This window comes from Streptomyces tailanensis (assembly GCF_008386495.1).
GTDB lineage: Bacteria > Actinomycetota > Actinomycetes > Streptomycetales > Streptomycetaceae > Streptomyces > Streptomyces tailanensis.
Genome location: NZ_VTHJ01000003.1, coordinates 171172 through 226261, shown reverse-complemented (window position 1 = coordinate 226261; position 55090 = coordinate 171172). Strand labels below are relative to the sequence as shown.

Annotated in this window: 48 protein-coding genes and 2 rRNA genes; 35 read left to right on the top strand and 15 right to left on the bottom strand. The window is 70.8% G+C overall.

Annotated elements, in window-relative coordinates; genetic code table 11:
- From F3T56_RS04665 to F3T56_RS46875, 3 genes are all read left to right on the top strand, one after another.
- Nucleotides 1–1394, top strand: a 23S ribosomal RNA gene (locus F3T56_RS04665); the annotation flags it as partial.
- A 174-nt stretch (nucleotides 1395–1568) separates the two neighbouring features.
- A 5S ribosomal RNA gene (rrf, locus tag F3T56_RS04660) occupies nucleotides 1569–1685 on the top strand.
- Between the two features lie 1263 nt (nucleotides 1686–2948).
- Nucleotides 2949–3746, top strand: a complete 798-nt coding sequence (locus F3T56_RS46875) for a tetratricopeptide repeat protein (protein WP_216372923.1) — start codon at nucleotides 2949–2951, stop codon at nucleotides 3744–3746.
- Between the two features lie 78 nt (nucleotides 3747–3824).
- Here F3T56_RS46875 and F3T56_RS04650 read toward each other — a convergent pair whose 3' ends face one another.
- Nucleotides 3825–5117 (bottom strand): DUF1015 domain-containing protein, encoded by a 1293-nt coding sequence (locus F3T56_RS04650; RefSeq protein WP_149823389.1) that lies wholly within the window; start codon nucleotides 5115–5117, stop codon nucleotides 3825–3827.
- A gap of 120 nt (nucleotides 5118–5237) precedes the next feature.
- Between F3T56_RS04650 and F3T56_RS04645 the strand changes: the two genes are divergently transcribed.
- The 4 genes from F3T56_RS04645 (at nucleotide 5238) to F3T56_RS04630 (ending at nucleotide 9472) form a co-directional block, all read left to right on the top strand.
- Nucleotides 5238–6302 (top strand): HAD hydrolase-like protein, encoded by a 1065-nt coding sequence (locus F3T56_RS04645; protein WP_149823388.1) that lies wholly within the window; start codon nucleotides 5238–5240, stop codon nucleotides 6300–6302.
- A gap of 179 nt (nucleotides 6303–6481) precedes the next feature.
- Nucleotides 6482–7525: a FecCD family ABC transporter permease gene (locus F3T56_RS04640; protein WP_149823387.1), complete on the top strand. Its 1044-nt coding sequence runs from the start codon at nucleotides 6482–6484 to the stop codon at nucleotides 7523–7525.
- 11 nt (nucleotides 7526–7536) lie between these two features.
- Entirely contained in the window at nucleotides 7537–8586 is a 1050-nt protein-coding gene (locus F3T56_RS04635; protein WP_149823386.1) for a FecCD family ABC transporter permease, read from the top strand.
- A gap of 13 nt (nucleotides 8587–8599) precedes the next feature.
- The gene (locus F3T56_RS04630) at nucleotides 8600–9472 is read left to right on the top strand and encodes an ABC transporter ATP-binding protein (protein ID WP_149823385.1); all 873 of its coding nucleotides are present in this window, start codon (nucleotides 8600–8602) and stop codon (nucleotides 9470–9472) included.
- On the opposite strand, the gene F3T56_RS04625 is transcribed toward F3T56_RS04630, so the two are convergent.
- On the bottom strand, nucleotides 9456–9803 hold the full coding sequence (locus F3T56_RS04625) for an SCP2 sterol-binding domain-containing protein (protein ID WP_149823384.1): 348 nt from the start codon (nucleotides 9801–9803) through the stop codon (nucleotides 9456–9458). The genes F3T56_RS04630 and F3T56_RS04625 overlap by 17 nt on opposite strands.
- A 42-nt stretch (nucleotides 9804–9845) precedes the next feature.
- Between F3T56_RS04625 and F3T56_RS04620 the strand changes: the two genes are divergently transcribed.
- From F3T56_RS04620 to F3T56_RS04600, 5 genes are all read left to right on the top strand, one after another.
- Nucleotides 9846–10235 (top strand): hypothetical protein, encoded by a 390-nt coding sequence (locus F3T56_RS04620; protein WP_149823383.1) that lies wholly within the window; start codon nucleotides 9846–9848, stop codon nucleotides 10233–10235.
- 6 nt (nucleotides 10236–10241) lie between these two features.
- Nucleotides 10242–11057, top strand: a complete 816-nt coding sequence (locus F3T56_RS04615; protein WP_149823382.1) for a TlyA family RNA methyltransferase — start codon at nucleotides 10242–10244, stop codon at nucleotides 11055–11057.
- A complete protein-coding gene (locus F3T56_RS04610) occupies nucleotides 11054–11959 on the top strand; it encodes an NAD kinase (protein WP_149823381.1) in 906 nt (301 codons plus the stop codon). The genes F3T56_RS04615 and F3T56_RS04610 overlap by 4 nt, the downstream gene beginning before the upstream one ends.
- 64 nt (nucleotides 11960–12023) lie before the next feature.
- Nucleotides 12024–13766, top strand: a complete 1743-nt coding sequence (gene recN / locus F3T56_RS04605; protein WP_172638800.1) for a DNA repair protein RecN — start codon at nucleotides 12024–12026, stop codon at nucleotides 13764–13766.
- A gap of 290 nt (nucleotides 13767–14056) precedes the next feature.
- On the top strand, nucleotides 14057–15193 hold the full coding sequence (locus F3T56_RS04600) for a glycosyltransferase family 4 protein (RefSeq protein ID WP_149823380.1): 1137 nt from the start codon (nucleotides 14057–14059) through the stop codon (nucleotides 15191–15193).
- Between the two features lies 1 nt (nucleotide 15194).
- On the opposite strand, the gene F3T56_RS04595 is transcribed toward F3T56_RS04600, so the two are convergent.
- The 3 genes from F3T56_RS04595 to F3T56_RS04585 all read right to left on the bottom strand — a co-directional run bounded on the left by F3T56_RS04595 (nucleotide 15195) and on the right by F3T56_RS04585 (nucleotide 20275).
- Nucleotides 15195–16844, bottom strand: a complete 1650-nt coding sequence (locus F3T56_RS04595) for a PucR family transcriptional regulator (RefSeq protein ID WP_149823379.1) — start codon at nucleotides 16842–16844, stop codon at nucleotides 15195–15197.
- A gap of 55 nt (nucleotides 16845–16899) precedes the next feature.
- On the bottom strand, nucleotides 16900–18282 hold the full coding sequence (locus tag F3T56_RS04590) for an FAD-binding oxidoreductase (RefSeq protein ID WP_149823378.1): 1383 nt from the start codon (nucleotides 18280–18282) through the stop codon (nucleotides 16900–16902).
- A gap of 190 nt (nucleotides 18283–18472) precedes the next feature.
- Nucleotides 18473–20275 carry a glycoside hydrolase family 15 protein gene (locus tag F3T56_RS04585; RefSeq protein WP_149823402.1) on the bottom strand — a complete coding sequence of 601 codons (1803 nt, stop codon included), beginning with the start codon at nucleotides 20273–20275 and terminating at the stop codon, nucleotides 18473–18475.
- A gap of 562 nt (nucleotides 20276–20837) precedes the next feature.
- Between F3T56_RS04585 and F3T56_RS04580 the strand changes: the two genes are divergently transcribed.
- The 12 genes from F3T56_RS04580 (at nucleotide 20838) to F3T56_RS04525 (ending at nucleotide 34517) form a co-directional block, all read left to right on the top strand.
- The gene (locus tag F3T56_RS04580; protein ID WP_149823377.1) at nucleotides 20838–22502 is read left to right on the top strand and encodes a CTP synthase; all 1665 of its coding nucleotides are present in this window, start codon (nucleotides 20838–20840) and stop codon (nucleotides 22500–22502) included.
- A 96-nt stretch (nucleotides 22503–22598) separates the two neighbouring features.
- Nucleotides 22599–23225, top strand: coding sequence for an NUDIX domain-containing protein (locus F3T56_RS04575; RefSeq protein ID WP_149823376.1), 627 nt, complete (start codon nucleotides 22599–22601; stop codon nucleotides 23223–23225).
- Between the two features lie 171 nt (nucleotides 23226–23396).
- Nucleotides 23397–25514, top strand: coding sequence for a tetratricopeptide repeat protein (locus F3T56_RS04570; protein WP_149823375.1), 2118 nt, complete (start codon nucleotides 23397–23399; stop codon nucleotides 25512–25514).
- A gap of 165 nt (nucleotides 25515–25679) precedes the next feature.
- Nucleotides 25680–26804: an alanine dehydrogenase gene (gene ald, locus F3T56_RS04565; RefSeq protein WP_172638799.1), complete on the top strand. Its 1125-nt coding sequence runs from the start codon at nucleotides 25680–25682 to the stop codon at nucleotides 26802–26804.
- A 449-nt stretch (nucleotides 26805–27253) separates the two neighbouring features.
- Nucleotides 27254–28390 (top strand): ParA family protein, encoded by a 1137-nt coding sequence (locus F3T56_RS04560; protein WP_149823374.1) that lies wholly within the window; start codon nucleotides 27254–27256, stop codon nucleotides 28388–28390.
- A complete protein-coding gene (locus F3T56_RS04555) occupies nucleotides 28375–28962 on the top strand; it encodes a hypothetical protein (protein ID WP_149823373.1) in 588 nt (195 codons plus the stop codon). Before F3T56_RS04560 ends, F3T56_RS04555 begins: the two co-directional genes overlap by 16 nt.
- A gap of 18 nt (nucleotides 28963–28980) precedes the next feature.
- Nucleotides 28981–30066, top strand: a complete 1086-nt coding sequence (locus tag F3T56_RS04550) for a segregation and condensation protein A (protein ID WP_149823372.1) — start codon at nucleotides 28981–28983, stop codon at nucleotides 30064–30066.
- Complete coding sequence (gene scpB, locus F3T56_RS04545) at nucleotides 30063–30716, top strand: SMC-Scp complex subunit ScpB (protein ID WP_149823371.1); 654 nt, start codon at nucleotides 30063–30065, stop codon at nucleotides 30714–30716. The genes F3T56_RS04550 and scpB overlap by 4 nt, the downstream gene beginning before the upstream one ends.
- Nucleotides 30717–30737: 21 nt before the next feature.
- On the top strand, nucleotides 30738–31826 hold the full coding sequence (locus F3T56_RS04540; protein WP_149823370.1) for a pseudouridine synthase: 1089 nt from the start codon (nucleotides 30738–30740) through the stop codon (nucleotides 31824–31826).
- A 178-nt stretch (nucleotides 31827–32004) separates the two neighbouring features.
- Nucleotides 32005–32730, top strand: a complete 726-nt coding sequence (locus F3T56_RS04535; RefSeq protein WP_149823369.1) for an NUDIX hydrolase — start codon at nucleotides 32005–32007, stop codon at nucleotides 32728–32730.
- Nucleotides 32730–33752, top strand: coding sequence for an ADP-ribosylglycohydrolase family protein (locus tag F3T56_RS04530; RefSeq protein ID WP_149823368.1), 1023 nt, complete (start codon nucleotides 32730–32732; stop codon nucleotides 33750–33752). The genes F3T56_RS04535 and F3T56_RS04530 overlap by 1 nt, the downstream gene beginning before the upstream one ends.
- A gap of 3 nt (nucleotides 33753–33755) precedes the next feature.
- Nucleotides 33756–34517, top strand: coding sequence for a nucleotidyltransferase domain-containing protein (locus F3T56_RS04525; protein ID WP_149823367.1), 762 nt, complete (start codon nucleotides 33756–33758; stop codon nucleotides 34515–34517).
- Here F3T56_RS04525 and F3T56_RS04520 read toward each other — a convergent pair.
- The 4 genes from F3T56_RS04520 to F3T56_RS04505 are packed head-to-tail and all read right to left on the bottom strand — an operon-like array spanning nucleotide 34434 to nucleotide 36944.
- A complete protein-coding gene (locus F3T56_RS04520; RefSeq protein ID WP_149823366.1) occupies nucleotides 34434–35204 on the bottom strand; it encodes a nucleotidyltransferase domain-containing protein in 771 nt (256 codons plus the stop codon). The genes F3T56_RS04525 and F3T56_RS04520 overlap by 84 nt on opposite strands.
- Nucleotides 35205–35227: 23 nt before the next feature.
- Nucleotides 35228–35644, bottom strand: a complete 417-nt coding sequence (locus F3T56_RS04515) for a Rieske (2Fe-2S) protein (protein WP_149823365.1) — start codon at nucleotides 35642–35644, stop codon at nucleotides 35228–35230.
- On the bottom strand, nucleotides 35641–36231 hold the full coding sequence (locus tag F3T56_RS04510) for a DUF6529 family protein (protein ID WP_149823364.1): 591 nt from the start codon (nucleotides 36229–36231) through the stop codon (nucleotides 35641–35643). The genes F3T56_RS04515 and F3T56_RS04510 overlap by 4 nt, the downstream gene beginning before the upstream one ends.
- Before the next feature lie 56 nt (nucleotides 36232–36287).
- Nucleotides 36288–36944 (bottom strand): hypothetical protein, encoded by a 657-nt coding sequence (locus F3T56_RS04505; protein ID WP_149823363.1) that lies wholly within the window; start codon nucleotides 36942–36944, stop codon nucleotides 36288–36290.
- A 280-nt stretch (nucleotides 36945–37224) separates the two neighbouring features.
- On the opposite strand from F3T56_RS04505, the gene aroH reads away from it, so the two are divergent.
- From aroH to der, 5 genes are all read left to right on the top strand, one after another.
- Nucleotides 37225–37593: a chorismate mutase gene (gene aroH, locus F3T56_RS04500; RefSeq protein WP_149823362.1), complete on the top strand. Its 369-nt coding sequence runs from the start codon at nucleotides 37225–37227 to the stop codon at nucleotides 37591–37593.
- On the top strand, nucleotides 37590–38675 hold the full coding sequence (locus F3T56_RS04495) for a prephenate dehydrogenase (protein WP_149823361.1): 1086 nt from the start codon (nucleotides 37590–37592) through the stop codon (nucleotides 38673–38675). The genes aroH and F3T56_RS04495 overlap by 4 nt, the downstream gene beginning before the upstream one ends.
- Before the next feature lie 149 nt (nucleotides 38676–38824).
- On the top strand, nucleotides 38825–39502 hold the full coding sequence (gene cmk, locus F3T56_RS04490; RefSeq protein ID WP_149823360.1) for a (d)CMP kinase: 678 nt from the start codon (nucleotides 38825–38827) through the stop codon (nucleotides 39500–39502).
- Entirely contained in the window at nucleotides 39460–40161 is a 702-nt protein-coding gene (locus F3T56_RS04485; protein WP_425473541.1) for a lysophospholipid acyltransferase family protein, read from the top strand. Before cmk ends, F3T56_RS04485 begins: the two co-directional genes overlap by 43 nt.
- Nucleotides 40162–40241: 80 nt before the next feature.
- Entirely contained in the window at nucleotides 40242–41702 is a 1461-nt protein-coding gene (gene der, locus F3T56_RS04480; RefSeq protein WP_172638798.1) for a ribosome biogenesis GTPase Der, read from the top strand.
- A 64-nt stretch (nucleotides 41703–41766) separates the two neighbouring features.
- On the opposite strand, the gene F3T56_RS04475 is transcribed toward der, so the two are convergent.
- Nucleotides 41767–42168, bottom strand: coding sequence for a hypothetical protein (locus tag F3T56_RS04475; protein WP_172638797.1), 402 nt, complete (start codon nucleotides 42166–42168; stop codon nucleotides 41767–41769).
- A gap of 100 nt (nucleotides 42169–42268) precedes the next feature.
- Nucleotides 42269–43039: a hypothetical protein gene (locus tag F3T56_RS04470; protein WP_149823357.1), complete on the bottom strand. Its 771-nt coding sequence runs from the start codon at nucleotides 43037–43039 to the stop codon at nucleotides 42269–42271.
- Between the two features lie 539 nt (nucleotides 43040–43578).
- Here F3T56_RS04470 and F3T56_RS04465 point away from each other — a divergent pair.
- Nucleotides 43579–44226 (top strand): LysM peptidoglycan-binding domain-containing protein, encoded by a 648-nt coding sequence (locus F3T56_RS04465; RefSeq protein WP_149823356.1) that lies wholly within the window; start codon nucleotides 43579–43581, stop codon nucleotides 44224–44226.
- A gap of 90 nt (nucleotides 44227–44316) precedes the next feature.
- Here the strand turns inward: F3T56_RS04465 and F3T56_RS04460 are convergent, their stop codons facing one another.
- From F3T56_RS04460 to F3T56_RS04450, 3 genes are read right to left on the bottom strand one after another with little or no spacing between them, the layout of a single operon-like run.
- Complete coding sequence (locus F3T56_RS04460) at nucleotides 44317–44955, bottom strand: ABC transporter ATP-binding protein (RefSeq protein WP_149823355.1); 639 nt, start codon at nucleotides 44953–44955, stop codon at nucleotides 44317–44319.
- Nucleotides 44952–47918, bottom strand: coding sequence for an ABC transporter permease subunit (locus F3T56_RS04455; RefSeq protein WP_149823354.1), 2967 nt, complete (start codon nucleotides 47916–47918; stop codon nucleotides 44952–44954). The genes F3T56_RS04460 and F3T56_RS04455 overlap by 4 nt, the downstream gene beginning before the upstream one ends.
- On the bottom strand, nucleotides 47918–48418 hold the full coding sequence (locus F3T56_RS04450) for a hypothetical protein (protein WP_149823353.1): 501 nt from the start codon (nucleotides 48416–48418) through the stop codon (nucleotides 47918–47920). Before F3T56_RS04450 ends, F3T56_RS04455 begins: the two co-directional genes overlap by 1 nt.
- 123 nt (nucleotides 48419–48541) lie before the next feature.
- On the opposite strand from F3T56_RS04450, the gene F3T56_RS04445 reads away from it, so the two are divergent.
- From F3T56_RS04445 to F3T56_RS04430, 4 genes are all read left to right on the top strand, one after another.
- A complete protein-coding gene (locus F3T56_RS04445; protein WP_172638801.1) occupies nucleotides 48542–49123 on the top strand; it encodes an MTB12 C-terminal domain-containing protein in 582 nt (193 codons plus the stop codon).
- Complete coding sequence (locus tag F3T56_RS04440; protein ID WP_149823352.1) at nucleotides 49098–50414, top strand: ABC transporter substrate-binding protein; 1317 nt, start codon at nucleotides 49098–49100, stop codon at nucleotides 50412–50414. Before F3T56_RS04445 ends, F3T56_RS04440 begins: the two co-directional genes overlap by 26 nt.
- Nucleotides 50415–50596: 182 nt before the next feature.
- Nucleotides 50597–51859, top strand: coding sequence for a glycosyltransferase family 4 protein (locus F3T56_RS04435; RefSeq protein ID WP_149823351.1), 1263 nt, complete (start codon nucleotides 50597–50599; stop codon nucleotides 51857–51859).
- Nucleotides 51859–52686, top strand: a complete 828-nt coding sequence (locus F3T56_RS04430; RefSeq protein WP_425473543.1) for a hypothetical protein — start codon at nucleotides 51859–51861, stop codon at nucleotides 52684–52686. Before F3T56_RS04435 ends, F3T56_RS04430 begins: the two co-directional genes overlap by 1 nt.
- Nucleotides 52687–52732: 46 nt before the next feature.
- Here F3T56_RS04430 and ctaD read toward each other — a convergent pair whose 3' ends face one another.
- On the bottom strand, nucleotides 52733–54463 hold the full coding sequence (gene ctaD / locus F3T56_RS04425) for an aa3-type cytochrome oxidase subunit I (RefSeq protein WP_149823349.1): 1731 nt from the start codon (nucleotides 54461–54463) through the stop codon (nucleotides 52733–52735).
- Nucleotides 54464–54867: 404 nt separating this feature from the next.
- Here ctaD and F3T56_RS04420 point away from each other — a divergent pair, with 404 nt between their 5' ends.
- Nucleotides 54868–55083, top strand: coding sequence for an I78 family peptidase inhibitor (locus F3T56_RS04420; protein ID WP_149823348.1), 216 nt, complete (start codon nucleotides 54868–54870; stop codon nucleotides 55081–55083).
- Nucleotides 55084–55090 lie beyond the last annotated feature (7 nt).

The following is a 55090-nucleotide window of genomic DNA, read 5'->3' as shown; positions in this document are numbered from 1 at the left end:
GTCTGAGACCTGATGCCGAGCCGATTGTGGTGAAGTGGATGATCCTATGCTGTCGAGAAAAGCCTCTAGCGAGTTTTATGGCGGCCCGTACCCTAAACCGACTCAGGTGGTCTGGTAGAGAATACCGAGGCGTTCGGGTGAACTATGGTTAAGGAACTCGGCAAAATGCCCCCGTAACTTCGGGAGAAGGGGGGCCACACCTGGTGAGAGCACGTGCTGCTTGAGCTGGGGGTGGCCGCAGAGACCAGCGAGAAGCGACTGTTTACTAAAAACACAGGTCCGTGCGAAGCCGTAAGGCGATGTATACGGACTGACGCCTGCCCGGTGCTGGAACGTTAAGGGGACCGGTTAGTCACTCTTCGGGGTGGCGAAGCTGAGAACTTAAGCGCCAGTAAACGGCGGTGGTAACTATAACCATCCTAAGGTAGCGAAATTCCTTGTCGGGTAAGTTCCGACCTGCACGAATGGCGTAACGACTTCTCGACTGTCTCAACCATAGGCCCGGTGAAATTGCACTACGAGTAAAGATGCTCGTTTCGCGCAGCAGGACGGAAAGACCCCGGGACCTTTACTACAGTTTGATATTGGTGTTCGGTTCGGCTTGTGTAGGATAGCTGGGAGACTGTGAAGCTCGGACGCCAGTTCGGGTGGAGTCGTCGTTGAAATACCAGTCTGGTCGTGCTGGATGTCTAACCCGGGTCCGTGATCCGGATCGGGGACAGTGTCTGATGGGTAGTTTAACTGGGGCGGTTGCCTCCCAAAGGGTAACGGAGGCGCCCAAAGGTTCCCTCAGCCTGGTTGGCAATCAGGTGGTGAGTGTAAGTGCACAAGGGAGCTTGACTGTGAGACCGACGGGTCGAGCAGGGACGAAAGTCGGGACTAGTGATCCGGCGGTGGCTTGTGGAAGCGCCGTCGCTCAACGGATAAAAGGTACCCCGGGGATAACAGGCTGATCTTCCCCAAGAGTCCATATCGACGGGATGGTTTGGCACCTCGATGTCGGCTCGTCGCATCCTGGGGCTGGAGTCGGTCCCAAGGGTTGGGCTGTTCGCCCATTAAAGCGGTACGCGAGCTGGGTTTAGAACGTCGTGAGACAGTTCGGTCCCTATCCGCTGTGCGCGTAGGAGTCTTGAGAAGGGCTGTCCCTAGTACGAGAGGACCGGGACGGACGAACCTCTGGTGTGCCAGTTGTTCTGCCAAGGGCATGGCTGGTTGGCTACGTTCGGGAGGGATAACCGCTGAAAGCATCTAAGCGGGAAGCCTGCTTCGAGATGAGGACTCCCACCCCCATGAGGGGTTAAGGCTCCCAGTAGACGACTGGGTTGATAGGCCGGATCTGGAAGCACCGCAAGGTGTGGAGGTGACCGGTACTAATAGGCCGAGGGCTTGTCCTCAGTTGCTCGCGTCCACTGTGTNGCAAGGTGTGGAGGTGACCGGTACTAATAGGCCGAGGGCTTGTCCTCAGTTGCTCGCGTCCACTGTGTCAGTTCTGAGACAACGAACAGTTGTCGGCTTTGAGCTGAGCATTTAACTGAAGAGTGTGCTTGTTCGCTCGAAACCAATAGGGTTTCGGTGGTCATAGCGTGAGGGAAACGCCCGGTTACATTCCGAACCCGGAAGCTAAGCCTTACAGCGCCGATGGTACTGCAGGGGGGACCCTGTGGGAGAGTAGGACGCCGCCGAACAATCTTTGGAGGACCCCTGGTCACCAGCGTTCAGCTGGGACCAGGGGTCCTTTTGTTTTTACAATGCTTGCAGTACCGAAGACAGGAGTCACCATGTCCACCAACTCTCCCGACGAGCGACCGGAGCGCGACCAGCGGCGACGGGACAGTGGTGACCGTGGTGGTTACCGGGGTGGACCGCGTCGGGACAGCGACCGGCGCGACAACGACCGTGGTGGCTACGGGCGTCGTGACGATCGCCGCGGTGATGACCGCCGGGGCGACGACCGTCGAAGCGACGACAGGCGAGGTGATGACCGCGGGGGCTTCCGCCGCGGCGATGATCGCGGTGGTTTCCGTCGTGATGACAGCCGTGGCGGCGAGCGCGGCGGATTCCGTGGGCGTGACGACCGTCGCGAGGGTGACCGTGGGCCTCGTCCCGCATTCCGTCGCGACGACCGCCCCGGGGGACCGCGTCGTGACGACCGGGACCGTGACCGTGGCTTCCGGCGGGACGGAGACCGTCCTGGTTTCCGTCGCGATGACCGGCGTGACGAGCGCCGTGACGACGACCGCGGTGGCTTCGGCCGTCGTGATGACCGTCCCGCGTTCCGCCGTGACGATCGCCGTGATGACCGTAGGGACGATCGTCGTGACGACCGGCGTGACACCGGGGACCGGGGCGGCTTCCGCCGCGACGACCGGGACCGAGATCGTGACCGTGGCTTTCGGCGTGACGACCGTGGCGAGCGCCGGGACAGTGACCGTCCCTCGTACCGTCGTGACGACGACCGCGGTGGCTTCGGCCGTCGTGATGACAGCCGTGGTGAGCAGCGCGGTGGGTTCCGTGGACGTGACGACCGTCGCGATGACCGGCGTGGGGACGACCGTGGTGGACGTGCGCCGTTCCGGCGTGACGACCGCCGGGACGCGGATCGGCCGGCCTTCCGCCGCGATGATCGGCGTGACGACCGAGGGGACCGTGGCGAGCGCCGGGACAGTGACCGTCCCTCGTACCGTCGTGACGACGACCGGGGCGGTTTCCGGCGCGATGACGATCGCGGTGGCTTCCGGCGGGACGACAGCCGTGGCGCCGAGCGTGGTGGTTTCCGTGGGCGGGACGATCGCGGCCGTGACGACCGGGGTCGTGGCCCCCGGCGCGACGACCGTGGCGGTCGGCCCGGTGGTTTCCGTGGACGTGACGACCGGCGGGGCGGTGACGATCGGCGCGGTGGCGGGCGCTTCCGTGATGAGCGGGACAGGGACCGCGAGCCGATCAAGCGGCTGCCGATCCCGGAGGACGTCACCGGCGAGGAGATCGACAAGGACGTACGGCAGGAGCTGCAGAGCCTGCCCAAGACGCTTGCCGAGGATGTCGCCAAGAACCTGGTGATGGTCGCCCGGCTCATCGATGAGGACCCCGAGGGTGCGTACGGCTACTCCCGGGTGGCCCTGCGGCTGGCGTCGCGTGTCGCCGCCGTACGCGAGGCGGCCGGCTTCGCCGCGTACGCGAACCAGAAGTACAGCGAGGCGCTCGCCGAGTTCCGGGCCGCGCGGCGGATGACCGGCAACGTGGATCTGTGGCCTGTGATGGCCGACTGCGAGCGTGGTCTCGGGCGGCCCGAGAAGGCGCTCGACATGGCCGGGGCGCCCGAGGTGCACAAGCTGGACAAGGCCGGTCAGGTCGAGATGCGGCTCGTCGCGGCCGGTGCCCGGCGTGACATGGACCAGCTCGACGCGGCCATCGTGACCCTGCAGAGCCCCGAGCTGGCCTCCAACTCCGTACAGCCGTGGACCGCGCGGCTGCGATACGCGTACGCCGACGCGCTGCTCGCGGCCGGGCGTGAGGGCGAGGCGCGGGAGTGGTTCGCCAAGGCCGTCGAAGCGGACAAGGACGGCAGCACCGACGCGTCGGACCGGCTCGCCGAGATGGACGGCGTCGAGTTCGTCGACGTCCTCGACGACAGCGACAGTGAGACCGAGCGGGCGGGCGACGACGAGCCGCAGAGCCCGACTGCCGCGGATGACGAGGCCGTCGAAGAGCACGATGAGGACAAGGGCGGCGAGGACGACAAGGACTGACGTTCGGCAAGCGCGGTGAAGGGGCGGGATTCCACGTACGGGATCCCGCCCCTTCGTATGTCCGGATGTCAGCGCGGCTCAGAGTTCCAGCGCGCGCAGCACCAGTCCCGACGCCGGCTTCGGGCCGAAGGACGTCGACTTGCGGGGCATCTTGATGCCCTGGCGGGCCAGGTCGCGTACGACCTCCTCGCGGACCGGGTGCATCAGGACGGCCGTGCCGCCGTCCCCTTCCGCCTTCTCGACGGTGGCCGCCGTGTCGTGGATGTACGCGATGTGCGCCGGTGAGTCCTCGGGGATGTGCCAGACGTGCTGGAGGAGCGTGGCGTGCAGGACGGTCGCGTCGAGGGTGCGCCAGGTGGCCGGGTGGTCGGCGGGGATGGTACGGGCGAGGAGGTCCGGGTCCGGGGCGTCGATCAGGTGGAAGGAGCCGTCGCCCGCGAGGAGGAAGGCGTTGCCTGCAGTGGCCGCGTCCGCCAGGGCATTCAGGGCCTCGGGGAGCGGGACCGTGAGGTGTCGTACGCGGAAGAGGCCGTCCAGGGCGCTCAGGGCGTCGGCCACCGGCAGTTGGTGCAGCAGGCGGTGGATGGCGCGGACGCGGAGGGGGTGGCGGGCGGTGTCCACCAGGAGGACCAGGCCGTAGTCCCAGGGGCTGGGCGTGGGGTGCTCGGCGCGTAGCCGGAGGTAGGTCGCCCAGCGGTGGTGGCCGTCGGCTATGAGGGCCTGGTGGCTGGCGAGGTCCGACTGGATCTCGGCGAGGTCGGCGGGGTCGGTGACCGCCCACAGACGGTGGCTGAAGCCGTCCTCCGTGGTCGTCGAGAGGAGAGGGGGGCGGTGCGTGGTGCGCTCGACCACGGCTGTCGCGCCGGTCGTGGAACCGTTGCCCCGGTAGGTGAGGAGCAGGGGTTCCAGGTTGGCGGAGGTGGCGCGCATCAGGGCCGCGCGGTCGGCGATGACGTGGGGTATGACGTCCTCGTGGGGGAGGACCACGCCGTCGGCGGGCTCCGAGAGGCGCAGGGCGCCTATGAGGCCGCGCTGAAGGATGGTTCTGTCGGCCTGCTCGTAGACGTAGAGGCCCGGCTCGGTGTCGGGGGCCAGGACGCCCTCGGAGAGCCAGTGGCGCAGGGTCTCGGCCGCCTGTTCGTTGCGGGCGTCGGGGGTACTGGCCTGGGGGAGTATCAGGCGGACGATGTTGTGCGGGTCGGCCGATTCGAGGTGGAGCAGACCGTCCGGCCGTACGACCACGTCGTACGGCGGTGATGTCACGGCGGCCAGGCTGCCGACCCGGTCGGGGTCGTAGCGAAGGCCCCGGAACGGGGTCAGTTCGAGGCCGCTGCGCGCCGGGTTCTCCTCCGCGGGACCTGCGTAGTTCATTCATGCATCGTATGTGTGTCAGTGGCATGCGCGATGATCGGTGGAAGCGATCCAAACCGATTGTTGACCCAACCGATTGTTGAACCGATTGTTGATCGGCCGAGCGAGGAGCGGTGTGCAATGAGCCAGGCAGTCAGGACGCGGCCCGACGGCAGTGGGCAGGCCCTGAGCGAGGCGTACGACACGGCGCTGCTCGATCTGGACGGGGTGGTGTACGCGGGCGGGAGCGCGATCGCGTACGCCGTGGAATCACTGGGTACGGCCCGTGCGGGGGGCATGCATCTCGCGTATGTCACGAACAACGCGCTGCGGACGCCCGACACGGTGGCCGCGCATCTCACGGCGCTGGGCATACCGACCGAGGCCGGTGACGTCATCACGTCGGCGCAGGCCGTGGCCCGGCTGATCAGCGAGCAGGTGCCGGCGGGGGCGCGGGTGCTGGTCATCGGCGGCGAGGGGCTGCGGGTCGCGCTGCGCGAGCGAGGGCTGGAGCCGGTCGAGTCGGCGGACGACGATCCGGTGGCGGTGGTGCAGGGATACGGCGGTCCTGAGCTGCCCTGGGGGCGGTTCGCGGAGGCCAGCTACGCCATCGCGCGCGGGGTGCCGTGGTTCGCGTCCAACACCGACCTGACGATTCCGAGCGCGCGCGGGATCGCGCCGGGGAACGGGGCGGCGGTGCAGGTCGTGCGGATAGCCACCGGCGCCGAGCCGCAGGTGGCCGGCAAGCCGCTGCCGCCGATGCACCGGGAGACGATTCTTCGGACGGGCGCCGAGCGGCCGTTGGTGGTCGGGGACCGGCTGGACACGGACATCGAGGGGGCGTTCAACGGAGAGGTCGACTCGCTGCTCGTGCTGACCGGTGTGACCGACGGCGCGCAGCTGCTGGCCGCGCTTCCGCAGCACCGGCCGACGTACGTCGACGCCGATCTGCGGGGGCTGTTGACAGGGCAGCCGGAAGTCGTCGAGGCGGGCTCGGGCTTCCGCTGCGGTGGCTGGACGGCGACGGCCGGTGGAATGGGGGTCCCCCCGCTCGAGCGAAGCCGAGAGTGGGGGAGGCTGGAACTGGACGGCGAGGGTGGGGCGCTGGACGGGCTGCGGGCGCTGTGTGCGGCGGCGTGGACGGCGGCCGGAGAGGGTTCGTGCGAGCTGGACGGGGGGAAGGCGCTGGCACGGCTGGGGCTCTGAACTCCTGGGATCGGAAGGGGATCGAGCGGCCCTTGGGGTTGGTGCGCCTCGCCCAAGAGGCCCTCGCGCCGTACGCCGGGGTGGTGTTCGTCGTACGCCCGCGCCCTCCTCGTCGTACACCCGTGCCGTCTTCGTGGACGCTATCGAGCCAAAAGCAGAGGATAGGCTAACCTAACCGGGTGTTGGTCGACAGTCCCCCCGAACCGAGCGCGGAGACCGCCCCCGCGCCCCCCAACCGCCGCGCGATACGTGCCGTCGGTCTCGTCGTCTCCCTCGCGATCCTTGTTCTGGTCGCGCTGGCGAGCATCGCGATCGGCGCGAAAGAGCTGTCGCTGGAGCAGGTCTGGCACGGCCTGTTCGACGACACGGGGACGTACGGCGATGTCGTCGTCGGGGAGCGGATCTCGCGCACCCTCCTCGGGCTGCTCGCCGGCGCCGCCCTCGGCCTGGCCGGTGCCGTGCTCCAGGCGCTCACCCGCAATCCGCTGGCCGACCCGGGTCTGCTCGGCATCAACGCGGGAGCGTCCGCCGCGGTGGTCACCGCCATCACCTACTTCGGTGTCACCTCGCTGACCGGGTATGTGTGGTTCGGGTTCGTCGGCGCGGCGGCGGTCGGGGCGCTGGTGTGGTTCCTCGGCGGCAGCCGGGGGGCGACGCCCGTACGGCTCGCTCTCGCGGGCACGGCGATCAGTGCCGCGCTCTACGGCTACCTCCAGGCCGTGATGATCATGGATCACGCGGCGCTCTCCAAGATGCGCTTCTGGACGGTCGGTTCGCTGGCCTCGGCGACCGACGAGACCATCGTCCAGGTCCTGCCGTTCCTCGCGGTCGGCACCGTTGTCGCGTTGCTGCTCGCGCGGCCGCTGAACGCGATGGCCATGGGCGACGACACCGCCCGCGCGCTCGGCGCCAACCTCAACCGCACCCGGGCGCTGTCCATGGCCGCCGCCACCGTGCTGTGCGGCGCCGCGACCGCCGCGTGCGGGCCGATCGTGTTCGTCGGGCTGATGGTCCCGCATGTCGTACGGTCCTTCACCGGGCCCGACATGCGCTGGATCCTGCCGTACGCGACGGTCCTGTCGCCGGTGCTACTGCTCGGCGCCGATGTCGTCGGCCGGATCGTGGCGCGGCCCGCGGAACTTCAGGTGGGCATCGTCACCGCGATCCTCGGCGGGCCGGTCTTCATCTTTCTCGTACGACGGCGGAGGACGGCGCAGCTGTGAAGACGCAGGTCATGAGCAAGTCCGCCGTGCGCAACCGGGCCGTCCGGACACCCGGTGGCCTGTCGGTCCGGCTCGACGTACGGGCGTTCACCGTCGTCGTGCTGTTGCTGGTGGCGGCGCTGACCGCCAGTGTCGTGCTGATCGGCACCGGCGACTTCCCGATCCCCGCCGCCGACGTCCTCAGGACGCTGGCCGGCAACGGCGACGCCGGGCAGGAGTTCATCGTCAACGAGCTGCGGCTGCCCCGGGTCCTGGTCGGGCTGTTGGTGGGGGCCTCGCTCGGACTCGGCGGGGCGCTGTTCCAGTCCATCTCCCGTAATCCGCTGGGCAGTCCGGATGTGCTCGGCCTCTCGCAGGGCGCCACGGCCGGGGCGCTGGTCGTGATCGTGCTGTTCTCGGGGAGCGCGGACCAGGTCGCCCTCGGGGCGCTCGTGGCGGGCCTGGTCACCGGTCTCGCGATCTATCTGCTGGCCTGGAAGCGGGGCGTGCACGGCTATCGGCTCGTGCTGGTCGGTATCGGCGTCTCCGCGGTCGTCACGGCGGTCAACGGCTATCTCATCACCAAGGCCGACCTCGTCGACGCGGGCCGTGCGGTCGTGTGGATGACCGGCTCCCTCAACGGCCGTGACTGGACCCAGGTCTGGCCGCTGCTCATCATGTGCGCGATCCTCGTGCCGCTGGTGCTGGGCAACGCGCGTGCGCTGCGGATGATCGAGATGGGCGACGACGTGTCGTACGCCCTCGGGGTGCGTGTCGAGCGCGTACGGATGCTGCTGCTGGTCTCGGCCGTGCTGCTCACCGCCGGGGCCACCGCCGCCGCCGGACCGGTCAGCTTCGTCGCCCTCACCGCGCCCCAGCTCGCCCGTCGACTGACCCGCTCGCCGGGCCCGAACCTGGTGCCCTCGATATGCATGGGCGCGACCCTGCTGATCGTCGCCGACTGGGCCTCGCAGCGGGCCTTCGGGGCCGACCAGCTGCCCGTCGGTGTCGTCACCGGCGTACTCGGCGGTGTCTATCTGCTGTGGCTGCTGGTCACCGAGCGGAAGGCCGGGCGGATATGAAGGCCGGGCGGATATGAACGAGAACAACCTGAGGAGCAGTACTGTGAACCGCCTGTCCGCCGAGAACGTCACCCTCGCCTATGACCAGCGGGTCATCGCCGAGCAGTTGTCGGTGGAGATCCCCGACAACTCCTTCACCGTGATCGTCGGCCCCAACGCCTGCGGCAAGTCCACGCTGCTGCGCGCCCTTTCGCGGATGCTGAAGCCGTCGCAGGGGCGGGTGCTGCTCGACGGGCAGGTCATCCAGTCGATGCCCGCGAAGAAGGTCGCGCGGACGCTCGGCCTGCTGCCCCAGTCGTCGATCGCGCCGGACGGGATCACGGTCGGCGACCTCGTCGGACGCGGCCGGTATCCGCACCAGGGGCTGCTGCGGCAGTGGTCGACCGAGGACGAGCGGATCGTGCGGGAGTCGATGGAGTCGACGGGGGTCGCCGAGCTGGCCGACCGTTACGTCGACGAGCTGTCCGGCGGCCAGCGCCAGCGCGTGTGGATCGCCATGGCCCTCGCCCAGCAGACCCCGCTGCTGCTGCTCGACGAGCCGACCACCTACCTCGACATCCAGCACCAGATCGACGTGCTCGACCTGTGCGCCGAACTGCACGAGAAGCAGGGCCGCACACTGGTCGCCGTACTGCACGACCTCAACCACGCCGCCCGGTACGCCACCCACCTCATAGCCCTGCGCGGCGGCTCGGTGATCGCCGAGGGCGCGCCCTCCGAGATCGTCACGGCCGACCTGGTCGACGAGGTCTTCGGGCTGCGCTGCCAGGTCATCGACGACCCTGAGACGGGGACACCGCTGGTGGTGCCGGCGGCGCGCAAGGCACGTACCAAGGCCGAAGGACGTGCCACGGTCGAAAAGGTGGCTGCTACAGAAGCTTTCTGAGGCGGAACAGGTCCTTCAGACTCGCCTCCAGTTTCACCCGGCCCGCGCCCCAGGCCTTGGCGAAGTTCAGCTCGCCGTTGACCATCGCGACCAGGTCGTCGCCGGTCATCGTCAGCCGGATCTCCGCCTTCTCCGGCGGCGGGCCCTGGAGGGTGTCCAGCACCTCGATGCCGCCGTCCTTGAGGCGACCGACGAAGGTGACGTCCAGGTCGGTGATACGGCAGCTCAACGACCGGTCCAGGGCGGCGGCAGCGCGCACGTCCCCGTCGGCGTTCCGCATGTTGTCCGAGAGCTTGTCGAGTGCGCTGCGGCACTCCTCAATGGTGGCCATCGCGATCGACGGTACCCCAGGGCTTCGAGGTAGCGTCTGGGCATGAGCGACTCTTTGCCCGAGGCCGAGGTCCGGGTGGAAGCGGCGATTCCGGAGGGTGACGATCCGGATATGGGGACTGGTGTTCCGGTTGTGGAGGGCGCGGTCGAACCCGAGTGCGACCCCGCCGCCCCGGCCCCGCTGAACGTGCCCCGCACCGCCACCGGCCACCCCGAGGTCGACGCGGCCCTCGGGCGGCTGGCCGACGCCGACCACCTCGCCACCGACGGCCACGTCGAGGTGTACGAGGATGTACATCGGGGGCTGCGCGACGCGCTCACCGCGCTCGACGCCCGCCCGGGACCTCCGGCTCCCACCCGTCACCCGACCACCGCCCCTCAACGAGACCCTTTGGGTCGCACCTATCAATTGCCGTACGAAAGCAGGAGCTGAACCGCCGTGGCAGGAGTCGCACGCCGCCGTCTGGACGCCGAACTGGTCCGGCGGAAGCTCGCGCGGTCGCGTGAGCACGCGAGCCAGCTGATCGCCGCCGGGCGGGTCACCGTCGGCAAGACCGTCGCGACCAAGTCCGCCACCCAGGTGGAGACCGCCGCCGCGATCGTGGTCACGAACGACGACGGCGACCCCGAGTACGTGTCCCGGGGCGGCCACAAGCTCGCGGGCGCCCTGGAGGTCTTCGTCCCCCAAGGGATGGTCGTCAAGGGCCGGCGGGCGCTGGACGCCGGCGCCTCCACCGGCGGTTTCACCGATGTACTGCTGCGGGCCGGGGCCGCGCACGTCGTCGCCGTCGACGTCGGATACGGACAACTCGCGTGGACTCTCCAGAGCGATGAACGCGTCACCGTCAAGGATCGTACGAACGTACGCGAGTTGACGCTCGAAGCGATCGATGGGGAGCCTGTGGATCTTGTCGTGGGGGATCTGTCCTTCATCCCGCTCGGCCTGGTACTGCCCGCCTTGGTGCGGTGCGTGAAGCCGGACGCCGATCTGGTGATGATGGTCAAGCCGCAGTTCGAGGTGGGTAAGGAGCGGCTGGGCAGTGGGGGAGTCGTACGGAGTCCGGAGCTGCGTGCCGAGGCGGTGCGCTCAGTGGCCCGGAGGGCCGGGGAGTTGGGGCTCGGAGTGAAGGGCGTGACCGCCAGCCCGCTGCCCGGGCCCTCGGGCAATGTCGAGTACTTTCTGTGGCTGCGTGCCGGGGCACCCGCGCTGGACCCGGCCGACGTCGACCGAGCAGTTGCGGAGGGGCCGCGTTGACTCAGGACCAAGTTCGAACCGTTTTCCTGCTCACCCACACCGGGCGGCCCGCGGCCATCCGCAGCGCCGAGCTCGTCGTCAAGGGGCTGCTGCACCACGGGCTGGGCGTGCGCGTCCTGGCGGCCGAGGCGGAGGACATTCCGGTGCCGGAGGAGGTGGAGCTGGTCAAGGAGGCCACTCCGCAGTGCCTCGACGGGTGTGAACTGCTCATCGTCCTCGGTGGCGACGGCACGCTGCTGCGCGGCGCCGAGTTCGCCCGGGCGTCCGGGGTGCCGATGCTCGGCGTCAACCTCGGCAGCGTCGGGTTCCTCGCGGAGGCCGAGCGGGACGATCTCGACAAGGTCGTCGACCGGGTGGTGACCAAGTCGTACGAGGTCGAGGAGCGGATGACCGTCGATGTCGTCGTTCACCGGAACGGGGACATCGTCCACACGGACTGGGCGCTGAACGAGGCGGCCGTGCAGAAGGCCGGCGCCGAGAAGCTGCTCGAAGTGGTGCTGGAGATCGACGGGCGGCCGGTCACGGGGTTCGGCTGCGACGGCATCGTGCTGTCGACGCCGACCGGGTCGACCGCGTACGCCTTCTCCGCGGGTGGGCCTGTGGTGTGGCCCGAGGTGGAGGCGCTGTTGATGGTGCCGATCTCCGCGCACGCGTTGTTCGCGAAGCCGTTGGTCACTTCGCCGGAGTCTGTGCTGGCGGTGGAGGTGCTGCCTCATATTCCGCCGGGGGTTTTGTGGTGTGACGGGCGGCGGACTGTTGAGTTGCCGCCGGGGGCGCGGGTCGAGGTGCGGCGGGGGGCGGTGCCGGTGCGGCTTGCCCGGTTGCATCATGCGTCCTTTACGGACCGGTTGGTGGCCAAGTTTGCTTTGCCTGTTTCCGGATGGCGGGGGGCTCCGCACTAGACCTGTAGCTCGCCGGGGTGACATTGGAGACGGGGGGCGTCGCACTTCCTCCCTCCGACCTCGTATGGTCGTGTCCGTGTTGGAGGAGATGCGGATACGGTCGCTCGGAGTCATCGACGACGCGGTCGTCGAGCTGTCGCCCGGGTTCACTGCCGTGACGGGTGAGACGGGTGCGGGCAAGACCATGGTGGTCACCAGTCTTGGTCTGTTGCTCGGTGGGCGGGCGGACCCCGCGCTGGTGCGGATCGGCGCGAAGAACGCGGTCGTGGAGGGGCGGATCGCCGTGCCCGACGGCGCGTCGGCGGTCGTGCGGGCCGAGGAGGCCGGGGCCGAACTCGACGACGGGGCGCTGCTGATCAGCCGTACCGTCTCCGCCGAGGGACGGTCACGGGCGCACCTCGGCGGGCGTTCCGTCCCGGTGGGTGTGCTCGCGGAGCTGGCCGACGAACTGGTGGCCGTGCACGGGCAGACCGACCAGCAGGGGCTGCTGAAGCTGTCCCGGCAGCGGGCGGCGCTCGACCGGTACGCGGGGGACGCGGTCGCCGTACCGCTGGCCAAGTACGCGGAGGCGTACCGCAGACTGCGGGCCGTCTCCGTGGAGCTGGAGGAGATCGTCACGCGCGCGCGTGAGCGGGCCCAGGAAGCCGACATGCTGCGGTACGGGCTCGACGAGATCGCGGGCGTCGAGCCGCGGGCCGGCGAGGACGTGGAGCTCGCAGAGGAGGCCGAGCGGCTGGGGCACGCGGAGGCGCTGGCGTCGGCCGCGACGGCCGCGCACGCCGCGCTCGCGGGCAATCCCGAGGACCCGGAGGGCGTGGACGCCACGACGCTCGTCGCGGGCGCCCACCGGGCGCTGGAGGCCGTACGGTCGCACGACCCGGCGCTGGCCGCGCTCGCCGACCGGATAGGGGAGATCGGGATCCTGCTGGGCGATGTGGCGGGGGAGCTGGCGGGGTACGCCGACGACCTGGACGCCGACCCGCGGCGGCTCGCGGCCGTCGAGGAGCGGCGGGCCGTGCTGAACGCGCTCACCCGGAAGTACGGCGAGGACATCGCCGCCGTGCTGGCCTGGGCTGAGCAGGGCGCCCAGCGGCTCACCGAACTCGACGGCGACGACGAGCGGATCGGGGAGCTGACCGCCGAGCGGGACGCCCTGCGGACCGAACTGGGCGGGCTGGTCCAGGCCCTGACGGACGCCCGGCAGGAGGCCGCCGAGCGGTTCGCCGCCGCCGTGACCGCCGAGCTGGGCTCGCTGGCCATGCCGCACGCGCGCGTGTCGTTCGCGATCCGGCAGACGGACGATCCCGAGGGCGTCGAGGTGGGCGGGCGTACGGTCGCGTACGGGCCGTCCGGCGCCGACGAGGTCGAACTGCTGCTCGCCCCGCATCCGGGGGCGCCGCCCCGGCCCATCGCCAAGGGGGCCTCCGGCGGTGAGCTGTCCCGCGTGATGCTGGCCGTGGAGGTCGTCTTCGCCGGGACCGATCCCGTGCCGACGTATCTCTTCGACGAGGTCGACGCCGGTGTCGGTGGCAAGGCCGCGGTCGAGATCGGCCGGCGGCTCGCCAAGCTCGCCAAGTCGGCCCAGGTCGTGGTTGTCACGCATCTGCCGCAGGTGGCCGCCTTCGCCGACCGCCAGCTCCTGGTGGAGAAGACCAACGACGGGTCCGTGACCCGGTCCGGCGTGAAGGTCCTGGAGGGCGAGGAACGGGTGCGCGAGCTGTCGCGCATGCTCGCCGGCCAGGAGGACTCCGAGACCGCGCGGGCCCACGCCGAGGAACTGCTGGCGGCGGCGCGGGCGGACGCGTAGCACTCCGCGGGGAGCGAATGGATGAGGCGAGGCCGGCTCAGAGGGGCAATCCCGTGCGGGAGTTCACTCGTGTGAGTGACGCTGAGAGTCAGGTTGCCCGAACCTTCGCCTTCCGCCGCGGCCGGCGGTCTCGGAAGGTCCGTGCGGCCTGGCATCCTTGGACAGGTACGACGTAGCGAGACGTGCTACGCAGACCACGCAGAAGCGCCTCGCGCGGTCCATCCTCGCCGCCGGATCCTTCTGTACGTTTCTTCGTGACCGTCCGACCCCGAACCAGGAGCCCCGGCCACGTGAGCCACGTGAGCAGCCACTCACCGCACGGCCAGTCGCCGCTGCGAACCGTGCAAGTGCTCGGCGGCGGCAGCGCGGTGAGCTGCGCGCATGTGCGGTCGCTGGCCTCGGGCCTCGTCGCCCGGGGCGTGCGGGTCACCGTGTGCGCCCCGGGTGAGACCGACGGCGTGTACGACTTCACCGGCGTCGGCGCCGAGCACGTCCACGTGCCCCGCAGCAGCGACCCCGCCTCCGTGGCCACCCTGCGCAGCGCCTGCGCGGACGCCGACCTGGTGCACGCTCACGGGCTGCATGCCGGGTTCCGGGCCACCCTCGCACTCGGCGGCCGGCGCACCCCGCTCGTCGTCACCTGGCACACGCGTACGTACGCCGAGGGGGCGCGGGCGCATCTGCTGCGGCTGCTGGAGCGGCGGGTCGCCAAGGCGGCCGCCGTGGTCCTCGGCACCTCCTCCGAGCTCGTCGACCGGGCCCGCAGCCGGGGCGCGCGGGACGCCCGGCTCGCCGCCGTCGCCCTTCCCGTGCCGCGCCGGAACGACGCCGACGACGACACGGACCGGCCCCGCTCCAAGGCCCGCGCCGAACTCGGCGCCACCGACCGCCCGTTGCTCGTGGCCGTCGGCACCCTCGACCGCCATCGGGGCTACGACACCCTGCTCGACGCCGCCCGGGAGTGGCGCGGTTTCGACCCCGCCCCGCTGCTCATCATCGCGGGCGAGGGGCCGTCGCGGGGCGTGCTCCAGCGGCGCATCGAGGACGAGGAGCTGCCCGTGCGGCTCGTCGGGCGGCGCGACGACATCTCCGAACTGATCGCGGCCGCCGACCTCGCGCTGCTGCCCGGTGGCCCGGAGGCCCGCTCCGTCCTCGCCCAGGAGGCCCTCCACGCGCGCGTGCCGCTCGTCGCGGCCGCCGTCGGGTCGGTGCCCGAACTGGTCGGCGACGCCGCCGAACTCGTCCCCTCCGGCGACGCCGGGGCCCTCGCCGGTGCCGTCGTACGCCTGCTGGCGGACCCCGACCTCTGCGAGGAGCTGAAGGACAAGGGCACCCGGCAGGCGGCCACCTGGCCCACCGAGGACGAGACGGTGGCACAGGTGCTCAGCGTCTACGACGAGTTGACCCAGGTCCGGCCGCTCACCTGACTCAGGGCACGTGTCTGCGTGCCCGCAGGGCCAGGCTCAGCGCCAGTACCGTCTGCGGGTCGTCCAGGTCGGTGCCGAGCAACTCGCCGATACGGGCGAGACGGTTGTAGAGGGTCTGCCGGTTGAGGTGCAGCTCGCGGGCGGTCTCCGCCTTGCGGCCCGCGTGCGCCAGATACGTCTCCAGCGTGGGCAGCAGCGGGGGCTTGGCGCGGTCGTCGTGGTCGCGGACGGGGCCGATCGCGCGGTCCACGAACGCGGCCAGGTCGGGATGGTCGCGCAGCCGCCACAGCAGCAGGTCGATGTCGAGGCGCCGGGCGTCGTACCAGGGCCGGTCGGCCAGGCCCTGCGCGGCCGTCGCCGTCTCCGCCGCGTGCCTGAGCCCGGCCGAGGCGGCCGCCCAGCCGCCGGGCACCCCGACCACCACCACGGGCGGATGACCCGCCGACCGCTGCATCCCGGCGCGCTCCACGCCCGCCCGCAGCGCCGCCGCGACCTTGTCCGCCACCGCCGGGCGCTCCGACTCCGCGCGCAGCCCGAGCAACAGCGGCACACGGCCCTCGACGGGGCGCACACCCAGCAGGACCGGTACGCCCACCGAGGCCAGCTCCTCGGACACCGCACGGGCCAGGACGGCCCAGCCGCCGCCCGACGACAGGCCGTCGGCGAGGCGCATCACCACCGGCAGCAGCGGGCCGCCGCCCGGCTTGAAGCCGAGGACGCGGGCCTGCGCGGGGGCGTCCTCGGCCCGGATACGGCCCTCGGCGAGGTCGGTGAGGAAGTCGCCGCGCCCGCGCGCCGCCAGCTCCTCCTCCTGTCGGGCCTGCATCAGGACCACGGCGAGCACACCGGCCGCCCGCTCGGCCGCGAGCCGGTGCACGGGAGCCAGGGGCGCGACGACGGGCAGCAGGACCAGCCGGGCCCGTACCGAGCCGGTCCCCGGCCCGCCGCCCGGTACATCGACGATGGCCGTCCCGGCGGGCGGCTCGTCCTTGTGCTGGGCGCGCAGCCCCTCCCACACCTGCAACGGGTCGGTGGCCGCGGGCCCGGTCCCGGCGGCGTACAGCAGTTGCCCGTCGGCGGTCTCCAGGAACACCGGGTTGCCGCTGAAGTCGGCCAGGATGGCGAGGACTTGGGGCACTCCGCCCCCGCCGAGCAGCGCCTCGGTGCAGCGCCGGTGGACCTCCTCGGCCCGCTGGAGCAGCGCGTAGTGGCCGTTGACGATCTCGGTGTGGATCTCCTCGGTGACCGTCACGAACGCCACCTCGCGGTGCAGCTGTACGAGCGGGAGACCGGCCGAGCGCGCCGTGTCGATGAGGGCCGCCGGCAGCCTGGTGAAGCGCGGGCCCAGTTCGATGACGAGGGCCGCGATACCGCGCTCGGCCAGGGTCCGGACGAACGCCCGCTGGTCGGCCGGCCGGGTGCCGAGCCCGTATCCCGTCGTCAGCAGCAGCTCGCCGCCCTTGAGCAGCGAGGCGATGTTCGGGACCTCGCCCGCGTGCACCCAGCGCACGGTCCGCTCCAGCCGGTCGGTGCCGGCCAGGATCTCGGGCAGCCCGCCGCGCAGCCCGGGCAGCTCCAGGGCCCGCCGTACGGTGATGCCGCCCTGCGCCTCGGGGCCGTCACCGGGTTCGCGGCTGTCACGGGTGTTCATGGACCGGACGCTACCCGCGCGCGGGTCGTGGGGGCATCCTCGCTCCGTCGGGCGGCTACGCGGGCGCGATGTTGTGGTTGAAGCGGAACACGTTGTCGGGGTCGTACTCGGCCTTGACCGCGGCCAACCGCCGCGTGTTCTCGGCACCCAGGCCCGCCTCGACCCGGGCGGAACCCTCGTCGCCGATGAAGTTGAGGTAGACCGCTCCGGTGGTCCACGGCCGGACGTCGGCCCGGACCTCCCGCACCCACCGCACACACCGCTCGTCGTCGGCGGGGTCCTCCCAGATGCCGAAGGGGTGCACGGCCCACGGCGCGTTCCGGTACGGCACCGGGTACTCGGCGGGGCCGTCGGCGACCGCCCCGCCGTACGGGAAGAGCACGTGCTGGGTGCCGGTCGGCACGGGCATCGTCCACGCGCGCGTGCAGAACACGTCCACCAAGTCGTCCGGCAGGCCGGTCAGATACTCCGCCGACCAGTAGTTACGCATGCCGGGCGGATCGTCGATCATGCACTGGACGTCCGCGTACGGCATCGCGCCGACCACCTCGGCCTCGTGCGGCAGCGCCAGCAGCGGCTGGGCGACCTTGCGCATGTCGTCCTCGGTGCCGACGTACGTCAGGAGGACGGCGCAGGCGAGCCGGCCCACCAGGTGGTCGGGGACGAACTCCTCGGGCGGGCCGGTGAGATAGAGCAGGCCGCCGCTCGCCTCGGACGGGCCGCTCTCGATGACCTCGCGGTACACGCGCATCACCTCGGGGCCGTGTTCCGGCAGGTACAGCAGCAGGGCGATCGCGAAGGCGGGCAGCTCGTGCAGGCGGAGGGTGAGGGCGGTGGCCACGCCGAAGTTGCCGCCGCCGCCGTGCAGGGCCCAGAACAGCTCCGGGTTCTCCTCGGCGGTCGCCAGGACCGTGCGGCCGTCGGCGGTCACCAGCTCCACGCCGAGCAGGTTGTCGACGGCGAGGCCGAAGGTGCGCTCCAGCCAGCCGCTGCCGCCGCCGAGGACGAAGCCGCCGACGCCGGTGGTCGAGGCGCGGCCGCCAGTGGTGGCGAGAGCGTACGGCTCGGTGGCGCGGTCCAGGTGGCTCATGGTGGCGCCGCCCTCGACGCGTACGGTCATGGATCCCGGGTGGACGGTGACGGCGTGCATGCGGCGCAGGTCGATGACGAGGCCGTTGTCGTTGAGGGCCATTCCGGCCACGCTGTGGCCGCCGCCGCGGACGGCGATCTTCAGGTCGAGGTCGCGGGCGAAGCGGACGGCGCGGGCGACGTCGGGCTCGGTCTCGCACTGCGCGATCACCGCCGGGTGGCGGTCGATCATCGCGTTGAAGACGGTGCGGGCGTCGTCGTAGCCGGGGTCCCACGGGGCGAGGACCTCGCCGGTCAGGTCCTCGCGCAGCTCGACCAGTGCGGTGTGCGCCTTCGAAAGGGGAGCCATGGCCGCGCCCTTTCCGCCGGGGGACAGGACTACTTCCAGGCTAGGTGGGGGTGGGGGATGGGGCACCCGGCACCGGTGCTGGGCGGGGGACGTTCCGCAGCTCGGCGGTTACGAGGTGCCGCTGCGCCCACCCGTGCCGCCCCAGCGGCACGACTGCCCGCAGTTTGGGCGGCACGAGTGGAATGCGCCGTCAGCCGCCGTATGCGCCAGAAGCCGTGAGGCGGAGGGCCGTGTCGATCAAGGGGACGTGGCTGAAGGCCTGAGGGAAGTTGCCGACCTGGCGCTTCAGGATGGGGTCCCATTCCTCGGCGAGCAGGCCGAGGTCGTTGCGGAGGGACAGGAGCTTCTCGAAGAGCTTGCGGGCCTCGTCCACGCGGCCGATCATCGCCAGGTCGTCGGCCATCCAGAACGAGCAGGCGAGGAACGCGCCCTCGTCGCCGGGCAGGCCGTCGACGCCTTCCTTCTCGCCCTGCGTCGGGTAGCGCAGGATGAAGCCGTCCGGGGTCGACAGCTCACGCTGGATCGCCTCGATGGTGCCGATGACGCGCTTGTCGTCCGGCGGCAGAAAGCCCATCTGCGGGATCAGCAGCAGCGAGGCGTCCAGCTCCTTCGAGCCGTACGACTGCGTGAACGTGTTGCGCTCCTTGTCGTAGCCCTTCTCGCACACGTCGCGGTGGATGTCGTCGCGCAGTTCGCGCCACTTCTCCAGCGGGCCGTCCGCGTCGCCGGACTCGATGAGCTTGATCGTGCGGTCGACGGCGACCCAGGCCATGACCTTGGAGTGCACGAAGTGGCGGCGCGGGCCGCGGACCTCCCAGATGCCCTCGTCCGGCTCGTCCCAGTGGTCCTCCAGGTAGCGGATCAGCTTCAGCTGGAGGAGAGCGGCGTAGTCGTTGCGGGCCAGGCCCGTCATGTGGGCCAGGTGCAGGGCCTCGGTGACCTCGCCGTAGACGTCCAGCTGGAGCTGGTGGGCGGCGCCGTTGCCGACCCGGACCGGCGCCGAGTCCTCGTACCCGGGCAGCCACTCCAGCTCGGCCTCGCCCAGCTCGCGCTCACCGGCGATGCCGTACATGATCTGCAGGTTCTCCGGGTCGCCGGCGACCGCGCGGAGCAGCCACTCGCGCCAGGCGCGGGCCTCGTCGCGGTAGCCGGTGCGCAGCAGCGAGGACAGGGTGATCGCCGCGTCGCGCAGCCAGGTGTAGCGGTAGTCCCAGTTGCGGACGCCGCCGATGTGTTCCGGGAGCGAGGTCGTGGGCGCCGCGACGATGCCGCCGGTCGGGGCGTACGTCAGGGCCTTCAGCGTGATGAGCGAGCGGATCACCGCCTCGCGGTACGGGCCGTGGTACGTGCACTGCTCCACCCAGTCCCGCCAGAACTCCTCGGTGGCCTGGAGCGACGGCTCCGGCTCCGGCAGCGGCGGGGGCTGCTTGTGCGAGGGCTCCCAGGAGATCGTGAAGGCGACGCGGTCGCCCGGCGTCACGGTGAAGTCGGCGTACGTGGTCAGCGCCTTGCCGTACGTCTCGCACTCGGTGTCGAACCACACCGAGTCCGGCCCGGCGACCGCCACCGTGCGCTTCTCGTGCTTGTGGACCCAGGGCACGACCCGCCCGTACGAGAAACGCATCCGCAGCGCCGAGCGCATCGGCACCCGGCCGCTGATGCCCTCCACGATCCGGATCAGCTGAGGGGCGCCGTCACGCGGCGGCATGAAATCGGTCACACGGACCGTGCCGCGCGGGGTGTCCCACTCGGATTCCAGGATCAGCGAGTCGCCGCGGTACCTGCGCCGGGAGGCCGTCGGCGGCTCCGCGTCCGACGCGTAGGCGGGGCCCAGACGCCAGAATCCGTGTTCCTCCGTGCCGAGCAGTCCCGCGAAGACGGCGTGGGAGTCGAAGCGCGGCAGGCACAGCCAATCGACCGTGCCGTCCCGGCAGACCAGGGCAGCGGTCTGCATGTCTCCGATGAGTGCGTAGTCTTCGATGCGCCCGGCCACGTGCAACTCCAGTCGAACGGCCACGTATCGCCCCCCGAGGGGCGGTCGCTGTGCGGTGTGCGGTCAAGGGACCCATGGGATCAACAAGGGGCCAATATCCAGGGTGATCCAAGGGACGGTGTCATGCGATGTCGCTCAACGATCCTCAACGCATTCGAGGCGTTCGTTGCTCAACGAACTGACGAGCTCTCGTGTTTCCGGAGACCGGCGGGGGTGGTGCCGTTACACCGGCCGGGCTCGGCAGCGAGTGTCCGAAGAGGATACGACGCGGTGGAGGGCTTCGCGTGCCGGTCGAGGCAACGCGAGTGGGCCGAACGAGTGACCTAGGGGTGAGGTTAGTCCGACGTTCGCTGACCGTCGTACGACCTCCGTGGCGGCCCGTGCGCGGAGGGTGGCCGGAAGCGATCGTGTCCCGTCGCTGATACCCTGGTAGCCCGTGGACCGGTGGGCGCCCCGACCTGGACAGGGACCCCCGAACCGCAGCGACGGCACCCCTCGACATCCGCTCGGGCGGCGGCCGACCCGCACACAGAACCGCGACCACGGGAGCCCCCTCTTGGCCATGCCGCCCGCTGCTTTCCGAAACAGCACCACGACGACCAAGCACATCTTCGTCACCGGGGGTGTCGCCTCCTCGCTCGGCAAGGGGCTGACCGCCTCCAGCCTCGGCATGCTGCTCAAGGCCCGGGGCCTGCGCGTCGTGATGCAGAAGCTCGACCCCTACCTGAACGTCGACCCGGGCACGATGAACCCCTTCCAGCACGGTGAGGTGTTCGTCACCAACGACGGCGCCGAGACCGACCTGGACATCGGCCACTACGAGCGCTTCCTCGACCGCGATCTGGACGGCTCGGCCAACGTCACCACCGGCCAGGTGTACAACACGGTGATCGCCAAGGAACGGCGCGGCGAGTACCTGGGCGACACCGTGCAGGTCATCCCGCACATCACCAACGAGATCAAGCACCGCATCCGGCGCATGGCCTCCGACGAGGTCGATGTCGTCATCACCGAGGTCGGCGGCACCGTCGGCGACATCGAGTCGCTGCCGTTCCTGGAGACCGTCCGCCAGGTCCGGCACGAGGTGGGCCGGGACAACGTCTTCGTCGTGCACATCTCGCTCCTGCCGTACATCGGGCCCTCGGGAGAGCTGAAGACGAAGCCGACCCAGCACTCGGTTGCGGCGCTGCGCAACATCGGTATTCAGCCAGATGCGATCGTGCTTCGCTGCGACCGCGAGGTGCCCGCCGCGATCAAGCGCAAGATCTCCCTGATGTGCGACGTCGACGAGGCCGCCGTCGTCGCCTGCCCGGACGCCCGCTCGATCTACGACATCCCGAAGACCGTGCACGGCGAGGGCCTGGACGCCTATGTCGTCCGCAAGCTGGACCTGCCGTTCCGTGATGTGGACTGGACGACCTGGGACGACCTGCTCGACCGTGTCCACAACCCGCAGCACGAGATCAACCTGGCGCTCGTCGGCAAGTACATCGACCTGCCCGATGCCTACCTCTCGGTCACCGAGGCGCTGCGCGCGGGCGGCTTCGCCAACAAGGCCCGCGTGAAGATCAAGTGGGTCACCTCCGACGACTGCAAGACCCCGACCGGCGCCGCCGCGCAGCTCGCCGACGTCGACGCCATCTGCATCCCCGGCGGCTTCGGCGACCGCGGTGTCTCCGGCAAGGTCGGCGCCATCCAGTACGCCCGCGAGAACAGGATCCCGCTGCTCGGCCTCTGCCTCGGCCTGCAGTGCATCGTGATCGAGGCCGCGCGCAACCTCGCCGACATCCCGGACGCCAACTCCACCGAGTTCGACTCCGCCACTGCCCACCCGGTCATCTCCACCATGGCCGAGCAGCTCGACATCGTCGCCGGCGAGGGCGACATGGGCGGCACGATGCGGCTGGGCATGTACCCGGCCAAGCTCGCCGAGGGCTCCATCGTGCGCGAGGTGTACGACGGCAAGGAGTACGTCGAGGAGCGCCACCGTCACCGCTACGAGGTGAACAACTCCTACCGCGCCGAGCTGGAGAAGAAGGCGGGCCTGCAGTTCTCCGGAACCTCTCCGGACGGCAAGCTCGTCGAGTACGTCGAGTACCCGCGCGAGGTGCACCCGTACCTGGTCGCGACCCAGGCGCACCCCGAGCTGCGCTCGCGTCCGACCCGGCCGCACCCGCTGTTCGCGGGCCTGGTCAAGGCCGCCGTGGAGCGCAAGACCGGCAAGTAAAACCGAGGGGCACGAGAGCTGTACGGTGGCCGGGGTACGCGTCTTCCGGGACGCGTGCCCCGGTTTCTTTGCGCACGTGTGGGAGGACGAGTCGCCATGAAGATCAAGGACAGCGCCGAGGAGTGGGAGGTCCGGGCGAGTGAAACGCCGTTCGTCGGCAAGAAGACCTCCGTGCGCACCGACGACGTGGTCATGCCCGACGGGTCGGTCGTCCGCCGCGACTACCAAGTCCACCCGGGGTCGGTCGCCGTCCTCGCCATCGACGACCAGGACCGGGTTCTGGTCATCCGGCAGTACCGCCACCCTGTCCGCGAGAAGCTGTGGGAAATCCCGGCCGGGCTCCTGGACGTACCGGGTGAGAATCCGCTGCATGCCGCCCAGCGCGAGCTGTACGAGGAGGCGCACGTCAAGGCGGAGGACTGGCGGGTGCTGACCGACGTCTACACCACCCCCGGCGGCTGCGACGAGGCCGTACGCATCTTCCTGGCCCGGGATCTCTCCGAGGCCGAGGGGCAGCGTTTCGAGGTGGAGGACGAGGAGGCCGACATGGAGCTGGCCCGCGTTCCCGTGGACGAGCTGGTACGGGGTGTCCTCGCCGGGGAGCTGCACAACAACTGCCTGGTGGTGGGGGTGCTTTCGTTGGTGGCGGCGCGGAGCGGGGACGGCGCGGAGGCGCTGCGTCCGGCCGAGGCGCCGTGGCCCGCGCGGCCGTTCGAGTCCTGAACCCCTCCTCACAGCAAACTCGCACCACCAGTCCTACGATCTGCTGATCCGATCGGGCGACCTGCCCGCCGTGCTCCGCCCAGATCGTCGCAGAGCGTGAACTAGGCTCGGGTAGCGCCCGAACCGGAGTCCCGGCGGGCTTGCTCGTGCAGTGGGACGGGAGTGTGGCCCGTGGCGGATCAGGCGGTGGACACCGGGGGGACCCGGGCGTCCGGAACAGGGCGGCCCCCGGCTGTCGAGGCCGCCCCCACGGACAGTCAGTTCCTCGGTCGCACAAGGGAGTTGAAGGAGCTACGGGCGGACATCGGCCGCGCGGGGCTCAACACGCTCGCCGGCCGCAAGGCTCCCCACGCGCGCGTGCTGCTCATCGCGGGCAGGCCCGGCTTCGGCCGCACCGCGCTCGCCGAGGAACTCGTACGGCAGGTTACCGACGGTTACCCCGGCGGGGTGCTCCGTGCGCGGTTGACCGAGCCCGACGGCACCCGTGTCCCGGTCGAGCGCGCGGCACGGGCACTGCTCGGCGAACTGGGGCGGCCGGCTCCCGCCGGTGCCGACGAGGACGATCTCAGCGAGGCGTTCCGCGAGGCCCTGGCCGACCGCCGGGTGGTGCTGCTGCTGGACGACGCGGTGGACGCCGAGCAGGTCGACGCGCTGTTGCCGGACACCCCCGACTCCCTGGTCGTGGCGGTCTCCGGGGGGCCGCTGACGGGCATCTCCGACGTCCGGCCGTGCACCCTGGGCGGACTGGACACCAAGTCCGCGGTGGAGCTGCTGGAACGCTTCACCGGCTCGGTGCGCATCACCGTCGACCCGCGCTCCGCCGAGGGCCTCGCCGAGGTGTGCGCCGCCCAGCCCGCCGCGCTGCGCCTCGCCGGTGGCTGGCTGGCCGCCCGGCCCACGGCCGCCGTCTCCGACCTCGCCAAACAACTGCGGGCCGAGAACGACGACAGCCCGGTGCTCGTCCGGATCCTCAAGCTGTCGTACGCCTCCCTGCCGACGCCCGCCGCCCGGATACTGCGCCTCCTCGCGCTCGCCCCGGCCGGCCTGGTCGACCCGCACGTCGCCTCCGGGCTCGCCGGCTGCTCGGTCGGCGCGGCCCGCACCACGCTGGACGACTTCGTGGCCCTGGGCCTCCTGCACCGGGTCGACTCGACCCTGGCGCAGTACGAGGTCCCCGGCTGCCTCCAGCCGCTGCTGTGGTCCCTCGCCGAGAGCCACGAACGCCCGGGTGAGCTGCAGCTGGCCCGGGCCCGGATGCTGGAGCGGACGGTACGGCTGCTGCAGTCCTGCCGGGCCATCACCGAGACCGACAGCCCGCTGGCCCGCGAGAAGCTCCTCGGGATGCCCAAGGCGCTGCGGTTCCCGAGCCCCCGGGCCGCCGAGGAGTGGCTGTGCGTCCGCCGGCCCGCGCTGCTCGCCGCGGCCCGGCTCGCGGTCGCCGACGGGGAGCTCGACACCCTGGCCCGGCGCCTGATGTCCCAGCTCGTGCGGGCCATGGTGGCCCACTTCGGCACGCAGGCCGCGGCCGCCGACCTGTACGACATCCACCGGCTCGTCCTCGACGTCGCCGAGCGCCGCAGCCTGCCCCGCGAGCAGGCCGCCGCCCTGCTGAACCTCGGCGACCTGGACGCCCGGACCGGCCGTACGAAGGCGGCGCTGGCCCGCTACCGGGCCGCGCTCGACGCCGGACGGCGGGCGAACGACCCGTACGCGACCGGCCGCGCGATGGAATCCGTGGGCGGCGCCCACCAGGAGCTGGAGGACTACGACAGGGCCGCCGACTGGTACGGCAGGGCGCTCGTCCAGCGGCTCGCCCGGGACGAGCGCCAGGACGCCGCCCGGCTGTACGGCCGTATCGCCTCCGCACACACCTACGCGGGCCGCTACGGGGAGGCGCTGCGGAACTGGAGCTCGGCGCTCACCGGCTACCGCAGGCTCGGCGATGTGGGCGCCCAGGCAAGGGCGTTGAGCGAGATGGCGCGCGTCCAGGAGTACGCGGGGCGCCCCGAGGAGGCGCTGCGCACCTGCCAGGAGGCGGTGGAGTGGGCGCAGCGCGCCGACGACTCCCGGTTGCAGGCCGCGCTCCAGCTGCGGCTCGCCGACACCCTGGAACGGCTCGGCGACCCCGCGGCGGCCAGGCTGCACCGGGAAGCCGCCAAGCGTCTGCTCGGCCCGGAGTTTCCAGACGCAGACGCAGACGGGACCGGCGTCACCGGCGAAACCCACGAGATCGATGCGGAACACGGTTCTAACGCCTACGAAATCCGTATCGCATCCGCGAAAGATTGATGCATTGAAAGGCTAGACAGCGGGGATACCTTCATTAGACTGGCTGCGCCGCCGGTTCTCCCGCGGTGTCTCCCGGTGCGTTCCCATGCGTACGGGTATGTCCTGCATTGCGGGGGCATGTACCGCCTGTGCGCGCGAACCCCCACACCCTCCGAGCCAAGGACCGTGATCGACGTGAAGGTCGGCATCCCCCGCGAGGTCAAGAACAACGAGTTCCGGGTGGCCATCACCCCCGCCGGCGTGCACGAGCTGGTGCGCCACGGCCACCAGGTCGTCATCGAGCAGGGCGCCGGTGTCGGCTCGTCGATCCCGGACGCCGAGTACGTCGCCGCCGGCGCCGAGATCCTGACCACGGCCGACGAGGTGTGGGCCACCGCCGACCTGCTGCTCAAGGTCAAGGAGCCCATCGCCGAGGAGTACCACCGCCTCCGCAAGGACCAGACGCTCTTCACCTACCTGCACCTGGCCGCCTCCAAGGAGTGCACCGACGCCCTCGTCGAGTCGGGCACGACAGCGATCGCGTACGAGACCGTCGAACTGCCTGGCCGCGCACTGCCGCTGCTCGCCCCGATGTCCGAGGTGGCGGGCAGGCTCGCCCCGCAGGTCGGCGCATACCACCTGATGCGGGCCAACGGCGGCCGCGGCGTGCTGCCCGGCGGTGTCCCGGGTGTCGCGGCGGGCCGGGCCGTCGTCATCGGCGGCGGCGTGTCGGGCTGGAACGCGGCGCAGATCGCCATCGGCATGGGCTTCCACGTGACCCTGCTCGACAAGGACATCAACAAGCTCAAGGAAGCCGACCGCGTCTTCGGCACCCGGATCCAGACCGTCGTCTCCAACGCCTTCGAGCTGGAGAAGGCCTGCCTGGAGGCCGACCTCGTCATCGGCGCCGTCCTCATCCCGGGCGCCAAGGCGCCGAAGCTGGTCACCAACGAGCTCGTGTCGCGCATGAAGCCGGGAAGTGTCCTTGTCGACATCGCGATCGACCAGGGCGGCTGCTTCGAGGACTCCCGGCCCACCACGCACGCCGAACCGACCTTCAAGGTCCACGACTCGGTCTTCTACTGCGTCGCCAACATGCCCGGCGCGGTCCCCAACACCTCCACCTACGCGCTGACCAACGCCACGCTGCCGTACATCGTCGAACTCGCCGACCACGGCTGGGCCGAGGCGCTGCGCCGCGACCCCGCACTGGCCAAGGGGCTCAACACCCATGACGGCAAGGTGGTTTACCGCGAGGTCGCCGAGGCGCACGGCCTGGAGCACATCGAGTTGGCGTCGCTGCTCGACTGACCGGTCGTCGACAAAGCCGCAGACCGACCGCAAGGCTGGTGCCGCTGACCGGCTGCTTTAAGTCACCTTTCGGTAAAAGGCGATACGTCAACACAGGTCGTCAACAGCACCTTCCCGGCCGGATCTTGCCCGACAAGGTCCGGCCGGATGTGTGTATGGTCACTTTGCGGCACTCGCGCAACTCGCCTCGAACGTAACGCTTCGGATGTTTCACGCACCGGTGAAACCTGCTGTGCGACGGCCCTACGCCCTTGACAGCCGCATGTTTCATTGCCGACACATCGGGCCGGGTCCGGCGGATTGTGTTGCTGCGGACCGCCGACACGCCATAGAGTCGCCAACCGTCGGCATGGTGCCACGCTGACCTATCTAGAAGTTTCCTGGTCACCAAGGAGGTAAGACGACTTGTGAATGAGTCGACATTTACTCCCGGGGGTGGTCAACCAGGAATGCCTGCGCGGGTCTCGGGACCCACGGGGTTCGCGGCTGTCGGCTCCGTCGCAGTCCGCACCTTCGCAGCCCACCAGGGTCACCAGTCCTCAGGGGTGACTCAGCCAGCACACCAGAGCATGGATGGCCAACACGTGAACGCCATGGCCGGCGACGGAAGTGGCGGGGTCCACAACCACTTCGCCGACTACGACGAGCTGCCCGACGGGCACTTCTACGACCCCGACGCCGAGTACGAGCCCGATCCGGAGTACGCGGCCACGCTCGCGCCCGACGCGGCGCGCCAGCGACGCGAGCGCATCGGCCCCACCGGCCGACCGCTGCCGTACTTCCCGATCCCGGGCCCGCTGACCAGTCACGGGCCCGCGACGATCATCGCGATGTGCAACCAGAAGGGCGGCGTCGGCAAGACGACGTCGACCATCAACCTGGGCGCCGCGCTCGCGGAGTACGGCCGCCGGGTCCTGCTCGTCGACTTCGACCCGCAGGGCGCCCTCTCGGTCGGCCTCGGCGTGAACCCGATGGAGCTCGACCTCACGGTCTACAACCTGCTCATGGAGCGGGGCATGTCGGCCGACGAGGTCCTGCTGAAGACCGCTGTCCCCAACATGGACCTGCTGCCGAGCAACATCGACCTCTCGGCGGCCGAGGTCCAGCTGGTGAGCGAGGTCGCGCGCGAGTCGACTCTGCAGCGCGCCCTGAAGCCGCTCATGGCGGACTACGACTACATCGTGATCGACTGCCAGCCGTCACTGGGTCTGCTGACCGTGAACGCGCTGACCGCCGCCCACAAGGTGATCGTGCCGCTGGAGTGCGAGTTCTTCGCCCTGCGCGGTGTCGCGCTGCTGACGGAGACCATCGAGAAGGTCCAGGAGCGGCTCAACCCCGAGCTGGAGCTCGACGGCATCCTCGCCACGATGTACGACTCGCGCACCGTCCACAGCCGTGAGGTCCTCGCGCGTGTCGTCGAGGCGTTCGACGACCACGTCTACCACACGGTCATCGGGCGCACGGTCCGCTTCCCGGAGACCACGGTCGCCGGTGAGCCGATCACCACGTACGCCTCCAACTCCGTCGGCGCCGCCGCCTACCGTCAGCTCGCCAGGGAGGTGCTCGCCCGGTGTCACGCCGAGTGAGTCTGCCGGGGGCCGACGAACTCTTCCGTACGACAGGGGGAATGGCGCTTCAGCCGTCCACTCCCCGGCGGGGGGCCAACGGAGAAGCCCGGGTGCCCGCTCCCGCCGGGGACAGTGACGGGGCCGCCGCGGAGGACGCGCCGCCGTCCGTGCCCGTACAGGGCGGTGACGGCGAGGGGTCCGAGCATGTGGCCGCGGAGTCCGAGGCCGGGGATCAGCCGCGCAGCCGCTCCGCCGCCGCGGGGGCCGAGCGGGCGGCCGCCGCGCGCCGTCAGGGAGCCGCGCAGGAAGGTTCTGCCGGGGCGGCCGGTGACTCTGCCGCGCCGCGCAAGCGGGGGCGGGCCGCCGGGCGCCGGCCCAGTGGGCGGGAGCGGCACGACGAGAAGATCACCGTGTACGTGTCCGCCGAGGAGCTCATGGATCTTGAGCACGCCCGGCTGGTGCTGCGCGGGGAGCACGGGCTGGCCGTCGACCGCGGGCGGATCGTGCGGGAGGCTGTCGCCGTGGTGCTGGCCGACCTGGAGGCCCGGGGGGACGCGAGCATCCTCGTACGTCGGCTGCGCGGGCGGTAGAGGTAGCCTGCGGGGGCTATGACCTCGTACGACGTCTCGCCCACGGCTTCCGGCGGTACCGCCGGGCGTCGGCGTGCGTTGGGAAGGGGCCCTGGGGCTGCGCCCCCGGCTCCGCCGGTCGAGCCGGTCGAGAGTGAGCCTCCGGCTGAGGCCGGTGGGGCGTTGTGCCCACCCGTTCCGCCCTGCGGAACGACTGCCCACAACGCCGACGGGGGTGATGAGGCGCCCCCCGCTCCCGCTGACCCGGCGCCGGAGACGCCTGCCCTGGCTGAAGAGGCCGACGACGGGGTCTTCAAGGTTCGGCTCGCCAACTTTGAGGGGCCGTTCGATCTTCTGCTTCAGCTGATTTCCAAGCACAAGCTGGACGTCACCGAAGTCGCGCTGTCCAAGGTCACCGATGAGTTCATGGCGTACATCCGGGGGATGGGGCCGGACTGGGATCTGGATGAGACGACCGAGTTTCTGGTTGTGGCGGCGACCCTGCTGGATCTGAAGGCGGCCCGGCTGTTGCCCGCCGCCGAGGTCGAGGACGAGGCCGATCTCGCGTTGCTCGAAGCCCGGGATCTGCTGTTCGCTCGGCTGCTGCAGTACCGCGCGTACAAACAGATCGCCGACATCTTCAACCGGCGGCTGGACGAGGAGACCCGGCGCTATCCCCGTACCGTCGGGCTGGAGCCGCACCATGCGGAGTTGTTGCCCGAGGTGGTCATCAGCATCGGGGCGGAAGGATTCGCCAGGCTGGCGGTCAAGGCCATGCAGCCGAAGCCCAAGCCGCAGGTGTACGTCGATCACATTCACGCGCCGCTGGTGAGTGTGCAGGAGCAGGCGGGGATCGTGGTGGCGCGGCTGCGGGAACTGGGGGAGGCGTCCTTCCGTGTGCTCGTCGAGGACACCGACGACACACTGACCGTCGTGGCCCGCTTCCTCGCGCTGCTGGAGCTGTACCGCGAGAAGGCCGTGGCGCTCGACCAGGAGACCGCGCTCGGGGATCTGATCGTGCGCTGGACCGGCGGGGACGGGGGCGAGGAGCCCGTGGTCACGGACGAGTTCGACCGGCCGCCCGAGCCGCCGAAGGACGAGCGGCCCAAGGAGGAGAAGGCGTGAGCGAGGAGACCACCGAGGTGCCCGCGGGTCTGCGTACCGTCGCCGACCTCGACCTCAAGCCCGCCCTGGAGGCCGTCCTCATGGTCGTGGACGAGCCCGCGACCGAGGAGCATCTGAGCAAGATCCTGGAGCGGCCCAAGCGGCAGATCGGCAAGGCGCTCAGGGAACTGGCCGATGAGTACGCGATCCAGGGGCGCGGCTTCGAGCTGCGGGTCATCGCCGGGGGCTGGCGGTTCTACACCCGGCCCGAGTACGCGGCCGCCGTCGAGCGGTTCGTGCTCGACGGGCAGCAGGCCCGGCTCACCCAGGCCGCGCTGGAGACGCTGGCCGTGGTCGCGTACCGGCAGCCGGTGAGCCGCAGCCGGGTCTCGGCCGTACGAGGGGTCAACTGCGACGGGGTCATGCGCACCCTCCTCCAGCGCGGTCTGGTCGAGGAGGCGGGCGCGGAACCCGAAACAGGTGCGATCCTGTACAGGACGACGAACTACTTCCTGGAGCGGATGGGCCTGCGCGGCCTGGACGAGCTCCCGGAGCTCGCGCCCTTCCTCCCCGAGGCGGAGGCGATCGAGGCCGAGACCCAGGAAGCCGTACCCTCGTTCGATCCGGATGCTCCGGACGCGGACGACGGTCCCACGTCAGGCCATGACTGATACGACGACGACGGAACTTTGATGCGAAGCAGCGGTAGCGGCAAGAGTGGTGGCGGACGCGGTAACTACCGCGGTGCCGGCAACAGCAGGGACCAGAAGCAGGGGCAGGGCCAGGGTCAGGGCCGCCCCCGCAAGCCCCGCCCCGAGGAGCGCCGCTACGACGTGGGCCCCGGCGCCACCCAGGACGGCCCGAAGTCCGGGCGCGGCGCCTCGGCGCGCGGCGGTGCCAAGGGCGGCCCCAAGCAGTCCCAGCAGCAGCCGCGCGGGCGCGGCCGGTCGGCGCCGGCGACCTCGCGCGAGTACGACGCGCGGGCGGAGGAGCGCAACCGGGAGCGGTACGCGGGCAAGAAGGACGTCAAGCTGCCCAAGACCTTCCCGGGTGCCGAGCAGGAGGGCGAGCGGCTGCAGAAGGTGCTCGCGCGGGCCGGCTACGGTTCCCGGCGGGCCTGCGAGGAGCTGATCGAGCAGGCCCGGGTCGAGGTCAACGGCGAGATCGTCCTGGAGCAGGGCAAGCGCGTCGACCCGGAGAAGGACGAGGTCAAGGTCGACGGTCTGACCGTCGCCACGCAGTCGTACCAGTTCTTCGCGCTCAACAAGCCCGCCGGTGTCGTCTCGACCATGGAGGACCCCGACGGTCGGCAGTGCCTCGGCGACTACGTGACCAACCGCGAGACGCGGCTGTTCCACGTCGGGCGGCTCGACACCGAGACCGAGGGCGTCATCCTGCTCACCAACCACGGCGAGCTGGCGCACCGGCTGACCCACCCCAAGTACGGCGTCAAGAAGACGTACGTCGCGCACATCGTGGGCCCGATCCCGCGCGACCTGGGCAAGCAGCTCAAGGACGGCATCCAGCTGGAGGACGGCTACGCGCGCGCGGACCACTTCCGCGTCGTGCAGCAGACCGGCAAGAACTACCTCGTCGAGGTCACCCTCCACGAGGGCCGCAAGCACATCGTGCGCCGGATGCTGGCCGAGGCCGGCTTCCCCGTCGACAAGCTCGTCCGTACCGCCTTCGGCCCCATCACCCTCGGCGACCAGAAGTCGGGCTGGCTGCGCCGTCTGTCGAACACCGAGGTCGGGATGCTGATGCAGGAGGTCGACCTCTAGAGCCTCCGCCACGTTCGAGCAGTGGGCCGGTCCCGGGTTTGCCTTCGGGGTCGGCCCTTTGCCGTTCCCGGGCCCGCTCTTGGCGTTCCTTTCCCCGTAAAAGGGTTGTGCCCCGGAGCCCACCCCTTTATGGTCGTAGTGACTATTAGTCGGGGTGACTATTAAGGGGGTGGTGCACGTGACCGTGCCCGAGGGCTACGACAAGTACGCCTACGAACCCTTCGCCGTCACCGTCGACCTGGCCGTCTTCACCGTCCGCGCGGGCACGCTCCAGGTGCTGCTCGTCGAGCGCGGACAGGAGCCGTACGCGGGACGCTGGGCGCTGCCCGGCGGGTTCGTGCTGCCGGACGAGTCCGCGGAGGAGGCCGCCTGGCGCGAACTCGCGGAGGAGACCGGTGTCACGGACGTCTCCGGGCTCCACCTGGAGCAGCTGCGGACCTACAGCGAACCGGGGCGGGACCCGCGGATGCGGGTCGTCACCGTGGCGTTCGCGGCGCTGTTCCCGGACGCGCCCGTTCCGCACGGCGGCGGTGACGCGGCCCAGGCCCAGTGGCTGCGGTTCAACGCCATCGGCCCGCTCGCCTTCGATCACGACCGCATCCTCGCCGACGCCCACGAACGCGTCGGCGCCAAGCTCGAGTACACCTGTCTCGCCACCTCCTTCTGTCCGCCCGAGTTCACCCTCGGCGAGCTCCAGCAGGTCTACGAGACCGTGTGGGGCACTCCGCTCGACCGGCCCAACTTCCGGCGCAAGGTGCTGGCCACGCCGGGCTTCGTCGAACAGGTGCCCGGCGCCGCCCGCCTGACCGGCGGCCGCGGCAAGCCCGCCGCGCTGTACCGCGCGGGTGTGGCCACCACCCTGCACCCGCCCCTGCTCCGACCCACCATGGAAGGACGGCCCTGATGACCATGACACTGCGTACGAAACGTTCCGCCACCGGATCCCTGCTCGGCCTCGCCCTCGGAGACGCCCTCGGCTTCCCGACGGAGTTCAACGACGTGCCCTCGATCCTCGCCAAGTGCGGCCCCTGGCGGAAGATGGAGCTGCCGACGCCCGCGATCGTCACGGACGACACCCAGATGACGCTGGCGCTGGCCCACGGGCTGCGCGCGGCCATGGACCGCGGCGTGCTCGCCCCCGAGGTCCTGGAGCGGGCGGTCCGCAAGGAGTTCGTGGCGTGGTCCCGCTCCCCGGAGAACAACCGCGCCCCCGGCCACACCTGCCTCGTCGCCTGCGACCTCCTCGCCCGGGAGCGCCACCCGTGGCAGTTCGCCAGCCAGATCCACTCCAAGGGCTGCGGCGCCAACATGCGGGTCGCGCCCCTCGGCCTCATCGGCCCGCTCAGCGACGAACAGCGCGCGGGCGCCGCCCAGTTGCAGGCCGCGCTCACCCACGGCCATCCCACCGCGCTCGCCGCGGCCGACCTCACCGCCCACGCGATACGGCTGCTCGCCCAGGGCGCCGAACCGCTCGGCCTGGTCGGCATGCTGCGGTCGTACGCCTACGACAACCGCGCCCGCTACCACGCGCGCTGGCTCGGCGACCTGTGGACCTACAGCCAGGACCCGTCGCCCGAGCACTACATCGCCCGGGGCTGGGACGAGTGCCTGGACGCCCTGGACCGCGTCCAGCAGGCCCTGCGGCAGCCGTCGCCCGAGACGGACCCCTGCACGGCCACCGGGGAGGGCTGGATCGCCGAGGAGGCCCTGGCCACCGGGCTGCTGTGCTTCCTGCTCTTCGTCGACGAGCCCGTCACCGCGCTGCGCCGCGCCGCCTGCACCGCGGGCGACTCCGACTCCATCGCCTGCCTCACCGGTGCCTTCGCGGGCGCCTACCACGGGCCGGACGCCTGGCCCGCCGAGTGGGCCGACCGCATCGAATACCAGGGGGACCTCGTGTCGCTGGGGGCCCTCTGGGACGCTTGAGGGATGACGGACGCCCTCGACATCGACCTGGACCCGGTGGTCGCCGAACAGCCCGACCCCCTGCTGTTCGCCACCGTCTCCGGAGCCCACCTGTACGGCTTCCCCTCGCGTGACTCGGACGTCGACCTGCGCGGCGTGCACCTGCTGCCCACGGCCGAACTGGTCGGGCTGCGCGAGCCGGAGGAGACCCGGTCGAGGATGTGGGACCGGGACGGCGTCGAGATGGACCTCGTCACCCACGACCTGCGCAAGTTCGCACAGCTGATGCTGCGCCGCAACGGCTATGTGCTGGAGCAGCTGCTCTCCCCGCTCGTCGTGCACACCGGCGAGTCGCACCGCGAACTGATCGCGCTCGCCCCCGGAGTCCTCACCCGGCACCACGCCCACCACTACCGGGGGTTCGCCATCACCCAGTGGCGGCTCTTCGAGAAGACCGGTGAACTCAAGCCGCTTCTTTACACGTTTCGGGTGCTGCTGACCGGCATTCATCTGATGCGCAGCGGCGAGGTGCAGGCGCATCTGCCCACCCTGCTGCCGGAGATCGCCGAGGCCCCCGCGTACCTGCCGGACCTCATCGCCGCGAAGGCGGCGCGGGAGCATGGCGCCGCCGATGTGGACCAGGAGCGGGTGGCGGAGGACGTGGAGCGGCTCCAGGGCGTGCTGGACGAGGGGCAGGCCCTGTCAGTGCTGCCGGAGAACCCGTCCGCTTATGACGCCCTGCACGACTTCGTGGTCCGGGTCCGCCTCGACGGAGCCAAGGGCTGAGGCGCGCCGGGTCCGGACGAGGAAGTCCTCGACCCGGGCCCGGTCCGGCTCCGGCGGCAGCGGGGAGCGGGCCGCCGCCTCCTCGGTCTCCGCGGCGAGGCGGGCCATCCAGGTCTCGACCCGGGCCCAGGGGACCTCGCCGCGCTTGACCGCCAGCAGGGGCTCGCGCTGATCGCCCACGTCGACGGTGAGCTCGCCGGTGCGCAGCAGGTCACGGCAGCTCATCAGCAGACGGAGCAGGTGCATGGCGTGCTTCCAGCGCGGGGCGCCGTGGGTGCGGACGTCGGCGTCCAGCTTCTTGCGCTGGCCGAGGGCGTAGCGGGCGAATGTCTCCTGGGCTTGGCAGGACAGGAACGCCCCACGCAGGGAGAGCAGTTCGCGGCCCGTGGCGTCGACGTGCTCCACCAAGGGGGAGTGCAGGCACTCCAGGATGTTCGGGTTGGCGCGCAGCGCCAGTTCGCAGAAGCGCTCCAGCTCCCAGCTGAACTGCTCCTCGGCCGGCCCCTCCACATGCGTCGGCGGCTTCTCGAACCGCCAGAACAGCGGCGTGGGGGCCAGGAACACTCCCCGCCGGTCCGTGTCGCTGCCGTCCGTCGCCAGACCGAAGGCGCGCGAACCCATCACGCAGGCGTAGATCGTGTGGTCGAGGACCAGGGCGTGCGGCTGCACGGGCTGCGGGGGCTGCATGCCCGGGAGCGTACGGGGTGGGCTCAGGCCAGCCGAATCGAATTTCCCGAGACCGTGATCTGCTCGGCGGGCAGCGGCGCGGTGGCGGGACCGTTCTCCACCGCGCCGTCCGTGATGCTGAACTTGCTCCCGTGGCACGCGCAGTTGATCGTGTCGTCCGAGACGCTGCTGACGATGCAGCTTCGATGGGTGCAGACCGCCGAGAAGGCCTTGAAGTCGCCCTCCTCGGGCTGGGTCACGACGACCTTCCGGTCCTTGAAGATCGTGCCGCCGCCGACCGGGATGTCGGCCGTCCTGGCCAGCTCCTCGCCGCCCGGCGTCTGCTCCTCGTCGGTGTCGCCGCCCCCGTCCCCGTACTCGCTGCACCCCACGAGCAGCGCCGCCACCGCGCCCGCCGCCCCGGTCGCCAGAACCGTGCGCCGCGTCGAACCCATCGTCATGTCGTCACTCCGAACGTGCGGAAGAACCAGAGGGCGGAGGTCAGCCAGACGACCGTGAGAGCGGTGAAGACGAGGCCGCCGACGATCGGCAGGAGCCACCCGGGGAGGCGCTCCGAGCGGAGCAGCAGCATCTTTGCACTGAAAACACCAAAGAAGAAACAACCCAGGACAGAGTGCCATAAAACGCGCGGATCGTAGGTCTGATAGCCGAGGGCGTACAGACAGTGCACCGCCACCGGCACCGCGACGAGGAACGCCACCCGGCCCGACCAGCGGTGCAGCACCCCCGACCAGCTCGGGCCCGGCAGCTTGCCGTACATCATCAGCGCCGACACCAGCTGGACGAGTGCGAAGCCGAACGACACCGTCGCCAGCCATGACTTGACCGCGCCCGTGCTGCTGAAGCCGGCGAGGTTGAACGCTGTCCCCGCCGGGTCGTGCACCTTGCCGTAGGCGCCCAGGCCGATCGCCACCGCACACGCCACCAGGGCCGGGACCAGGTAACGGCTCGCGCCACCGCCGGGGCGGGCGGGGGCGGACGGTGGGGACGGGAAGTCCTGGGTGGCGGCGTTCGGGTCGACGGTCATGAGCTGCTCCCTGCCGTGAGCGGTTTCAGAGGGGCGTCATGGGGTGATCAGAGGGGTCATGGGGTGACGGGGCGGGCCGTGAGCCGCTGCCCGTCGACCGTCACCGCACCCGTCTCCGGGTCGATCTCCGGTGCTGGCGAGGGCGTGCCGTCGCGCTTGAGGATGCCGACCTGGCGGCCGTCCTGGAGCAGGATCCAGCCGCCGTCGACCTCGGCCCCGCGTACGTTGGCGGTCGCGCGGTACAGCCCCGACGGCTTGACCGCCTTGTCCGCGGTGAAGCCGTACTCCTGGCCGCCGATGTCCACCGTGCCCCGAATGCTCCCGCCCTCGATCGTGCCGTTCAGCTCGGCGCCGTCCTTGCTCGTGAGCTTCATGCCGCCGTCGTCCTCGACGTCGCCCTTGAGCCAGGACTCCTTGTCGCGGCCGTCGCAGAAGTACGCGACCGCCTTGCCGTCGCGCAGCGAGACCGCGATCGCCGCGGAGTCGTCATCGGTACGGCCCGCGTAGTCGGCGTTCGGCGGCGGAGTGGGCGTCGGGCTCGGCGACGGTGACGCCTTCGTCGGGGACGGGCTCGGTGACGCCGAGGCGGGCGGCGGCTCGTTCGTGGTGGACGACGACGTGGAGCGCGTCCCTGTCGTCGCGTTGAGTGACAGCATCACCAGGGCCAGCAGAAGTCCACCGAGGAGCGTGAGAAGTGGTCCGGAGCGCTTCATGCGAGCCTCCCCCGAGGCGTGGCGCGGACGGCCTTCCCCATGCAAGCGGACGCGCGGGGCGACGTCCAGAGGCGCACGGAGGTGTTTGACCCCAAGTGGCGGGACAGTGACGTTCGCGTGACATTGTCATGATCTGCGGTCAGAGATCGAAGCCACGGGGTGCGGGTGGGTGCGGGCTGTTGTGGCGTCTCGGCAGACGGGCGCCGTGCACCCCCTCGACACGGGCTCACTAGGCTGGATGGACAAAGAGTCGGGATGTACATCAGCGAGGAGCACAGCCGTGGCGGTACGAGCGGTCCGGGGCGCCGTCCAACTCGAGCGGGACGAGGCGGGGCACATGGATGAGCAGGTGGGCGAGCTGCTCACCGCGGTCCTGGAGCGCAACGGGCTCACCCCGGACGACCTCATCAGCATCTGGTTCACGGCCACCCCCGACCTGCACAGCGACTTCCCGGCCGCCGCCGCCCGCAAGCTCGGCATCGGCTTCGCCGACGTGCCGCTGATCTGCGCCCAGGAGCTGGACATCGAGGGCGCGATGCCCCGGGTCGTACGGATCCTCGCGCACATCGAGTCCGACAAGCCCCGCTCCGAGATCGCGCACGTCTACCTGGGCGCCGCGGCCGCACTCCGCAAGGACATCGCCCAGTGAGAACCGCACTCGTCATCGGCACCGGCCTGATCGGCACGTCCGCCGCCCTCGCCCTCGCCCAGCGCGGCGTGACCGTCCACCTCGCCGACCGTGACCTGGAGCACGCCCGTACGGCGGCCGGGCTCGGCGCCGGCACCGACGAGGCGCCCGCCGGCCCGGTGGACCTCGCGATCGTCGCCGCCCCGCCCGCGCACGTGGCCGGAGTGCTCGCCGACGCCATGCGCCGGGGCGTCGCCCGCGGCTACCTCGACGTCGCCTCCGTCAAGGGCGGCCCGCGCCGTGAGCTGGAGGAACTCGGCCTCGACCTGTCGGCCTACATCGGTACGCACCCGATGTCGGGCCGTGAGAAGTCCGGACCCCTGGCCGCCACCGCCGACCTCTTCGAGGGCCGTCCCTGGGTGCTGACCCCGACCCGGGACACCGACACCGAGGTCCTGAACCTGGCCCTGGAGCTGGTCTCGCACTGCCGGGCCGTGCCGGTGGTCATGGACGCGGACGCCCACGACCGCGCCGTCGCCCTGGTCTCGCACATGCCGCACCTGGTCTCCAGCCTGGTCGCCGCGCGCCTGGAGCACGCCGAGGAGTCGGCCGTACGGCTGTGCGGGCAGGGCATCCGGGACGTGACCCGCGTCGCGGCCTCCGACCCGCGTATGTGGATCGACATCCTCTCCGCCAACCCCGGCCCGGTCGCCGACGTGCTCGCCGACGTCTCCGCCGACCTCGACGAGACCGTCCAGGCCCTGCGCGCCCTCCAGGCCTCCGACGAGGCCAAGCGCCACGAGGGCGTCACCGGCATCGAGGACGTCCTGCGCCGCGGCAACGCCGGCCAGATCCGCGTCCCCGGCAAGCACGGGTCCGCTCCGCGGGCCTACGAGATCGTGGCCGTCCTCATCGACGACCAGCCCGGCCAACTGGCCCGTATCTTCGCCGACGCGGGCATGGCCGGCGTCAACATCGAGGACGTACGCATCGAGCACGCCACCGGGCAGCAGGCCGGCCTGGTGCAGCTGATGGTGGAGCCGAAGGCGGCGCCGGTACTGACGGCGTCGCTGCGGGAACGGGGTTGGGCGATTCGGCAGTAGGCCTTGGCCATAGAGCAGTAGACGTCGGCTATAAGGACAGTGCACGGCCGCCATAGGTACGGCCGGATGGGCTACGGGTACCCAGTACCCTTGTCCGGGGCGCTTTCCGTCCTGCCCCATTCACCTCGGACCAGGAAAGGTGCTCCCCAGTGGAACGCGCCACAGTGATCGTTGCCATCGACGGCCCCTCCGGCACGGGCAAGTCGAGCACCTCGAAGGCCGTGGCCGCGCAGCTCGGGCTGAGCTATCTGGACACGGGAGCCCAGTACCGGGCGATCACGTGGTGGATGGTCAACAACGGCATCGACATAGAGGACCCCTCGGCGATCGCCGCCGTGGCCGGGAAGCCGGAGATCGTCTCCGGGACCGACCCGGCCGGGCCGACCATCACGGTCGACGGCACGGACGTCGCCGGCCCGATCCGCACCCAGGAGGTCACCTCCAAGGTCAGCGCGGTGAGTGCCGTACCGGAGGTGCGGGCGCGGATCACCGAGCTCCAGCGGTCCATCGCCTCGGGCGCCGAGAACGGCATCGTCGTCGAGGGCCGCGACATCGGAACGACCGTACTGCCGGACGCCGACCTGAAGATCTTCCTCACCGCCTCCCCGGAGGCCCGCGCCGCCCGCCGCAGCGGTGAGCTGAAGGGCGTCGACGTCCACGCGACCCGCGAGGCCCTGCTCAAGCGGGACGCGGCCGACTCCAACCGCAAGGCCTCGCCGCTCGCCAAGGCGGACGACGCGGTCGAGGTGGACACCTCGGACCTCACCCTCCAGCAGGTCATCGAGTGCGTGGTCACGCTCATCGAGGAGAAGCGGGCGGCGAAGTGAGCGAGACCTCTTCGGTCCAGGCTCCTTCGGTACGGGGCGCCGAGGTCGGACGGCGTATCGGCGTCGGCCTGATGTACGGCCTGTGGAAGCCGCGCGTCCTGGGCGCCTGGAAGGTCCCCGCGACCGGCCCGGTGATCTTCGCGATCAACCACTCCCACAACATCGACGGCCCGATGGTCATGGGCGTGGCACCCCGGCCGACGCACTTCCTCATCAAGAAGGAGGCGTTCATCGGTCCCCTCGACCCCTTCCTGCTGCGCATCGGCCAGCTGAAGGTGGACCGCTCGACCGCCGACCGCACCGCCATCACCCAGGCGCTGGCCGTCCTGCACAACGGCGGTGTGCTGGGCATCTTCCCGGAGGGCACCCGGGGCGAGGGCGACTTCGCCTCGCTGCGTGCCGGGCTCGCGTACTTCGCGGTACGCGGCAACGCACAGATCGTCCCGGTCGCCGTACTGGGAAGTTCCGACCGGCGCGGACGGTTGATAAAGGGGCTGCCTCCGCTGCGAAGCCGCGTCGACGTCGTCTTCGGTGACCCCTTCGAGGCGGGCGACGGCAGCGGACGACGTACGCGCAAGGCCCTGGACGAGGCGACCGAGCGTATCCAGAAGCAGCTCGGCGCACACCTGGAAAACGCCAGGCGGCTCACCGGCCGCTAGGCAACACTCGAGTAGTGGAGCACTCGGCACCCCCGCGTGCTCCACCGATCACCACGATGAACGACAGAGGTACGGACTTCATGAACGACCAGTTTCCCTCCGAGCACGAGCACGGAGAGCTTGGCGACGCCGAGTACGCGGAGTTCATGGAGCTCGCCGCGGAAGAGGGCTTCGACCTGGAGGACGTCGAGGGCGCGATCGATGAGGCGGGCCACGGCCCGCTGCCCGTCCTCGCCGTCGTCGGCCGCCCGAACGTCGGCAAGTCGACGCTCGTGAACCGCATCATCGGCCGCCGCGAGGCGGTCGTCGAGGACAAGCCCGGCGTCACCCGCGACCGCGTCACCTACGAGGCCGAGTGGGCGGGCCGCCGCTTCAAGGTCGTCGACACCGGCGGCTGGGAGCAGGACGTCCTCGGCATCGACGCCTCCGTCGCCGCCCAGGCCGAGTACGCCATCGAGGCCGCCGACGCCGTCGTGTTCGTCGTCGACGCCAAGGTCGGCGCCACCGACACCGACGAGGCCGTCGTACGACTGCTGCGCAAGGCCGGTAAGCCCGTGGTGCTGTGCGCCAACAAGGTCGACGGCCCGAGCGGCGAGGCCGACGCCTCGTACCTGTGGTCCCTGGGCCTCGGCGAGCCGCACCCCGTCTCCGCGCTGCACGGCCGTGGCACCGGCGACATGCTGGACGCCGTCCTGGAGGCCCTGCCCGAGGCGCCCGAGCAGAGCTTCGGCACGGCGGTCGGCGGCCCCCGCCGCATCGCCCTCATCGGCCGCCCGAACGTCGGCAAGTCCTCCCTCCTCAACAAGGTGGCGAACGAGGAGCGCGTCGTCGTCAACGAGATCGCGGGCACCACCCGTGACCCGGTCGACGAGCTGATCGAACTCGGCGGCGTCACCTGGAAGTTCGTCGACACGGCGGGCATCCGCAAGCGCGTCCACCTGCAGCAGGGCGCCGACTACTACGCCTCGCTGCGCACAGCCGCCGCCGTAGAGAAGGCCGAGGTCGCGGTCATCCTCATCGACGCCTCCGAGTCGATCTCGGTGCAGGATCAGCGCATCGTGACGATGGCCGTCGAGGCCGGCCGCGCGATGGTCATCGCGTACAACAAGTGGGACACCCTCGACGAGGAGCGCCGCTACTACCTGGAGCGGGAGATCGAGACCGAGTTCGGTCAGGTCGCCTGGGCGCCCCGGGTCAATGTCTCGGCGCGCACCGGCCGGCACATGGAGAAGCTGGTCCCCGCGATCGAGACGGCTCTCGCCGGCTGGGAGACCCGTGTCCCGACGGGCCGTCTGAACGCCTTCCTCGGCGAGCTGGTCTCCGCCCACCCGCACCCGATCCGGGGTGGCAAGCAGCCCCGGATCCTCTTCGGCACCCAGGCAGGCACCAAGCCCCCGCGCTTCGTGCTCTTCGCCTCCGGCTTCATCGAGGCGGGCTATCGCCGCTTCATCGAGCGCCGCCTGCGCGAGGAGTTCGGTTTCGAGGGGACGCCGATCCATATCTCGGTACGGGTGCGCGAGAAGCGCGGCAAGAAGAAGTAGAGCGAAAGCAGACGTAGAGGCGGCCACCCCGGGTTCCGGGTGGCCGCCTCTACGTCTGCCCGCTTCAAAGACCCCGGCGCGGGTTCGGTGTCAGCGGGGACGGGATGTGGTGCATCCCCGTGTGCCCGGTGGGGATCCGCCCGACCGGCTGCCACGCGGTGGTCGTCGTGGTCGTGTTGCCGGACTGGGACTCGCGCTGGGTGGCGAGGTGCCCCGTGGCGTGCCGGGCGCTGTACGAACCCGTACCGCGCCCGCCCGAACCGTGCGGGAGGTTCCCGAAACCCGTGAAGCCCAGCTCCTCCTCACCGTTCCGGTCGCCCGGCAGGGCCCGATAGTTCCGGACCCACTCGGCGTAGAGCGTGTCGTAGATCGGCGTGGCGGATGGGCCTCCCGAAGGATCCTGAGTCGGCCGCAGGGAAGAGATCGACTGGTAGGACTGGCGGCGGGGAACGTCATATGCGTGCACGTCACTGCCAACGACCCCACCGCGCAAGAGATGCGCCGGCTCCACCATTCAGCCTCCGGTCGCCTTGAAGGGGCGCGGAGAGCTGCGCGATGGGAAGAACTCAGGTCCCGGCCAGCGGCAACGTCGCCGCGACCAACTTGCCGGAGGCCGCCGCCTTGTCGAGCGCCTCCCGCAGCAGATCCTCCCGCGGCTGCCGCCCGATCGACCCCACCGGCGCCGCGAACATCAACACCTGCTGGTGCTTGTTCGCGGCCGCCCGCCAGCCGTCGGCGACCTGAAGCGCCTGATGCGCCTGCCACCAGGCGACCGGCGACCCGGCGGACGTACCCGGCTGCAGGATGGCGTGCAGCTGGCCCATGGCGAGCAGGACGGACCAGCCGTGCAGCACGGGCGGCACGGAGTCGATCTGGGGCAGCGGCATGAAGCCCTGCTCGATGAGCAGCGGCAGGAAGTCGTCACCGGAGCCGGTCGTGCCCGGCCGCGCGATCGGCGCGGTCGGCTCCACGACGAGCGCGGGGTGCAACTCGCCGCTGAGCAGGATCAGTCCGCTGGTGACGCCGAGCACGGCCTGCTCGGGTGCGGCCTGGGCCGGGGAGTCCCCGGCGATGGAACGGGCGGCGCCCTGCAGTTGCTCCTCGGTGACCTGGACGACCTGGGAGGGCAGACAGGTGGCGTGGGCGAAGGCGAGCACGGCTGTCTCGTCGCCGACGAACAGGACGGTGCTGGTGCGCTCCTGCTCGGAGTCGCCGGGGGTGCGGCACGACGTGCAGTCGTAGCCGCCGGGGGCGTTCTCTCCGGCGAGCAGCCGGTCGGCTTCTTCATTGCCGATCTCGGCGCGTACCTCGTCGCTGACCTCGAGCATGCGCGGCACGGGTGGCTCCTCGGGATGTGGTGCGTGTCGGAGCCGGGTGGCTCCCGGCCCATGAGCGCGGAGGTTCCGGCTCATGAAAGGGACAACGGCGATCTGTGGCCGGAGTCACGCCCGGCGAGGAACGGAATCGAACCATCCGACGCACAGGGTGAATCCATGCCCGGAATCAGTTACTCCGTGCCAACTTCTCGGATTTCCGAGGAAGTTGGTCCGGTGAAGTGGGTCACAGATCATCCGGGTTCCTGGTCGACAAATCCCGAAATCGGCGAATGAAATGGACGGCCGGAAATAGTCGCTACTCGTGGTAACGGCGAACTGGCCTCGAACGACAAACGATTGATTGCTGACAACCAGTCAAGCTCCCTAGATTCCCCGCCGTGTGCAACGAGCACCGCTCGGGTACGTCCGCCGGCCGCCACAGCCAGCTCAGCACCACCGCACCACCGCCGGCGGACAGGGCTGAGCGCGTCACCCGCGTCCTGTGCGACGGGCGTCGCGCCCCGCCCTGGGGGACCCCGAGTCCTTTGAGAGGGAAATCCATGTCCGCATGTGCCGACAACACACGCGAGAACATTCGCAAGACGCAGGGCGCCCGTAGGACGCAAGACGTCCGCAGGACGCGTACGACGGCGGTCCTCGCCGGGGCGGCGCTGCTCGCCCCGCTCGGACTACTGACCGTCACCGGCAACGCCGCGGCGGCCGACGGCGGAGTGTGGGACCGCATCGCCCAGTGCGAGAGCGGCGGCAACTGGCACATCAACACCGGCAACGGCTACTACGGCGGCCTCCAGTTCGCCGCCTCCACCTGGCGCGGCTTCGGCGGCACGGCCTACGCGGCCACCGCCGACCAGGCCTCCAAGTCCCAGCAGATCGCGATCGCCACGAAGGTCCAGCGTGTCCAAGGCTGGGGCGCGTGGCCCGTATGCGCCGCGCGTGCCGGAGCGTACGGCAGCGCACCGGCCGCGCCCGCCCCCGACTCGGCATCCACCAAGTCGGCTCCGTCGCGTTCCACCGGCCACCCCGACCGCGGCTCGTCCCGCGGCGACTACACCGTCCGCCAGGGCGACACGCTGAGCGGTATCGCCGCCCGCCACGGGACCACCTGGCGGCAGGTCTACGCCGCCAACAAGGCCGTCATCGGCGCCGACCCCCACATGATCGTGCCCGGGCAGCGACTCGACCTCTGAGCGCTCCTCCGACGCCCGGGTACCTGGGTCCCATCCGGCTCCCCGACCGGGTGGGACCCGCGCCTGTCATCCGGCCCTCACGGCAATCCCCTACGGCAACTCGGCCGCCTCGCCGCTGAACGCCACCGTCCCGCGTCGGAGTTCGTACACGAGCGCCGACGCCCCGCGCAGCCCCGGTGGCAGGCGCTGTTCGGCGACGACCACGCAGGCGTCGAGTCCCCTCAGCAGCTCGTACGTGCGGGCCGCGACCATCGGTGACATGCCCTGGGTGGGCTCGTCGACGAGCACGACACGCGCGCGTGCCGGCAGGGCGCGCGACAGCGCGAGCATGCGCTGCTCGCCGCCGGAGAGGGTGTTGGTGCGGCGGGGAAGGAGCGGTTCGAGCGCTGGATAGGCGTCCAGGGCGTACGAGAAGTCCGGCGCGGCGAGTTCGAGGTTCTCGCGCACGGTGAGCGAGCCGAAGACGGCCCGCCGCTCGGGGACGAGGACGAGGCCCCGCCGGGCCCGCTCGTACGCGGGCATCCGGGTGACATCGGCCCCGTCCCACACCACGGCCCCGCCGGAGAGCGGCACCGCGCCGGCGAGGGCGCGCAGCGCGGTCGTACGGCCGGAGCCGTTGCGGCCCAACAGAACGGTCAGGCCGGGGCCCGGCGCGGCGAGGGTGACGCCGTGCAGGGCCTCCAGGGGGCCGTATCGGACGCGGGCATGCCGGAGGGAGACGAGGGTCATCGTCCGGCCGCCGTGTCGCGCGGGCCGAGCGTGCGCAGGACCTGGTCGGCGGGGCCGGAGGTGACGATCCGGCCCGCCGCCATGACGTGCACGACGTCCGCGAGGTCCGCGACGAGGTCGAGGTCGTGCTCGACGACCAGCAGGGCCGTCCCGTCCGCCGCGAGGGCCCGCAACACGCGGGCGAGGGCGGCTACTTCACCCGTGTCGAGCCCGGCGGCGGGCTCGTCGAGCAGCAGCACGCGCGGACTCCCGGCGAACGCCCGCGCCAGCTCGACCCGCCGCAGCGTCCCGGTCGGCAGCCCGGCCGCGGGCAACGCCCGCACCGGCCCGTCCAGCCCGAACAACCGCAGTGCCCGCTCCAGGGCCCCGGGGTCGGCGACCCGCCCCTGCTCAGCACCCACCCGAACATTTTCGGCCACGGTCAATGAGGGGAAAACGGCCAGCTGTTGAAACGTACGTGCGACTCCGAGCCGCGTACGGGCATGCGCGGACAGCCGAGTGACGTCCCGCTCCCCGAGGCGGACCCGCCCGTGATCGGGCCGCAGCGTCCCGGCCAGACAGTGGAACAGCGTGCTCTTCCCGGCCCCGTTGGGCCCCACGACCGCGCTGATCCGGCCCGGGAGGACGTCGAGATCGACACCGTCGAGAGCGGTGAAACCGCCGTAGGTGACGTGGAGCCGGCGGGCGCGGAGGGCGTGCGGCGGTTCTACCGCGCCGGGCAGGCCTCGGCTTGGGCCGCCGTACTCCGCCGCGCCCGGCGAGCCGTCGTCCTGGTGGGCGTGTTCCATCGGCTTCAGCGGTCGTGGCGCCCTGGGTGCGGGGCGCGGCGGCTCCGCACCCGCGCCCGCCGTGCTCCGCGCGTCCCGCCGACGGTCTCCACCGCGCCGCGTACCGCGGCCGACGCGGCCGACGCCCGTGCCACCCAGGCCTGTGGTGTCGATGCCCGTGCCGCCCATGCCCGTGCCGCCCATGCCCGTGCCGCCCATGCCCGTGGCGCCCATGCCCGTGGCGCCGAGCCCTGCGGTGCTCCCGGCTCCGGCCCAGCCCGCAGCCGAGGCCTCCGCCACCTCCGCACCCCTCCCGGTGGCCCCGCCGTCGGCCACCACTCCCCCTGCCCGTAACCTGCCCCGCACCCCGACCCCCAGCGGCGTCAACACCCCGCGCCGCCCCGACCGCGGCCGTACGGCCGCCGCGCGCACCGTCTCGTACGGTCCGGCGGGGAAGCGGCCCACCAGTACCGCCAGGACGCCGATCACCGCGGCCGCGACCCCGCCCCTGGTGCCCGCGTCCAGCCCCACCAGCAGGGCGGCCGCGGCGAGGGCGCCCAGCGTGTTGTCGGCGCCCAGGACGACGATGGCGGCGAACCAGAGGAGGCCGCGGACGGGGTCGTAGGCGGCGGGGTCGAAGGCGCGGACGCCCATGGCGAGCATGCCGCCGCCGAGGGCGGCAAGGGCGGCGCCCGCGACGAAGGCCGTCAGCTTCAACGACGGCACGCGTACGCCCGCCGCGGAGGCCCCCGACTCGTGGTCCCGCATGGCCGCCAGGGCCCGGCCCGTGCGGCCCCGGCGGAGCAGGCGGGTGGCCGCCAGCGCGCCCGCCAGCAACCCCAACTCCAGGACGTAGTACACGCGGTCGTCGGCGAAGCCCGCCGGGCGGGACAGCGTGAGACCGGACGTAGCGTACGGCTGGGCGAAGACGAAGCGGCTCACCCCGACGCCCACCGCGAACGTGGCCAGGGCCAGCGCCAGGCCGTGGCGGCTGATCGCGGGCCAGCCCGTCAGCAGGCCCAGGGGAGCCACCAGCAGTACAGCCGCCAGGAGCGCGGTCAGTTCGGGCAGCGCCGGCAGGAACGGGAAACGGCCGGCCGCCAGCAGCGCTGTGAACAGCGCGCCCAGGCCCGCGTACGCCGCCTGGCCGAGGGAGATCTGGCCGCCCCGGCCCGTCACCACGACCAGGGACAACAGGATCACGCCCAGGGCCGGGACCTGGACGGACGTGTGCAGGTCCCGGCCCGCGAAGCCGAGCGGGATCAGGAACAGGATCACCGCCACGATCCAGGCACCCGTCGGCGTCTCGGACCGCGCGGTCGCCGTACGCGGCAGGGCGTCCCGGGTGCCGACGCCGGGCAGGACCAGGGCCGCGATCAGCAGCGCCACCACGAAGAGGTTGGCGCCCACGGCCTGGACCAACGGCTCCGCCCAGCCCGAGGGGTGCAGCCGGGTCAGCTGGCTCTGGGCGACGCCGATGCCCAGCGCCACCACCACGGCCACCGGCAGGCTGCGCATCCGGGCGGCGACCGCGACGGCGACCACCTCCATCACGAGCAGCGGCATGCCGTACGGGTCGAGGCGTACGTAAGGGGCCAGCAGTACGCCGGTCAGGCCCGCCGTGAACGAGCCGAACGCCCAGCCCGCGGCGGCGACCCGGTCGGCGTCGATGCCGCCGAGGACGGCGAGGGATCTGTCGTCCACGACAGCGCGCAGTTCGCGCCCGAAGCGGGTCCAGCGGGTGACCGCGCCTACGGCCGCCGCGATCGCCACGGCCACCGCCAACTGGCCCCAGGGGTCGGCCGCCACCAGCGTCGGCGCGTCCGCCCGCGCCCCCTGGCCCCACAGCAGGGCGGCCCCGCCGACGAGGAGGACGAAGACGCCGAGGGAGGCCACGAGGGTCTGCGCCGGGTCGCCGCCGAGCACGGCGAGCGGGCGGAAGACGAAGCGTTCCAGGACCAGGCCGATCGCGGGGGCCACCACCAGCAGGGTCACAGCGGCACCGAGCCACAGCGGCCAGCCCCACTCCACGGTGAACTGGCGCAGCAGATACGCGCAGACCATCGCGATCGCCCCGTGCGCGAAGTTGAGCACACCGGTGGCCCGGTACGTCACGATCAGGCCGATTCCGGTGAGGGCCGCCGCGCTGCCGACCGACAGCCCGGCCAGCGTGAGGTCGTACGTCAGCGACGACATCAGCCCTCCGGGGGAGGCTCACCGGAGGCAGGGGCCTCGCAGATCGGGCACGGCCTCAGGTCCCCGATCATCATGGTCCGGGAGTCCACCGGCACCGCTTCCGGCTTGTCTGCCACCAACGGGCAATCCGCACGGTGCCAGAGGGTGCCGTAGGGCACCATCAGCAGCGTCTCGCTGGTGGCGAGGGGCGCGGCCGCCGCCTGCCCTGACGCGTCGACGCCGGAGACGTCGGCGGGCTCGGTGGCGACCAGCAGGCCGTACAACTCCTCGACACGCGTGGCGGCCAGGGCGTTCCTGCCGTGGGCGAGGAGGACCGCGCCCGCGATGATCAGGGCGGCGCCGGGGACCGTGCAGGAGGCCAGGTACGGCAGTTGCCGTTCCGCGAAACGCTCGCCGGAGATGCCGTACCAGCCGACGACACACAGCACGGCGCCGCCGGCGAGCGCGGCCCAGCCGGCCCAGAGGACGGGGTGCACGGTCCGCAGTCGGGTTGTCCGCATCCGGGGCTCCCACACGTCGTGTGTCTGTGCATGCCGGCCGTTGGCTTGCACTATGCCTTCTGGAAGCTGACCCTGAAAGAACCGGGCGCCTACCGCCCGGACCGACACCCGGTGGTGAGCCAGATGGTTCTCGGGAGCGACCTCAGGCGGGCGAACGGACAGCGGGGGCGCGCCCCTCGGCAACGAGGACGGGCTACGGCACTGACCGCCGCCCTGCTGCTCTTCCTCGCCCCGGCCCTCGCGGCCTGCGGCGACGACAGCGACGGCGGCGGCGCCACGACGCCCCCCACCCCCACGGTCGAGCGGACGACGGGCGAGCCGGCCGAGGAGAGCCCGAGCGGGCCCGCGGACACGGCGGCGGCCGAGAAGGAGATCAAGGAGAACTGGCGGACGTTCTTCGACCCGAAGACCTCCACCGAGGAGAAGCAGGCCGTTCTGGAGAACGGTGAGCTGATGGGCCCGGTCCTGGCGGCGTTCAGCGGCGACGAGCGCGGCGGCCAGGTGCAGGCCCAGGTCGAGAAGGTCGAGTTCACCTCACCGACCGAGGCGAACGTGACGTACACCCTGCTCCTGGAGGGCGCCACGGCCCTGCCCGACGCGGCGGGGACGGCCGTCGAGGAGGACGGCACCTGGAAGGTCTCCGTCAAGACGCTGTGCGGGCTGGTCGCGCTGAGCGGCAATGAGTCACCGCTTCCGGGCTGCTGAGGCCGGCGCCGTCCCGCGTGCCAAGGCTGTCGCCGTAGGCCTGTTGCTCCTCCTGGCCACGGCCTGCGGCAGCCGGCTCCCGGAGAGCGACTTCGAGCGCCGCGACACCCCCACCGCCCCGCGGAGCCGTGAGCCGCTGCGGGTCGGCATCATCACCAGCGTCACCAGCCCGGTCGGTGGTGCCGTGTTCACCGGTCCGCGCGACGGGGCGAAGGCCTACTTCGACGCCCTCAACGCGCGCGGGGGCATCGACGCTCGCGAGGTCGAGGTCCGCGAGTGCGACGACGGCGGCAGCGGCGTCGGCAACAACGAGTGCGTGCACCGGCTGGTCGAGGAGGACGGGGTCGTCGCCCTCGTCGCGACCACCGCCCTCGACTACGCGGGCGCCTCCCGCGTCGCCCACGCGCGCGTGCCCGACATCGGCGGCCAGCCCATCGGCCCGGCGTACGACACCTATCCGCACCTCTACAGCATCTACGGCAGCCTCGCGCCCCGGAACGGCACGACCGGCTGGGACGGGAAGCAGTACGGCGGCACCGAGGTCTACCGCTACTTCAAGCGCGAGCACGGGGCGCGTACGGCCGCCGTGGTGTCGTACAACCAGTCCTCGTCGGCCGCGTACGCCCGTCTGGTCGTCCAGGGGCTGAAGGCCGAGGGGTACGAGGTGGTCACCGAGCAGGTCGACTTCGCGCTGCCCAACTTCCGCGCGGCCGCCGCCGACATCAAGGAGCAGGGCGCCGACCTGGTCTTCGACGCGATCGACAGTCATGGCAACGCCCGGCTCTGCCAGGCGATGGACGAGGTCGGCGCCGAGGTGACCGCCAAGGTCACCAATGTGCAGAACTGGACCTCCACGGTCGCCGAGGACTACAAGGACGCCCCGCGCTGCCGCAACGCCCTGTGGGCCACCGGCTCCAGCCGCAACCACGCGGACACCGGCGACAGGGCCGTACGGGAGTTCCGGGACGCGACGAAGGATCTGAAGACGCACTCCCAGTGGCAGTTGGAGGGCTGGGCGGCCGCCATGTGGTTCACGGACGCGGCGAAAGCCTGCGCCGGCACCGAAGACGGTGTCTCGCGCGCGTGCGTCGACCGGTTCATGAACCGGGACGAGCCCTACACCGCCGACGGACTGCTCGTCCCCGTCCGCTTCGAACGGCTCACAGAGCCCCCGAAGACCCGCGAAACGTGTGTGTCGGTGGCCCGCTGGCAGGACGAGAAGGGATGGGTGAGCCAAGGGGACATGAACGACACCTGCTTCGACGTACCGCAGCTGCCCTACAGGCCCTGATGCGGTTCGGGGCGAACGGGTTCCCTCGTACGGCTATCGATCGGGCAACTGTTGCAGAACAAGTTGATGATGAAGACCAACCGTTCCCCGGAATCCCGGGTCTAACCATCCGGCGGCGGATCAGAACCGCTTGTAATGGATGACCAGGCAAAACAAGGGAAAACAGGGGGTTCGGGGGACGCATGCACATCTCTTTCCTGATACACAACGCGTACGGCATCGGCGGGACGATCCGCACGACGTACAACCTTGCGAACACCCTGGCCGAGCAGCACGACGTCGAGATCGTCTCCGTCTTCCGCCACCGTGACGAGCCGGTCTTCTCCGTCGACCCGAAGGTGCGGCTGCGTGCCCTGGTCGACATCCGGGAGGACGGCGCCGACAAGGACCACGCCGACCTCCAGCGCCCCGCCAAGGTCTTCCCGCGTGCCGAGGGCCGTTACGCGCAGTACAGCGCCCTGACCGACCGACGCATCGCCGAGCATCTCGCCGCGGTCGACGCCGACGTCCTGGTCGGCACCCGGCCCGGGCTGAACGTGCACATGGCCCGGCAGACCCGCCGCGGCCCGATCCGCGTCGGCCAGGAGCACCTCACGCTCGACAGCCACTCCCCGGCCCTGCGCGCCACCCTGCGCGGCGTCTACCCGCGGCTCGACGCGCTCACCACCACCACCGAGGCCGACGCCCGCTCGTACGGCTCGAAGATGCGGCTGCCCGGTGTCCGCCTCCAGGCCGTGCCCAACCCGGTGCCCGCGCCGGGCATCGACCCGGCCGACGGCACCGGCCGGTGGGTCGTCGCCGCCGGTCGGCTCGCGCCCGTGAAGCGCTACGACCTGCTCGTCAAGGCCTTCGACAAGGTGCGGGAAGAGCGGCCCGACTGGCGTCTGCGCATCTACGGCGGCGGCAAGCAGAAGGACAAACTGCGCGCCCTCATCGACAGGTTGGGCCTCTACAACCACGTCTACCTGATGGGCCCCGCCAACCCCATCGAGCCCGAGTGGACCAAGGGCTCCATCGCCGCCGTCACCTCCAGCATGGAGTCGTTCGGCATGACGATCGTCGAGGCCATGCGCTGCGGCCTCCCGGTGGTCTCCACCGACTGCCCGCACGGCCCTGGCGAGATCATCGACGACGGCGTCGACGGCCGCCTGGTCAAGGTCGGCAGCGTCAAGGCCATCGCCGGCGGTCTCCTCGAACTCATCAACGACGACGACAAGCGGCAGGAGATGGCGGCCGCCGCGCTCAAGGACTCCGAGCGCTTCGACCCGGCCCGCATCGCCGAACGCTACGAGACGCTCTTCTCCGACCTGATCGCCCGCGGCGGCGCCTCACCGGTGGGCCGCATACGCGGCTCGCTCCACCGCACCCGGGGCGCGCTCCTCGGCGGCGCGTATGCCGTTCGGGACGCCGGACGTTCCGCCTTCAAGAAGGGGCGCACCGCATGATGACGCTGGCTCCGCAGCAGCCCACGCACCACGACGACGAGGACAAGGCCGCGACCCCGCGCGCCGACTGTGTCGCCGACTCCGCGGGCGGCCTGACCTTCGACATCGCCGACCGCGGCGAGCCCGGCCCCGCCCATCTCGTCCTCTACCTCCGGGGCACCGAGGACAAGGTGCGCCTGCCGCTCACCCCGGTCGCGGGCGGCCGGCTGCGGGCCGCGCTGCCCAGCGGTGTGGACGTCCCCGAGGGCCGCTGGGACGCCTACCTCCAGATGGCGGGCGGTGAACCCTGCCGACTCGCCCCCGGCCTCAACGACCTGCGTTCCCTCGTCGACCGCGCGCCCACCCCCACCGCCGACCGGATCGCCGTCCGCATCCCGTACGGCACCAAGCACGGCAACCTCTCCGTCCGCAGCTGGGAGCGCTCCCCGCACGCCGAGGCCGGCGAACTCCACATCGGCACCGACGAACTGACCGTGACCGCCCAGGCGTACGGCTGTGAGCCGACCCCGGACGCCTACGTCGAACTCACCGACCGGGAGGAGGGTGCCCCCCTCGTACGGGCCGAACTCACCCCGGAGCAGGGCACCTTCCGCTTCACGGTGTCCTACGGCGCCCTGCCGCCCGGCACCTGGGACCTGTGGCTGCGTCCCGAGGGGGAGGCCGGGCCGCGTGTGCGGATCGCGCGGCTGCTGGACGACGTCGTCGACAAGAACCCGGTCTTCGTCTATCCGACGGTCCGCGTCGAGACGGAGCAGGGCCCCGTGACGGCCCAGCCCCACTACACGGTCGACAACGACCTGTCCGTCACGGTCACCGCGCTGAGCTGAGGAAAGCAGGGCGGTTGAGGACATTCCCGGTCCTCAACCGCCGGTGTCAGGACTCCTCGGGACCGTCTGTCGGCCGCTCCTGACCGAAGCGCGGGTGTGGGGTGAGCTCCTGGCCCTCGCGGGTCTGGGGCGGTGTGATCGCCGCGAACTTCGGATGGTGCAGGTCGAACGCCGGGGACTCGGAGCGGACCCGGGGCAGCGTCACGAAGTTGTGCCGGGGCGGTGGACAGGAGGTCGCCCACTCCAGCGACCGGCCGTAGCCCCACGGGTCGTCGACGTCGACCTTCACGCCGTACCGGTGGGTCTTCCAGACGTTGTAGAGGAACGGCAGCGTCGACAGGCCCAGCAGGAACGAACCGATCGTCGAGACCGTGTTCAGCGCGGTGAAGCCGTCGGCGGCCAGATAGTCCGCGTACCGCCGTGGCATCCCCTCGGCGCCCAGCCAGTGCTGCACCAGGAACGTGGTGTGGAAGCCGACGAAGAGCGTCCAGAACTGGATCTTGCCGAGCCGTTCGTCGAGGAGCTTTCCGGTGAACTTCGGCCACCAGAAGAAGAACCCCGCGAACGTCGCGAAGACCACTGTGCCGAAGACGACGTAGTGGAAGTGCGCCACTACGAAGTACGTGTCCGTGACGTGGAAGTCCATCGGCGGCGAGGCCAGGATCACCCCGGTCAGTCCGCCGAGCAGGAACGACACCAGGAAGCCGGTCGCCCACAGCATCGGTGTCTCGAACGACAGCGAGCCCTTGAGCATGGTGCCGATCCAGTTGAAGAACTTCACGCCCGTCGGCACTGCGATCAGGAAGGTCATGAAGGAGAAGAACGGCAGCAGCACCGCACCCGTGGCGAACATGTGGTGCGCCCACACGACCATCGACAGCCCGGTGATCGCCATCGTCGCGGCGATCAGCGTCAGATAACCGAAGATCGGCTTGCGGCTGAACACCGGGATGATCTCCGTGACGATCCCGAAGAACGGCAGCGCGATGATGTACACCTCGGGATGCCCGAAGAACCAGAACAGGTGCTGCCACAGCAGTGCGCCGCCGTTGGCCGCGTCGAAGATGTGCGAGCCGAACCGGCGATCCGACTCCAGACAGAGCAGCGCGGCCGCGAGCACCGGGAACGCCATCAGGATCATGATCGACGTGAACAGCGTGTTCCAGGTGAAGATCGGCAGCCGGAACATCGTCATGCCGGGCGCGCGCATCCCGATGATGGTGGCGAGGAAGTTGACCGCGCCGAGGATCGTGCCGAAGCCGGCCAATGCGAGCCCCATGATCCACATGTCGGCGCCGATGCCCGGCGACCGTTCCAGACTGTTGAGCGGCGCGTAGGCGAACCATCCGAAGGCGGCGGGTCCCGAGGGCACCAGAAGCGAGCCCAGCACGATCAGACCGCCGAAGAGGAACAGCCAGTACGACAGCATGTTCAGCCGGGGGAAGGCGACATCGGGCGAGCCGATCTGCAGCGGCATGATCTCGTTGGCGAACCCGGCGAAGGTCGGCGTCGCGAAGAGCAGCAGCATGATGGTGCCGTGCAGCGTGAACAGCTGGTTGAACTGGAAGTTGTCGACGATCTGGTTACCCGGCCGGGCCAGTTCGGCGCGCATCACCAGCGCCATCAGCCCGGCGGCGAGGAAGAACAGGAAGGAGGTGACCAGATACAGATGGCCGATCTTCTTGTGGTCCGTGGTGGTCAGCCAGTCGACCACCAGCCGCCCCCGCGGCTCGGCCCCCACGGGTCCTTCCGGCGCCTGTACGGTCTCGGTCCCCATCGCTCGCCCCTTCGCTGCCGCGTCCTGGGCCCGTGATGCACGCCATGATGCTCGCGGCCCCGCCCGCTCCGACAGAGGGCGTACGGGGAAAGTGTGTTGGAAATGTGTATTTCCCATGAGCTGTCGGCTTCCGTGAGCCGTCCGGGAATCAGCCGGAAAAGGCCGGAGACGCACCGGACATACGACCCCCCGGCGTGCTTTCCGACGGGCTATTCGCGATGGTGCCGAACCGCCCCAGAATTACGTTCGACAGCGCGCGGAAGGCGTACGGAACCGCTCGTACGTGTGACATCCCACTGCGCCGGCGGCCGATGTCGGGACGATCGAAACGCGTGTCGTGGTTCTGTGACAGAAGCGTGACTACGGGAGGACAACGGACCCTCCGGCCGCCTAACGTGGCCGTCATGGCACCCTTTCCCAACTCGCCCGAAGAACCCCGGGACGATCCCGACGCATACGTCGGACTGGAGGCGCCGAGCGCCGAGCGCCGCGCCCACGAGCACGGCTGGTCCACGGTCAGAAAGCTGCCGCCGGGCGCGATCATCACCATGGAGTACCGGTTCGGCCGGCTGAACTTCGAGGTCGAGGACGGCCGGGTGAAGCGCGCCTGGAAGGGCTGAGATCTGG

Bases quoted from the DNA above. Each gene is read 5' to 3' on its own strand.
- F3T56_RS04525 (WP_149823367.1), top strand. From the start codon at position 33,756: ATGACGGACGCCCTCGACATCGACCTGGACCCGGTGGTCGCCGAACAG.
- F3T56_RS04450 (WP_149823353.1), bottom strand. From the start codon at position 48,418: ATGCGGACAACCCGACTGCGGACCGTGCACCCCGTCCTCTGGGCCGGC.
- F3T56_RS04575 (WP_149823376.1), top strand. From the start codon at position 22,599: ATGAAGATCAAGGACAGCGCCGAGGAGTGGGAGGTCCGGGCGAGTGAA.
- F3T56_RS04465 (WP_149823356.1), top strand. From the start codon at position 43,579: ATGTCCGCATGTGCCGACAACACACGCGAGAACATTCGCAAGACGCAG.
- F3T56_RS04520 (WP_149823366.1), bottom strand. From the start codon at position 35,204: ATGCAGCCCCCGCAGCCCGTGCAGCCGCACGCCCTGGTCCTCGACCAC.
- F3T56_RS04580 (WP_149823377.1), top strand. From the start codon at position 20,838: ATGCCGCCCGCTGCTTTCCGAAACAGCACCACGACGACCAAGCACATC.
- F3T56_RS04620 (WP_149823383.1), top strand. From the start codon at position 9,846: ATGAGCGACTCTTTGCCCGAGGCCGAGGTCCGGGTGGAAGCGGCGATT.
- F3T56_RS04460 (WP_149823355.1), bottom strand. From the start codon at position 44,955: ATGACCCTCGTCTCCCTCCGGCATGCCCGCGTCCGATACGGCCCCCTG.
- F3T56_RS04455 (WP_149823354.1), bottom strand. From the start codon at position 47,918: ATGTCGTCGCTGACGTACGACCTCACGCTGGCCGGGCTGTCGGTCGGC.
- F3T56_RS04435 (WP_149823351.1), top strand. From the start codon at position 50,597: ATGCACATCTCTTTCCTGATACACAACGCGTACGGCATCGGCGGGACG.
- der (WP_172638798.1), top strand. From the start codon at position 40,242: ATGAACGACCAGTTTCCCTCCGAGCACGAGCACGGAGAGCTTGGCGAC.
- F3T56_RS04590 (WP_149823378.1), bottom strand. From the start codon at position 18,282: ATGGCTCCCCTTTCGAAGGCGCACACCGCACTGGTCGAGCTGCGCGAG.
- F3T56_RS04560 (WP_149823374.1), top strand. From the start codon at position 27,254: ATGCCTGCGCGGGTCTCGGGACCCACGGGGTTCGCGGCTGTCGGCTCC.
- F3T56_RS04530 (WP_149823368.1), top strand. From the start codon at position 32,730: ATGACCATGACACTGCGTACGAAACGTTCCGCCACCGGATCCCTGCTC.
- F3T56_RS04445 (WP_172638801.1), top strand. From the start codon at position 48,542: ATGGTTCTCGGGAGCGACCTCAGGCGGGCGAACGGACAGCGGGGGCGC.
- F3T56_RS04550 (WP_149823372.1), top strand. From the start codon at position 28,981: ATGACCTCGTACGACGTCTCGCCCACGGCTTCCGGCGGTACCGCCGGG.
- F3T56_RS04650 (WP_149823389.1), bottom strand. From the start codon at position 5,117: ATGAACTACGCAGGTCCCGCGGAGGAGAACCCGGCGCGCAGCGGCCTC.
- F3T56_RS04635 (WP_149823386.1), top strand. From the start codon at position 7,537: ATGAGCAAGTCCGCCGTGCGCAACCGGGCCGTCCGGACACCCGGTGGC.
- F3T56_RS04625 (WP_149823384.1), bottom strand. From the start codon at position 9,803: ATGGCCACCATTGAGGAGTGCCGCAGCGCACTCGACAAGCTCTCGGAC.
- F3T56_RS04440 (WP_149823352.1), top strand. From the start codon at position 49,098: ATGAGTCACCGCTTCCGGGCTGCTGAGGCCGGCGCCGTCCCGCGTGCC.
- F3T56_RS04515 (WP_149823365.1), bottom strand. From the start codon at position 35,644: ATGACGATGGGTTCGACGCGGCGCACGGTTCTGGCGACCGGGGCGGCG.
- F3T56_RS04420 (WP_149823348.1), top strand. From the start codon at position 54,868: ATGGCACCCTTTCCCAACTCGCCCGAAGAACCCCGGGACGATCCCGAC.
- F3T56_RS04595 (WP_149823379.1), bottom strand. From the start codon at position 16,844: ATGAACACCCGTGACAGCCGCGAACCCGGTGACGGCCCCGAGGCGCAG.
- F3T56_RS04505 (WP_149823363.1), bottom strand. From the start codon at position 36,944: ATGAAGCGCTCCGGACCACTTCTCACGCTCCTCGGTGGACTTCTGCTG.
- F3T56_RS04540 (WP_149823370.1), top strand. From the start codon at position 30,738: ATGCGAAGCAGCGGTAGCGGCAAGAGTGGTGGCGGACGCGGTAACTAC.
- F3T56_RS04645 (WP_149823388.1), top strand. From the start codon at position 5,238: ATGAGCCAGGCAGTCAGGACGCGGCCCGACGGCAGTGGGCAGGCCCTG.
- F3T56_RS04630 (WP_149823385.1), top strand. From the start codon at position 8,600: ATGAACGAGAACAACCTGAGGAGCAGTACTGTGAACCGCCTGTCCGCC.
- F3T56_RS04510 (WP_149823364.1), bottom strand. From the start codon at position 36,231: ATGACCGTCGACCCGAACGCCGCCACCCAGGACTTCCCGTCCCCACCG.
- recN (WP_172638800.1), top strand. From the start codon at position 12,024: ATGGTCGTGTCCGTGTTGGAGGAGATGCGGATACGGTCGCTCGGAGTC.
- F3T56_RS04430 (WP_425473543.1), top strand. From the start codon at position 51,859: ATGACGCTGGCTCCGCAGCAGCCCACGCACCACGACGACGAGGACAAG.
- ctaD (WP_149823349.1), bottom strand. From the start codon at position 54,463: ATGGGGACCGAGACCGTACAGGCGCCGGAAGGACCCGTGGGGGCCGAG.